General features: G+C 56.1%; 50 protein-coding genes and 1 tRNA gene (2 of these 51 cut by a window edge). 41 read left to right on the top strand and 10 right to left on the bottom strand.

What is annotated here, in order from left to right; translation table 11 throughout:
* The 5 genes from D777_RS01170 to D777_RS17910 all read left to right on the top strand — a co-directional run.
* Positions 1–112 carry the end of a hypothetical protein gene (locus D777_RS01170; RefSeq protein WP_036127941.1) on the top strand. It extends 296 nt beyond the left edge of the window, so only the last 112 of its 408 coding nucleotides appear in the window; its start codon lies beyond the left edge, outside the window; its stop codon occupies positions 110–112.
* A 96-nt stretch (positions 113–208) separates the two neighbouring features.
* Entirely contained in the window at positions 209–616 is a 408-nt protein-coding gene (locus tag D777_RS01175; protein WP_036127944.1) for a VOC family protein, read from the top strand.
* A 128-nt stretch (positions 617–744) separates the two neighbouring features.
* Positions 745–1,188 (top strand): SRPBCC domain-containing protein, encoded by a 444-nt coding sequence (locus D777_RS17775; protein ID WP_081849434.1) that lies wholly within the window; start codon positions 745–747, stop codon positions 1,186–1,188.
* 206 nt (positions 1,189–1,394) lie between these two features.
* Positions 1,395–1,787 (top strand): VOC family protein, encoded by a 393-nt coding sequence (locus D777_RS01185; RefSeq protein ID WP_036127948.1) that lies wholly within the window; start codon positions 1,395–1,397, stop codon positions 1,785–1,787.
* Positions 1,788–1,999: 212 nt separating this feature from the next.
* Positions 2,000–2,266: a hypothetical protein gene (locus D777_RS17910; protein ID WP_150112586.1), complete on the top strand. Its 267-nt coding sequence runs from the start codon at positions 2,000–2,002 to the stop codon at positions 2,264–2,266.
* Positions 2,267–2,638: 372 nt separating this feature from the next.
* Here the strand turns inward: D777_RS17910 and D777_RS01195 are convergent, their stop codons facing one another.
* From D777_RS01195 to D777_RS01205, 3 genes are read right to left on the bottom strand one after another with little or no spacing between them, the layout of a single operon-like run.
* Entirely contained in the window at positions 2,639–3,832 is a 1,194-nt protein-coding gene (locus tag D777_RS01195; RefSeq protein WP_036127952.1) for a BaiN/RdsA family NAD(P)/FAD-dependent oxidoreductase, read from the bottom strand.
* A 43-nt stretch (positions 3,833–3,875) separates the two neighbouring features.
* Entirely contained in the window at positions 3,876–4,682 is an 807-nt protein-coding gene (locus D777_RS01200; RefSeq protein WP_036127954.1) for a PhzF family phenazine biosynthesis protein, read from the bottom strand.
* Entirely contained in the window at positions 4,679–4,963 is a 285-nt protein-coding gene (locus tag D777_RS01205; protein ID WP_051668908.1) for a hypothetical protein, read from the bottom strand. The genes D777_RS01200 and D777_RS01205 overlap by 4 nt, the downstream gene beginning before the upstream one ends.
* A 221-nt stretch (positions 4,964–5,184) precedes the next feature.
* Between D777_RS01205 and D777_RS01210 the strand changes: the two genes are divergently transcribed.
* Positions 5,185–6,600 (top strand): aminotransferase-like domain-containing protein, encoded by a 1,416-nt coding sequence (locus D777_RS01210; RefSeq protein WP_036127957.1) that lies wholly within the window; start codon positions 5,185–5,187, stop codon positions 6,598–6,600.
* Here D777_RS01210 and D777_RS01215 read toward each other — a convergent pair whose 3' ends face one another.
* Positions 6,601–7,260 carry a response regulator transcription factor gene (locus D777_RS01215; RefSeq protein WP_036127961.1) on the bottom strand — a complete coding sequence of 220 codons (660 nt, stop codon included), beginning with the start codon at positions 7,258–7,260 and terminating at the stop codon, positions 6,601–6,603.
* Positions 7,253–8,758, bottom strand: coding sequence for a PAS domain-containing sensor histidine kinase (locus D777_RS01220; RefSeq protein ID WP_036127964.1), 1,506 nt, complete (start codon positions 8,756–8,758; stop codon positions 7,253–7,255). The genes D777_RS01215 and D777_RS01220 overlap by 8 nt, the downstream gene beginning before the upstream one ends.
* 154 nt (positions 8,759–8,912) lie before the next feature.
* On the opposite strand from D777_RS01220, the gene D777_RS01225 reads away from it, so the two are divergent.
* From D777_RS01225 to D777_RS01250, 6 genes are all read left to right on the top strand, one after another.
* A complete protein-coding gene (locus D777_RS01225; RefSeq protein WP_036127966.1) occupies positions 8,913–10,541 on the top strand; it encodes an acyl-CoA synthetase in 1,629 nt (542 codons plus the stop codon).
* Between the two features lie 96 nt (positions 10,542–10,637).
* Positions 10,638–12,014, top strand: a complete 1,377-nt coding sequence (locus tag D777_RS01230; protein WP_036127969.1) for a solute carrier family 23 protein — start codon at positions 10,638–10,640, stop codon at positions 12,012–12,014.
* A gap of 241 nt (positions 12,015–12,255) precedes the next feature.
* A complete protein-coding gene (locus tag D777_RS01235; RefSeq protein ID WP_036127971.1) occupies positions 12,256–13,083 on the top strand; it encodes a metal-dependent hydrolase in 828 nt (275 codons plus the stop codon).
* Positions 13,084–13,162: 79 nt separating this feature from the next.
* Positions 13,163–14,146 (top strand): DegV family protein, encoded by a 984-nt coding sequence (locus D777_RS01240; protein WP_227501623.1) that lies wholly within the window; start codon positions 13,163–13,165, stop codon positions 14,144–14,146.
* 137 nt (positions 14,147–14,283) lie between these two features.
* Positions 14,284–15,318, top strand: coding sequence for a hypothetical protein (locus D777_RS01245; protein WP_036127976.1), 1,035 nt, complete (start codon positions 14,284–14,286; stop codon positions 15,316–15,318).
* Between the two features lie 28 nt (positions 15,319–15,346).
* Positions 15,347–15,988, top strand: coding sequence for a LysE family translocator (locus tag D777_RS01250; protein ID WP_036127978.1), 642 nt, complete (start codon positions 15,347–15,349; stop codon positions 15,986–15,988).
* An 82-nt stretch (positions 15,989–16,070) separates the two neighbouring features.
* On the opposite strand, the gene fdxA is transcribed toward D777_RS01250, so the two are convergent.
* Both fdxA and mutS read right to left on the bottom strand, forming a co-directional pair.
* A complete protein-coding gene (gene fdxA, locus D777_RS01255) occupies positions 16,071–16,394 on the bottom strand; it encodes a ferredoxin FdxA (RefSeq protein ID WP_036127980.1) in 324 nt (107 codons plus the stop codon).
* A gap of 174 nt (positions 16,395–16,568) precedes the next feature.
* Positions 16,569–19,190, bottom strand: a complete 2,622-nt coding sequence (gene mutS, locus D777_RS01260) for a DNA mismatch repair protein MutS (protein WP_036127982.1) — start codon at positions 19,188–19,190, stop codon at positions 16,569–16,571.
* A gap of 85 nt (positions 19,191–19,275) precedes the next feature.
* On the opposite strand from mutS, the gene D777_RS01265 reads away from it, so the two are divergent.
* The 3 genes from D777_RS01265 to D777_RS01275 all read left to right on the top strand — a co-directional run bounded on the left by D777_RS01265 (position 19,276) and on the right by D777_RS01275 (position 21,484).
* Positions 19,276–19,788, top strand: coding sequence for a nicotinamide-nucleotide amidohydrolase family protein (locus tag D777_RS01265; protein WP_036127984.1), 513 nt, complete (start codon positions 19,276–19,278; stop codon positions 19,786–19,788).
* Between the two features lie 162 nt (positions 19,789–19,950).
* Positions 19,951–20,991 carry a recombinase RecA gene (recA, locus tag D777_RS01270; protein WP_036127986.1) on the top strand — a complete coding sequence of 347 codons (1,041 nt, stop codon included), beginning with the start codon at positions 19,951–19,953 and terminating at the stop codon, positions 20,989–20,991.
* 22 nt (positions 20,992–21,013) lie between these two features.
* Positions 21,014–21,484 carry a flavodoxin family protein gene (locus D777_RS01275; RefSeq protein ID WP_036127988.1) on the top strand — a complete coding sequence of 157 codons (471 nt, stop codon included), beginning with the start codon at positions 21,014–21,016 and terminating at the stop codon, positions 21,482–21,484.
* Between the two features lies 1 nt (position 21,485).
* On the opposite strand, the gene D777_RS01280 is transcribed toward D777_RS01275, so the two are convergent.
* Positions 21,486–21,863, bottom strand: coding sequence for a PilZ domain-containing protein (locus D777_RS01280; RefSeq protein ID WP_036127990.1), 378 nt, complete (start codon positions 21,861–21,863; stop codon positions 21,486–21,488).
* Positions 21,864–22,129: 266 nt separating this feature from the next.
* On the opposite strand from D777_RS01280, the gene D777_RS01285 reads away from it, so the two are divergent.
* The 3 genes from D777_RS01285 to D777_RS01295 are packed head-to-tail and all read left to right on the top strand — an operon-like array spanning position 22,130 to position 26,839.
* Positions 22,130–24,538 carry a Lon protease family protein gene (locus D777_RS01285; protein ID WP_036127993.1) on the top strand — a complete coding sequence of 803 codons (2,409 nt, stop codon included), beginning with the start codon at positions 22,130–22,132 and terminating at the stop codon, positions 24,536–24,538.
* Positions 24,539–24,577: 39 nt separating this feature from the next.
* Positions 24,578–25,204: a response regulator FixJ gene (gene fixJ / locus D777_RS01290; RefSeq protein ID WP_036127996.1), complete on the top strand. Its 627-nt coding sequence runs from the start codon at positions 24,578–24,580 to the stop codon at positions 25,202–25,204.
* A 45-nt stretch (positions 25,205–25,249) separates the two neighbouring features.
* Positions 25,250–26,839, top strand: coding sequence for an ATP-binding response regulator (locus D777_RS01295; RefSeq protein WP_036128239.1), 1,590 nt, complete (start codon positions 25,250–25,252; stop codon positions 26,837–26,839).
* 16 nt (positions 26,840–26,855) lie between these two features.
* On the opposite strand, the gene D777_RS01300 is transcribed toward D777_RS01295, so the two are convergent.
* Positions 26,856–27,734 carry a MaoC/PaaZ C-terminal domain-containing protein gene (locus D777_RS01300; protein WP_036127998.1) on the bottom strand — a complete coding sequence of 293 codons (879 nt, stop codon included), beginning with the start codon at positions 27,732–27,734 and terminating at the stop codon, positions 26,856–26,858.
* Positions 27,735–27,980: 246 nt separating this feature from the next.
* On the opposite strand from D777_RS01300, the gene D777_RS01305 reads away from it, so the two are divergent.
* Entirely contained in the window at positions 27,981–29,012 is a 1,032-nt protein-coding gene (locus D777_RS01305) for an AraC family transcriptional regulator (RefSeq protein WP_036128000.1), read from the top strand.
* A 136-nt stretch (positions 29,013–29,148) separates the two neighbouring features.
* Positions 29,149–29,225, top strand: a tRNA-Asp gene (locus tag D777_RS01310).
* Positions 29,226–29,403: 178 nt separating this feature from the next.
* Here the strand turns inward: D777_RS01310 and D777_RS01315 are convergent.
* Positions 29,404–30,459 (bottom strand): AraC family transcriptional regulator, encoded by a 1,056-nt coding sequence (locus D777_RS01315; protein ID WP_036128003.1) that lies wholly within the window; start codon positions 30,457–30,459, stop codon positions 29,404–29,406.
* A gap of 131 nt (positions 30,460–30,590) precedes the next feature.
* Here D777_RS01315 and D777_RS01320 point away from each other — a divergent pair, with 131 nt between their 5' ends.
* From D777_RS01320 to D777_RS01420, 21 genes are all read left to right on the top strand, one after another.
* Entirely contained in the window at positions 30,591–32,660 is a 2,070-nt protein-coding gene (locus D777_RS01320; protein ID WP_036128004.1) for an NADPH-dependent 2,4-dienoyl-CoA reductase, read from the top strand.
* Positions 32,661–32,782: 122 nt separating this feature from the next.
* The gene (locus D777_RS01325; protein WP_036128007.1) at positions 32,783–34,027 is read left to right on the top strand and encodes a DNA repair protein; all 1,245 of its coding nucleotides are present in this window, start codon (positions 32,783–32,785) and stop codon (positions 34,025–34,027) included.
* 109 nt (positions 34,028–34,136) lie between these two features.
* Positions 34,137–35,021 carry an NAD(+) kinase gene (locus D777_RS01330; RefSeq protein WP_036128009.1) on the top strand — a complete coding sequence of 295 codons (885 nt, stop codon included), beginning with the start codon at positions 34,137–34,139 and terminating at the stop codon, positions 35,019–35,021.
* Positions 35,022–35,023: 2 nt separating this feature from the next.
* On the top strand, positions 35,024–36,037 hold the full coding sequence (locus tag D777_RS01335; RefSeq protein WP_036128011.1) for a metallophosphoesterase: 1,014 nt from the start codon (positions 35,024–35,026) through the stop codon (positions 36,035–36,037).
* Between the two features lie 39 nt (positions 36,038–36,076).
* Complete coding sequence (locus D777_RS01340; protein ID WP_036128014.1) at positions 36,077–36,940, top strand: rhomboid family intramembrane serine protease; 864 nt, start codon at positions 36,077–36,079, stop codon at positions 36,938–36,940.
* A 182-nt stretch (positions 36,941–37,122) separates the two neighbouring features.
* Complete coding sequence (locus tag D777_RS01345) at positions 37,123–37,434, top strand: YeaC family protein (RefSeq protein ID WP_036128017.1); 312 nt, start codon at positions 37,123–37,125, stop codon at positions 37,432–37,434.
* Entirely contained in the window at positions 37,431–38,270 is an 840-nt protein-coding gene (locus D777_RS01350) for a DUF2797 domain-containing protein (protein WP_036128020.1), read from the top strand. Before D777_RS01345 ends, D777_RS01350 begins: the two co-directional genes overlap by 4 nt.
* Before the next feature lie 74 nt (positions 38,271–38,344).
* Positions 38,345–40,987, top strand: a complete 2,643-nt coding sequence (pepN, locus tag D777_RS01355; RefSeq protein ID WP_036128022.1) for an aminopeptidase N — start codon at positions 38,345–38,347, stop codon at positions 40,985–40,987.
* A 179-nt stretch (positions 40,988–41,166) separates the two neighbouring features.
* Positions 41,167–42,555 carry a DUF1329 domain-containing protein gene (locus D777_RS01360; RefSeq protein WP_036128025.1) on the top strand — a complete coding sequence of 463 codons (1,389 nt, stop codon included), beginning with the start codon at positions 41,167–41,169 and terminating at the stop codon, positions 42,553–42,555.
* Between the two features lie 141 nt (positions 42,556–42,696).
* Complete coding sequence (locus tag D777_RS01365) at positions 42,697–43,842, top strand: WD40/YVTN/BNR-like repeat-containing protein (protein WP_227501625.1); 1,146 nt, start codon at positions 42,697–42,699, stop codon at positions 43,840–43,842.
* Positions 43,843–43,890: 48 nt separating this feature from the next.
* The gene (locus D777_RS01370; protein WP_036128031.1) at positions 43,891–46,278 is read left to right on the top strand and encodes an efflux RND transporter permease subunit; all 2,388 of its coding nucleotides are present in this window, start codon (positions 43,891–43,893) and stop codon (positions 46,276–46,278) included.
* Between the two features lie 190 nt (positions 46,279–46,468).
* A complete protein-coding gene (locus D777_RS01375) occupies positions 46,469–47,452 on the top strand; it encodes a TAXI family TRAP transporter solute-binding subunit (protein ID WP_036128033.1) in 984 nt (327 codons plus the stop codon).
* Between the two features lie 85 nt (positions 47,453–47,537).
* The gene (locus tag D777_RS01380) at positions 47,538–50,135 is read left to right on the top strand and encodes a TRAP transporter permease (RefSeq protein ID WP_036128036.1); all 2,598 of its coding nucleotides are present in this window, start codon (positions 47,538–47,540) and stop codon (positions 50,133–50,135) included.
* A 164-nt stretch (positions 50,136–50,299) separates the two neighbouring features.
* Positions 50,300–52,225, top strand: a complete 1,926-nt coding sequence (gene thrS / locus D777_RS01385) for a threonine--tRNA ligase (protein WP_036128039.1) — start codon at positions 50,300–50,302, stop codon at positions 52,223–52,225.
* Complete coding sequence (infC, locus tag D777_RS01390; protein WP_081849435.1) at positions 52,222–52,764, top strand: translation initiation factor IF-3; 543 nt, start codon at positions 52,222–52,224, stop codon at positions 52,762–52,764. Before thrS ends, infC begins: the two co-directional genes overlap by 4 nt.
* Before the next feature lie 92 nt (positions 52,765–52,856).
* Positions 52,857–53,048 carry a 50S ribosomal protein L35 gene (gene rpmI / locus D777_RS01395; RefSeq protein ID WP_029652233.1) on the top strand — a complete coding sequence of 64 codons (192 nt, stop codon included), beginning with the start codon at positions 52,857–52,859 and terminating at the stop codon, positions 53,046–53,048.
* Positions 53,049–53,099: 51 nt separating this feature from the next.
* The gene (gene rplT / locus D777_RS01400; RefSeq protein WP_036128046.1) at positions 53,100–53,453 is read left to right on the top strand and encodes a 50S ribosomal protein L20; all 354 of its coding nucleotides are present in this window, start codon (positions 53,100–53,102) and stop codon (positions 53,451–53,453) included.
* 137 nt (positions 53,454–53,590) lie between these two features.
* Complete coding sequence (gene pheS / locus D777_RS01405) at positions 53,591–54,589, top strand: phenylalanine--tRNA ligase subunit alpha (RefSeq protein WP_036128049.1); 999 nt, start codon at positions 53,591–53,593, stop codon at positions 54,587–54,589.
* Between the two features lie 58 nt (positions 54,590–54,647).
* Positions 54,648–57,020, top strand: coding sequence for a phenylalanine--tRNA ligase subunit beta (gene pheT, locus D777_RS01410; protein ID WP_036128052.1), 2,373 nt, complete (start codon positions 54,648–54,650; stop codon positions 57,018–57,020).
* 3 nt (positions 57,021–57,023) lie between these two features.
* Complete coding sequence (ihfA, locus tag D777_RS01415) at positions 57,024–57,326, top strand: integration host factor subunit alpha (RefSeq protein WP_007151838.1); 303 nt, start codon at positions 57,024–57,026, stop codon at positions 57,324–57,326.
* Positions 57,307–57,671, top strand: partial view of a MerR family transcriptional regulator gene (locus tag D777_RS01420; protein WP_036128058.1) — the 5' portion only. 1 nt of this gene lie beyond the right edge of the window; the window shows 365 of its 366 coding nt (coding positions 1–365); it begins with the start codon at positions 57,307–57,309; the stop codon is cut by the window's right edge — 2 of its three bases fall inside, at positions 57,670–57,671. The genes ihfA and D777_RS01420 overlap by 20 nt, the downstream gene beginning before the upstream one ends.

Below are 57,671 nucleotides of genomic sequence, written 5' to 3' on the forward strand. Positions count from 1 at the left end.
GGCTGGCGAGGGAGGTGGTAGTTGGCAACTAGGCATTGCCTCGTTGCCCCTTGCCGCATCAGTTCACCTAATTTACTTGGGGCGGAACTATGTCTTTGGCAAAAACTACTAACAAAACGCATCAGTACGCGGCCTGCGGCCGCCGGACGCCCCTGACGGGCCGCCGCTGTGCTCCGCGTTATGTGTGCGAACTAGAACGGAGGGACAAATGAAATCCATTAAGACCTCGCTCATGTTTGTCGGGGAAAAGGCCGGGAAAGCCGAGGAGGCAATCAAATTTTATACCTCTCTATTCCCTGATTCAGAGATCATTGACCTTCAGCGCTACGAAGCTGGCGAGCATGAACCAGAAGGTTCTGCGAAGATGGCTAGGTTTACGATAAGCGGCACCGAGTTTATGGCGCTGGACAGTCATCTTGACCACCCATTTACCTTTACACCTTCCATGTCACTGTATGTTGAGTGTGAATCAATGAGCGAGATAGAGAAGGCATTTCGGGCCCTCGCCGAGGGTGGTTCAGAGCTAATGCCTTTGGATAACTATGGCTTTAGCCAGAAATTTGGGTGGTTGAAGGATAAGTATGGCGTGTCGTGGCAGCTTAACCTGTCGAACTAACATGGCAGCCGAATCAACACATAACCAAGTGCATCACTATGCAGCCTCCGGCTGCCGGATGCTCGCAAGCTCGCGCCGGTGTGCGCGGCGTTATACGGCACGATCCCCGCAAACTCGGAGTTCCAAGCATGACTGACGATAGAACGCTACGTACCTCTAGAACTCTACCTTTCTCCCCACAAGAAATTTACGGGGCATTTGCTTCGCCTGAATTGTTGGCGGCCTGGTGGGGGCCTGAGGGCTTTTCAAATACTTTCGACATTCATGATTTTAGGGAAGGGGGGCGCTGGAAGTTCATAATGCACGCCCCAGACGGAACCGAGCATCATAACGAGAGCAAGTTCGAAGTGCTTGAGCCGAATTCGAAAATAGTCATTCACCATGACTGCCCGCCAAATTTCCGACTCACAGTTGAGCTCACCCCCGAAGCTGATGGTACGCACGTAACCTGGAATCAAGTGTTTGAAGATGCTCAAACTGCCCAGGTAGTCAAAGAGAGGGCTGGCCCAGCAAATGAGCAAAATCTTGATCGGCTGACGCGAGTGCTTGAGCAGGCGAGAAATGCCGAATAGCCAGGCAGTCAACCGGACGCCAAAAGCGGGGCGCTTTTGGTCCCCTCCGCTGCGCTACTTGTTGCTCCGGTGCACCAGGGCGCAGAAACGCGGACCCAAATATAAATAGAGCCTGCCATGGGCGTCATACGGTAAAGAAGACCAATCCTGATCACGGCGGTAGCCGTTAGGGTCGAACACCAGTAAAAAGCAAGGAAGCAGACATTTTGAGCATCATTGATTCGATTGACCATCTGGTCCTGACGGTTGCTGACATAGAAGAGAGTTGTACCTTTTACTCCAAGGTATTGGGCATGAAAGTTGTCACCTTTGGTGGTGGCCGAAAAGCACTGGAGTTCGGTTCCCAAAAGATAAACCTGCATCAATGTGGTCAGGAGTTTGAGCCGCACGCGAAGGTTCCCATGCCTGGTTCAAGTGATTTGTGTTTTGTGGCATCAGTTCCTGTTCGGGATGTGCTCCGGCACCTCAAGCACCTAGATGTAGAAGTGTTGGAGGGGCCTGTTTCACGAACCGGCGCCAAGGGCCCGATTACCTCCATCTACTTTCGGGACCCCGATGGGAACCTGTTGGAGATTTCTAACTATGATGAACCTGTATAGCCATTAGCGTAAGCGCCCGGTCACCAACAGCCTAAGAGATAGTGGAATGCCTCGGGTTCCGGCCGGCGGCCTTGAGCGGCGTGCTGTTGATCGCAATCGGCGGAATGCCGTTTTAAAACCGTCCGTGGAAACGGGGTGGAACCCTTAAAAGACTATTTTCGACGTGGTTTCTAAGTAGTGAGACTGCAGACCTGCGGTATGGAGGGAGGGTGATGGTTGATGCTCTTGAGGTACCTATTAGAGGCTTAAGATTGATTTCTGACTCAGTCAGTGCTGGGGAAGTTGTTTACGATATGTCATTAGGCAACTATCGTGAGACCGGTATAGGCGTTATCACAATACATGCCGGGAGCAGTTCAGAGTATTTCACTCAAAAAGCATTTGGTAGTGATATGCTTCAAAGAAGCGTTAATACCGCTGTTCAATATGGATTCTCTGAATCCGAAATTTTGATTGATGATTGTTACGCATGCAAATAAACACTGTATTAAAGAACCGATTTTTCATTTTAACCGTCCTGATGGCCAGCGTTGTTGTTTCTAGGTTGCTGCAGGGAGAAAGAGATGTTGAACGTTTGTTTCTTTTCTTGCTGATTTCTACTCCCTTTGCATATTGGTGGGTGGTTCCTTTCGTTACTGGAGAGGATATGAGGATGCCAACTTGGGGCTTTGCTCTGCAACGCGGAGAGCACGATTTTCTAAGGTTATTGTTTTTTGTTTTTGGGGGGGGGATATATTTGATGTGCACTTGACCTGCACAATCTAGAAATTGTCTAAAAATGATAACGAATTTAAGTTCGTTGTCTCAAAACAATTACAATTGTCTGATTTAGAATTATGGGAGGTCACCCCCTAAACATCCTGCCCGGCAGCCACCCCAGACGCCCACGCCCATTGAAAATTATGCCCACCCAGGTGGCCGGTCACGTCCACCACTTCCCCAATGAAATACAGGTTCGGTCGATCCTGAACGGCCATGGTTTTTGACGACAACTGGCGGGTATCCACGCCCCCCAGCGTTACCTCGGCCGTCCGGTAGCCTTCGGTGCCGGAGGGTTTGATGCGCCAGCTGCCAAGCAGGGTAGCAATCTGTTCGATATCCGAATTCTTGTAGGCCTGCAGCGGGCCGTTCCAGCCCTGGAGTTCGTTGAAGGCCTGGGCGAAGCGCTTGGGCATGTGCTGTGACAGGTATTGGGCGATGGTGGACTGCGGTTTGTTCTTGCGCAGGGCCAGCAGATCTTCCTGAATCTGGCAGGCGGGCAGCAGGTTGATAGAGATCTCGTCGCCCGGGTTCCAGTAGCTGGAGATCTGCAGCATGGACGGTCCACTCAGGCCACGGTGGGTGACCAGCATGGGTTCCCGGAAGTGCTGCTGATGGCAGCTTGCAACCACCTCGGTGCTGATGCCCGAAAGGGGAGAGAGCTGCTCTTTCAGGTCTGGCTGCAGGGTAAAGGGCACCAGCCCGGCACGGGTGGGCAGTATCGAAAGGCTGAATTGGCGGGCGATCTCGTAGCCAAATCCGGTGGCGCCCATGGTGGGGATGGAGAGTCCGCCGGTGGCGATCACCAGTGATTCGCAACTCAGCGTGCCGGCGCTGGTGTTGAGCGTATAGCCGCCATCGTTCTCGTTGACGGCGGACACGGAGGTTTTCATCCGTATCTCCGCACCGGACCATTCGCACTCGGTGAGTAACAGGTTGAGGATGTCTTTGGCACTGTCACGGCAGAACAGTTGCCCGGGCGCTTTTTCCTCGTACTCGATGCCGTGGCGATCCACCAGTTCCAGAAAGTCCTGCGGCGTATAGCGTTTGAGCGCGGAAATGCAGTAGTGCGGGTTGTCTGAGAGAAAGTTGGCCGGTGTGCTGTTGAGGTTGGTGAAGTTGCAGCGGCCACCGCCGGACATCAGGATCTTCTTGCCCGGCTTGTTGGCGTGGTCCAGCACCAGCACTTTGCGGCCCCGGTAGCCGGCTGTGGCGGCGCACATCAACCCGGCGGCTCCGGCGCCGATGATGATTACGTCGTACTGGTTACTGGAGTGTGCCGTCATGCCTGCCCGCCGGTTGATAAATTCGGCGGGCAGTATACCAGTCTCAGCGCAGGTGTACGGCGCCTTCCATGTAAAACGCCGCCTGCCCGGCGATGGCCACACGGTCGCCTTTCAGTTCGCAGCGGAGAACCCCGCCGCGAGCGGACACCTGGCGTGCGTCCAGCTTGCTTTTACCCAGCTTCTCGGCCCAGTAGGGCACCAGCACGCTGTGAATCGAGCCAGTCACCGGGTCTTCATCAATGCCGGCTCCCGGCGCGAAGTAGCGGCTGACGAAGTCGGCCTGGTCACCCGGGGCGGTGATGATCAGGCCCTGATTGCCCAGCTGTTTGAGCTTTCGCAGGTCCGGCTGTGCCGAGCGGACTGCTGCTTCGTTCTCCAGAACCACCATGTAGTTGGTATCGTTGGGAACAAAAAAGGCGGTATCCGGCGCGCCTTCCAGTGCTTCATGGATGATCGCGGGTGTTGCCTCTTGTTCAAACCGGAGGTTGGGGAAATCCAGCAGCAGCCAGTCGTCTTCGGTCCTGGTGACTCCGAGCGGCCCGCTCTTGGACTGCAGGCGAATCTCGTTTTTGTCCCAGCCCAGTTTGTTGAAGATGATCCAGGCGCTGGCCAGGGTGGCATGGCCACACAGCGGCACTTCCGTTCCCGGTGTGAACCAGCGGATATGAAAGTCGCTGTCTCTGTCTTCCGGGGTGGGGACAAAAAAGGCGGTTTCGGAAAGATTGTTTTCCGCCGCCAGGGATTGCAGCGTCTCGTCGGGTAGCCAGCTGTCCAGCGGCATCACAGCGGCAGGATTACCGCCAAAGATCTGGTCAGTAAAGGCATCGACCTGATAGATCGGATAGCTCATGCGCAGTTCTCCTGAAGTGAACGTTTAGCGTAGTGGCGCGCCCGGTGCCTGGCAAACTGCTCCAGTTCCAGTGCGCTGTAGAAATGCAGCTCTGGCAGGGCGGCTGTGTGGGTCAGAATCCAGTGTCCCTCGGATCTTTCCATGATCGCGAACCCCAGATCCTTGAGCCAGCGCAGGCTGACATCCACATTCCTGGACGCTCCAAGCGCAGAGCTTCCGAGTGCAAGCAGATCTTTCCGGGTTGCGGCCGGGGGCTGTAGACGTGTGTCGGCGATGCCCATGATGAAACTCCCTCTTCCGTTTCTGATGGGACTATTGTCGGATTCATTGAGGTTGCGTTACAGATTCAGGTAGGCGTATTTTGGACCGGTACAGATGCACTCGTGGATAATCTGTGCTGCTTTCTTTTGGGGGCAACTGTACCGTTCACTGCCGAGATAGATCTGGTGGAATGGCCGTACAGGATTGAATTAAGTGTTGAATGAACCGGTGAGGATTGGACATGGGTGTGCTCTACAACCAGGTGGCGGACAAGCTTCAGGCCCTGATCCAGGAAGGGGTCTATCGTGATGGCGACCGGTTGCCGGGCGTGAGGGTGCTGAGCCGGCAATTCGGGGTCAGCATTTCAACGGTATTGCAGGCCCACCAAACCCTGGAAGGGCGGGGCTATTTGCAGGCGCGGGAGCGCAGCGGGTATTTCGTCAAACTGCCCGCGCTGGATGCCCCGGAACCTGTGATGCGGCGCCATCGCAGCCGGCCGGTGCCGGTCAGCGCCCGGGAAATGACCCTTGAATTGTGTGCCGACGAACAGAAGCGGATGGTGCCGCTGGCGACGGCGATTCCGCACCCTGACTACCTGCCGCTTCGACAGATTCAGCAGTGCACGCTCTGGGCGGCGCGCCGTGGGCTGGAGACCCTGGACTACGCCTTTCCGGGAAAGGAATGTTTTCGCCGCCAGATTGCTCAGCGCATGGCCACGCTCGGGGTTCCGATCACGCCAGACGACGTGCTGGCGACCAACGGTGCCCAGGAGGCCATCATCCTGGCGCTGAGGGCAGTTACCCAGCCCGGAGACATTGTGGCGGTGGAGTCTCCATCGTTCCCGGGTATCCTCCAGGCGCTGGAAGTTGTCGGCCTTAAAGTGATCGAGATTCCAACGCACCCGGCCGAGGGGCTGAGCCTGGAAGGCTTGGAGCTTGCGCTGGAACAGTGGCCGCTCAAGGCCTGCGTGGTGGTCACCAATCACAGCAATCCCATGGGCGCGAGAATGTCCGATGAGCGCAAGAAGCAGCTGGTGTCGATGCTGGCCGCCGCGAATGTCCCGCTGATCGAGGATGATATCTATGGTGATCTTCACCATATCGGGGATCGCCCGCGCCCGGCCAAGGCATTCGATCGCACAGACAACGTGATCTACTGCAGTTCCTTTTCCAAAACCATTTCGCCGGGGCTGCGGCTCGGCTGGATGGTGCCCGGCCGCCACATGGCGAGCGCCCGGCAGCACAAGTATTTCGTGAATCTGGCAACTTCCTCTATCCCGCAAATGGCCGTGGCACATTTTCTGGAGCAGGGGGGATACGATCGCTACCTGCGAACAGCGCGTCAGCACTATCGTGAGGGTGCCGAGCGGATGCGGGCGGCTGTTTCCCGCGCCTTTCCGGAAGGAACGGCGGTGAGCCGGCCACAGGGTGGATTTGTGCTCTGGGTGCAGTTACCGGAAGCGGTCTCGGGAACCGAGATCTACCAACAGGCCCGGGCCGAGGACATCAATGTGGCGCCGGGGCTGATGTTTTCGACCACCAACAAGTTCGAGAATTGCCTGCGGATCAACACCGCCAATCCGTGGAGTGAACGCATCGAGCATGCGGTCATGCGCCTGGGGAGTCTTGTCAAAGCTTCGATGACCCAGGTCGAGTGATCAGTGCTCGTCCCGGCGCAGGTCCAGAGGATCGATCAGGCCTGCGGCGATGGCGAGCCCTGTCACATCCGGCAGGCGATCGGCGCCCAGCCGTTTCATGACCCGGGCCCGGTACAGATCAATGGTTTTAACGCTCACGTCCAGTTTTTCGGCGATTTCCCGGCTGGTGTAGCCCTGGGCCAGGGGCAAAAAGACGTCCCGTTCCCGGCGGGTGAGGGTGGCCATCAGTGCTTCGGTCTGTTCGTCGGACTGGAAGTTGCCACGGTTCGGTTGTTGATGTTCCTGAAGCGCCTGCTGCACGCTGTCCAGCAGCAGCTGTTCGTTGAAGGGCTTCTCGATAAAGTCGAAGGCCCCGGATTTGAAGGCCCGTACCACGATGGGCACATCCGCATGGCCGGAAACAAAGATGATGGGCAGGTCGAGCCCTCGCTTTTGCAGCTCTTCCTGAACGTTGAGGCCGCCCAGGCCCGGCATTCGGACGTCGAGCACCACGCAGCCAGCCCTTTCCGAGCTGATGGCTTCGAGAAATTTCCGGCCATCGCTGTAGGCCTGGACATCAAGGCCAACGGATTCCAGCAACCATTGAGTGGATTCCAGCATGCCGGCGTCATCGTCCACGACGTACACGGTGGTTGCTTCATTGGCCGGGCGTTCAGTCATCGGTTCTTGTCTCCGTTCGGTTCGAGGTCTTGTTCTTGTTTCCCGGCGCGGCGGGGAAACGGCAGATCAGTGCCAGCCCGCCCGTGTCCGCCGGTCGTGCATCGAGAAATCCGCCAAACCCTTCAATGATGGACCGGCTCATCGACAGCCCCAGCCCCAGCCCCTGGGGTTTACTGGTGTAGAAAGGCTGAAACATCTGGCGAATGCCCTGCTCATCCAGACCGGGCCCCTGATCGGTGACTTCAATCAGGGTCTCGTTTTCACAGTTGATGCAGGTGCGTATCCGGATTTTCGTGGGTTCCGGCGATGACACATCCTGCTGCCTTTCCATGTTGGCTTCAATGGCGTTGCGTATCAGGTTGATGAGAACCTGCTCCAGCAGAACGGCGTCTGCGGTGATGACCGGGGCGGAGTCTGCCAGCTCCGGGATAATCTGAACACGGTTTTTCTCGGCTTCCCAATGGCAAAGGCGAGCGACGTTGGTGATGGCGTCGTTGAGGCTGAGCGGTGCCGTGCGTTTCTGTCCCTTGCGCAGAAAGGCCCGCAGCCGTTTGATCACCTCTGATGCCCGATTGGCATGGTGCACGATTTTCTGAAGCCCGTCATCGACACGGTCCAGGCATTCCGGGTTTTGCCGGGCATTCTTCAGGTAGCGCTGGCTGGCGCTGGCAAAGTTGACGATGGTGGCCAGCGGCTGATTCATCTCATGGGCAATACTGGAGGCCAGTTCACCCAGTGTTGCCAGGCGGGCGGCGTGGGCCAGCTCATCGGCCAGTCGCCGGTTGCTCTCCTCCGATTCCACCCGGGCGGTAATGTCACGGGATACGCTGACCACTTCCACCACCGCACCGGTGTAGGTTTCCCGGATGGCTCGGCTGGCAATTTCAAACCAGCGTTTGCTGCCATCCCGATGCACGATGTCCACGGTCATGGTGGCGTAGCCGTCATCCCTGAGATGTTTGCGCGCTTCGAGTAGCTGCTCGGTCACGGTCAGCCCGCGAAACACCTCTTCCAGTGACCGCCCCCGCAACTCTTCCGGCCAGTAACCCAACAGGCGCCAGGAGGCAGGCGTTGCATCAATAAAGCGGCCATCGGGCGCATGGCGAGAGATCAGATCCGTTGTGTTCTCGGTGATCAGGCGATAAAGGCGGTTGGACCGGGTGGCTTCCTCATGCATACGGACGTCGTCGGTGGCGTCTCTGCCCCGGACCAGCACCTGCCCGTATTCGACTGCTGGTATGAATGTCCACAGGAATATTCGGGCTTCAATGCGGGATTCGACGTTCTCGATGGCGCGCCCCTGGCGCAACGCGGAATGGACGAGCGCTTCGGTATTTCCGGGAAGCAGCTCCGAAAGCGCGCTGTAATGGGTTTCGGCCAGGAGATCCTCTGCCGACAGGTTGCTGGATAACACCTGGGCGTCTTGGTTCAGGGTCAGCCCGGGTTGCGGATCGGCGTCAGGCAGACTAAAAGCGTTAGGAGCTGGGGTATGAGTCATGGTTCGTTTTATAGTAAATGCACCATAATACGTTGGTATAGTTTCTAGTTTTTATCCTATAAAATACTATTTCTTCCCAGCTAAAAGTATAGCTGCTCTAGCTATACTCCTGAATACGCCATAAGAACAACAGTGCTCACAGAGGACCAAACAGATGACCTCGATTTTTGATCAGGGCCTTGAGCCCCTCGATGCCAACTATGCGGTACAGTCCCCAATCGACTTTATTGAGAGAACCGCCAGCGTGTACCCGGACTTTCCGGCGGTGGTGCATGGCGCTATCCGTTACACCTGGCAGCAGACCTATGAGCGTTGTCTGCGTCTGGCGTCAGCCCTGAAAGGTCGGGGCATTGGTCGCGGCGATACCGTGGCTGTCATGTTGCCAAACATCCCGGCCATGGTGGAGTGCCATTTTGGCGTGCCGATGATTGGCGCAGTTCTGAACACACTGAATGTCCGTCTGGATGCCGACGCCATTGCCTTCATGCTTGAGCATGGCGAAGCCAAGGTGGTGATTGCCGACCGGGAATTCGGTCAGGTGATCAAGGATGCCGTTCGTCACCTGGAGCACAAGCCCCTGGTGATCGATGTCGACGATCCGGAATACGGCGAAGGCGTGCAGGTCAGCGATCTGGACTACGAGGCGTTGCTGCAGGAAGGCGATCCGGAATTCCAGTGGAGCTTCCCGGAAAACGAGTGGGATGCCATTTCCCTGAACTACACCTCCGGCACTACCGGCAATCCCAAGGGGGTTGTCTACCATCACCGGGGCGCTTACATCAATTCCCTGGGTAACCAGGCGGTCTGGTCCATGGGCATGCATCCGGTCTATCTCTGGACGTTGCCGATGTTCCACTGCAACGGCTGGTGTTTCCCCTGGACCGTGACGGCTATGGCGGGTACCCATGTCTGCCTGCGTCGCGTTGATCCCGAGAAGATCCTGCACCTGATCCGTGAGCACCAGGTTACTCACATGTGCGGTGCCCCGATCGTCCTGAACGCGCTTCTGAACGTGCCGGCATCGGCAAAAGCGGGGATTGATCACGACGTGAAATCCATGACGGCAGGCGCTGCGCCCCCGGCTCAGGTCATCGAGGCCATTGAGGATATGGGCATCAAGGTGACTCATGTATACGGCCTGACCGAAGTCTACGGCCCGGTGACCGTCTGTGCCTGGAAATCCGAGTGGGATGAGCTGCCACTGGATGAGCGTGCCAGGAAGAAAGCACGGCAGGGCGTGCGCTACCACACCCTGGCCGGCACCATGGTGGGTGACCCCAATACCATGGAACCCGTGCCGAAGGATGGCAAGACCATCGGTGAGATCTTCCTGCGCGGTAATACCGTGATGAAAGGTTATCTGAAGAACCCGACGGCCACCGAAGAAGCCTTCCGCGGCGGTTGGTTCCACACCGGTGACCTGGCGGTCTGGCACGAAGACGGTTACATGGAAATCAAGGATCGTCTGAAGGACATCATCATCTCCGGCGGCGAGAACATTTCCACCATCGAGGTGGAGGATACCCTCTACCGTCACCCGGCCGTTCTGGAAGCCGCGGTGGTGGCGCGGCCGGACGAAAAGTGGGGTGAAACACCCTGCGCCTTCGTGACCCTGAAGCCGGAAGCCGGAGAAGTCTCCGAGGAAGACATCATCAACTTCTGTCGTGAGCATCTGGCCCGTTTCAAGGTACCGAAAACAGTCGTCTTCACGGATCTGCCCAAAACCTCCACGGGCAAGATCCAGAAGTTTGTACTGAGGGATCAGGCGAAAGACCTGAGCTGATCCTTAACGGCTGCGCCTGACCGGGCGCAGCCGCCCCGAACCACAAAAACAACACTGACTGGCACACGCATTCCGCGTGAGCCCGGAGACCCTTTTATGCAAATGTTCCACCGAAACAACGGCGAAGAGCAGCCGTATTGGCCAGCCGGCCCGTTCAAGATCCGTCTTCCCTTTGTGCACTATCGCTGGGAATTCGCGGAGATGGTTCAGGCATTGATCATGTTTGTGGTCAGTCTGGCGATGATTCCATTGCTGGAAAAGTACCTTGGCGTGCCCTACGACGTGGCACTGGCCTACGTGGTGATCTGCGGTATTGGTTTTATGCTGCCGGCCCTGCTGGGCGTTCCCCTGGTGCCGGGCTGGATTACGCCGGGTATTCCGGTGGTTCTGCTGTTCCTCGGCGATTACGAACCAGGCCCGGAGGCCATTCAGGCATTGTTTGCACTGCAGTTCCTGGTGTTCCTGATTTTCCTGATCCTTGGCGTGACCCGTCTGGGCAGTAAGCTGGTGGAGCTAATCCCCCGGTCCATGAAAGGCGGGATTATCATTGGTGCCGGTATTGCCGCGCTCATGGGTGAGATCGAGGCGGGCGGTCGTCTGGCCAATACGCCGATTTCACTGATCATCGGTGGTCTGGTCTGTCTGTACCTGATGTTCTCTGTATCGTTTAAAGGCTTTGTTGAGAGCAACTCCATTGCCCGCAAGATCGCGAACTACGGCATGGTGCCGGGTATGGTCGTGGCGATTCTGGTGGGTTTTGCCACTGGCGAATACGATGTGCCCAACGTGGAGTGGGGGATCACCCAGCCCGCCTTCGGTGAGCTCTGGAACTACCTGCCGTTCTCCGTCGGCTTCCCGGACGCCAGCGTGTTCATGTACGCGATTCCTACCGCTGTGATTGCTTATGTCATTGCCTTCGGAGACATCGTGGTGGGTCAGTCACTGATGAACCGTGTTGACCACCTGCGCAAAGACGAAGACATCGATAACAGCATCGACCGGGTTCACCTGGTGACGTCCATTCGTAATGGTATGCACGCGTTTTTCGCGCCGTACCCGGGCCTGGCTGGCCCGATCTGGACAGCGGTTACCGCGACCATGGCGGAGCGCTACAAGTACGGCCGTAACGCGATGGATTCCATCTACAGTGGTGGCGGCACCTTCTGGATCACCGGTTTCATAGCGCTGTTTGTGCTGCCGCTGGTCAGTTTTTTCCAGCCCGTGCTGCCGATTGCTCTCTCCCTGACTTTGCTTCTGACCGGTTACATCTGCCTGATGGTGGGCCTGGAGCAGTTGGAAAACAACACGGAACGGGGCATTGCCGGCACCATGGGTGTGGTGCTGGCGGTCTATGGCGCGGGCTGGGGGCTCGCCACCGGCGCTGTCCTCTACTTCCTGATTGAGAGAACCCGTTTGCTCGGCTTCACGGCGGATCCTGAAGCCCCGGGTGCCGAGGTTGCGAACGAGCACTAAAGCGATGGCCTCCGGTAGTAATCGGAGGTGATCAACCCCCTGTGTGTCCTTGGGAGGCTTCGGCCTCCCTTTTTTTGTGCGTGACACGATGTCATTTTGTGACAAGTTGTCGCGAATCGTGTCTCCGGCCCTTCCTTGCATTTTTCAAACAGGTATACACTGGCTCTAGTGGTGAATATTTGTCCGTTGTTCGCATTCGATAAACAGAACAAAAAACTGCAAATAACAGGAGGCGGCCGCCATGGCTATCAGCTCAACACCCGAGGGCGTATCCGTTCAGCCCCGGCATATTCGTTTTGATGTCAGTGAGGAACTGAAGACCTTCTGGCATGGCAACGATGCTTTCCGAACCGCGTTTTTCAATGCTCTGTCCCTACAGTTTCCGGACGGAGAGCAGCAATTTATCAATGCGGTCAGGCTTTACCGGGACAAGATTGATGATCCCAAGCTGAAGTCCGAGATTCGCGGTTTTATCGGCCAGGAAGCACTCCACAGTCGCGAGCACAAGGAGTATAACGAGGGCCTGAAGGCCCGTGGCTATGATATCGATGCCATTGACCGCCGGTTCGCCAAACACATGGCGTGGGTCGGGCGCTTGCCGGCCAGTCGGCAGTTGGCGGGAACCTGCGGTGCTGAGCACTACACGGCCGTGCTGGCGAATGCCATTCTCAGTCACCCGGAGTGGATGGAAGACGCCACCCCGGCAATGGCCAGGCTCTGGCGCTGGCACGCCATTGAGGAAACCGAGCACAAGTCCGTTGCGTTTGACGTATACAGGGAATGCGTTGGCAATGAGCGTCTGCGCCGCATCGTCTTCTTGTTTGTCACCTGGAATTTCTTCAAGTATACCTTCCTGAACACCTGCAGCCTGCTGAAGACTGACGGCAAGCTCTGGAGTGTCCGTACCTGGCTGGGCGGCCTAAACTTTCTCTGGGGCAAGCCCGGGGTGATTCGAAAATGCATGCCTGAGTTCCTGGCGTATTTCCGAAAGGGTTTCCACCCCTGGCAACAGGATAACCGCCGGCTGCTCGAGAAAAGCCTGAGTGAGCTGGAGTCGTCGACTCGATGAGAGCATTTGCTGAAATTGTGACCGGGTTGTGTAACACTGGGCGTCACGTAGAAAAACAATGACAATAACGGGCCAGCCTATGAGCCACGGCCCGATGCTGGAGGCGCGCACGATGCGAGTTGGTCTGATCGTAGATTCGGCCTGTGACTTACCCTATGAGTTCAGCCGCAAGCATGATCTCTTTGTGCTGCCGGTAACGGCAGTGATTGACGGCCAGACGTATATCGATAACCACGATCCCGTTAGAACTCAGGAGTTCTATCAGAGTGGCCTGCTCCAGAAGGGGCATCATGCGGAAACCCAGGCGTTCACGTCCGAACAGATCCACGACCTGTTCATGGAAGAAATCGTCACCCAGTTTGACGTTGCCTTCTGTGAAACGGTCACCCGCAGCCGAAGCCTGATCTTCCAGAATGCAACAGAAGCGATGAACAGTGTCATGGCCAACTATGAGAAGGCCAGGGCAGCGGCAGGGAGAGATGGTAAGTTCTCCATGCGCGTTATCGACAGCAAACAGATCTTTGCAGGGCAGGGATTGCTGGCCGCGCACACGCTCAATCTGATCAAGAAAAAACTCTCCAAGAACGCGCTTCGGCATGAAGTGGAGACTTTCTCCGACAAAATCTACACCTGTGTTATTCCTCGGGATCTTCACTACATCCGCGAGCGCGCGCGTCGTCGGGGTGACAAGAGCATTTCGGCGGTTGTCGCTTTTCTTGGCAAGGCACTTAACATTACTCCGGTTATTTTCGGGCAGGGCGCTGAGGGGCAGCCCGCGGCAAAGACCCGGAACTTCGATATGGCGGTCGAGAAGGTTATGAACTACGCCGCAGCCCGGGTTGAAGCAGGTTTGTTAACGCCCTACGTGAGCCTGTCCTGCGGTCTTACCTGGACCGAAATAGAGGACCTTCCCGGGCTCAACAATCTCCGGGAAGCCTGTGAGAAAAATGGCGTCGAGTTGTTGCTCTCGCAGATGGGCATCACCAGCAGTATCTACATCGGCCCGGGCAGTCTATGCCTGGCATTGGCGGCCGAACCTCACAGTTTCAGTGATTTTCAGTAGTCCCTGACCTTCTGTGCGGCGGGGTTATTTGCCCCGCCGCAGCGCTTTCCGGGTATTTTTGGCAAACGGCACCGGCGTTCGACCGTGGTAGCCTCGTACCTTGTGAGAAAGCCAACAAATAAAGGAAGCCCGAAGCCATGACCCAGAGCGGTACGGATGTTGCCAACGCCCTGTTTGAACAGCACGTTAAATACGAGATGTCAGCTCTAAAAGGGGCCAAGCTTAGGAAATTCCTGGAAAAGGAAGTCACCGAACTGTTGTCCCATGCTGAATCTGTAACCCTGAGCCGGCTGACTTCCGCGGAGCAGGTTATGGGCGTGATCCAGCGCATAGTGGTAGACATGGAGCTGGATTCGGGAATCCCGGAACTTGCGGCGGAAATGGCCACGGAGGTGCTGAACGCGTCGGTTCAGGCAGACACAACGCTGGGGGAAATTATTTCCCGTGAACAGGCCACCGGCTTTCTGGAAGAGACTCTGAGCCTGCGTCAGCAGCGTGAGCGCGTCATCGCGGAGATCATGGCGCACCCGGTGTATCAGGAGCTGGTTTCCAATGTGGTCTATGCCGGGCTGGTCAATTACCTGTATGAAGACAACCTGATCACCAAGTCCGTTCCGGGTGTTGGCTCGGTGATGAAGTTTGGCAAGAAGATGGCGAACAAGGCAGTACCGGGGCTGGATGAAACCTTCGAGCGTCGTATCAAGGCCTGGCTGTCCGACAGCCTGCCGGGGCTGATCGCAAAGAGCGAACAGTTCCTGCACCGGGCGCTCACCGAAGATGAACTCCGGGACACGGTGATGGCTGCCTGGGTCTCCCTTGAGGACCGCACCATCGCCGAATTGCACGAAGGGCTGGGCGACATCGAATTGCAGGAATACGTGGTGCTGGGTTACGAATTCTGGCTGCAGTTCCGAAAAACGGCGTACTTTGAAGGCTGTGCACGATCCGTGGTGGAGCACTTGTTCGTCAAATACGGTGATCGCCCCATTGTTGACCTGCTAAACGACGTTGGCGTGACCCGGGATGTGATCATGGCCGAGATTGATGCCTACGTGCTTCCGGTTATAGACGTGTTGCGGGAAGAGGGCTATGTTGAGGCTCTCGTCCGTCGCAGGCTGTCCGGGTTCTACAAGTCTGCCGCGGCCCGTAAGATTCTTGAACCGGAGGGGTAGCACTCGATGCCTCCGGTAATGCCGGAGGCTGATCGTGTTTACTGACTTGTTCTGGGCCTATCTGGCCGCCATTACCCTGCTGACCGTGACGCCGGGCGTCGACACGCTACTGGTGATGCGCAACACCGGGCGGGGCGGACTCGGGGATGGCTGCATTACCAGTGCCGGCATCTGCACAGGGCTGTTTATCCACGCCACGCTGTCTGCTCTTGGTATTTCTATTCTGTTGGTTGAAACGGCCTGGGCGTTCTCGGCGCTGAAATGGGCCGGTGCCATATACCTTGTCTGGCTGGGCATTTCCTCGCTTCGGCGGGCGATGGCTCAGGGCAGTGGTGGCCCTGGGGTGGAAACAACGGCGCCTGACCGGCGCCGGGTGCCGGCGATGACGGCGTTTCGGGAAGGCTTGTTATCCAACGTACTGAACCCGAAAACGGCACTGTTCTACATGGCGTTGCTGCCACAGTTCATTGATCCGGCGGGGAACGCGTTCCAGCAGTCCCTGATTCTGGCGGGTGTGCATTTCCTGTTGGCGATGCTCTGGCAGTGCGGGCTGGCCTGGGTCGTCTACCGGTTTCGCGGTATTGGTGCGCATCCGCGATTGCGTAAGGCGCTGAATGCCCTGACCGGTGGTTTCTTCGTGGCGATTGGCGCCAAGCTGGCTACGGCGTGATTGCCGGCAAATAAAATCGTTGGTTGGCACAATAAAAAAAGGGAAGCGATCTGCTTCCCTTTTTTTGTCGGCTGAAGGAGCCTTATTTTTCGAGATACTGGAGCTTGTCCGGCTTGCCGTCCCACTCTTCTGCATCTGGCAGAGGATCTTTCTTTTCGGTGATGTTCGGCCACTTGCCGGCCAGATCCGCGTTGATCTCGACAAACTGTTCCTGGCCTGCGGGCAGCTCGTCTTCCGAGAAAATTGCTTCTGCCGGGCACTCAGGCTCGCACAGGGCACAGTCGATACACTCGTCCGGATCAATTACCAGAAAGTTCGGGCCTTCGTAGAAGCAGTCTACCGGGCAGACTTCCACGCAGTCGGTGTATTTGCACTTGATGCAGTTATCAGTAACGATAAACGCCATAGTCAGATCCCTGGTCCAATGGTCAATCTCATCGGGAGCTCTAAACAGGCTCCATGGTTATGTTTTAATGCGCGATATTGTAGGGAGCGTCCCGCTACCCCGCAAGCATTGGGCCGCTATATCGATATTACCTAGGTCAAATTGGCCGGAAAATCCTTCTTCCGGCCCATTTCATCACTTGCCCATTAACTCCCTGAGCTCGTAAAGCTGGTTCAAGGCGTCACGGGGCGTCAGGTCGTCCAGATCCAGTGACTTGAGTGCGGTCTCCACGGCACTCGGCTCCAGGCTGGCAAACATGTCTCCCTGCATGACCGGCTCAGACACCTGTTGGGCTGGCGTGTTTTGCTGGGCCGGTTGACTGCCTTGAGCAACCGGCGCTGCCGGGGAAGCGCTGCCTTCCAGGTGTGAAAGCTGGCTCTTGGCGTTGCGGATGACGTCCTGCGGAACCCCTGCGAGCTTGGCGACCTGAAGGCCGTAGCTCTGGCTGGCGGGGCCGTCATGGACGTTGTGCAGGAAGACAATGCTGTCGTCGTGTTCGGTCGCGGTGAGGTGCACGTTCACCGCGTGGTCGAGATCATCAGCAAGCTGGGTGAGCTCAAAATAGTGGGTGGCGAACAGGGTGTAGCAGCGGATGTTCTTGGCCAGATGCTCGGCGGTTGCCCAGGCGAGAGACAGGCCATCAAAGGTGCTGGTACCCCGACCAATCTCATCCATCAGGACCAGGCTGTGTTCGGTGGCATTATGAAGGATGTTGGCGGTTTCGGTCATTTCCACCATGAAGGTGGAGCGCCCGCCTGCGATATCGTCGGAGGAGCCCATGCGGGTAAAGATCCGATCCACCGGGCCGAGAACAGCGCGGTTGGCAGGGACGAAGCTTCCTGTGTAAGCCAATAGGGCAATCAGCGCCGCCTGGCGCATGTAGGTGGATTTACCACCCATATTGGGACCGGTGATCACCAGCATTCGGCGCTTGGTATCCATCAACAGGTCATTGGGCACGAACGGCTCGTCCAGTAGCTGTTCGACCACAGGATGGCGGCCTTCTTCAATGTCAAAGCCCGGGGATTCGGTGAATTCTGGTGCAGAGAAGCGCAGGCTGGTGGCCCGCTCGGCGAAGTTGCTGAGCACGTCCAGTTCCGCCAGGGCCTGAGCGGCATCCTGCAAGGGCGCAAGCTGGGCTGCAACGGTTTCCAGAACCTCGTCGTACAGGCCTTTCTCGCGGGCCAGAGCCCGGCTCTTGGCGCTCAGCGCCTTGTCTTCGAACTCCTTCAATTCCGGCGTGATGAAGCGTTCGGCATTCTTCAGGGTCTGGCGACGGATGTAATCCACCGGTGCCTGATCTGACTGCGCCCGGCTGATTTCGATGTAGTAGCCGTGTACCCGGTTGTAGCCGACTTTCAGAGTACTAATGCCGGTACGCTCCCGCTCGTGGGTTTCGACGTCCAGCAGATACTGGCCCGCGTTCTCGCTGATGTTGCGCAGCTCATCCAGTTCTTCATCAAAGCCTTCGCGGATGACGCCCCCGTCCCGGATGACGACCGGTGGATTGTCGATGATGGAACGCTCCAGAAGATCCGCGAGTTCAGGGTATTCACCAATGACGGTGGCCAGCTTGACCACATGGTGGGAGTTCACGGGCTTCAGTGTTTCCTGCAATTCCGGCAACGCCTGGAAAGCGTCCCGAAGACGGGCGAGGTCCCGTGGTCTGGCGGAGCGAAGGGCAACACGGGCAAGCACCCGTTCAATGTCGCCTACAGCTTTGAGCAGGTCATGCACCGGCTCGTAATGGAAGCCGTCGAGCAGGGCAGATACGGCCTGCTGGCGTTGCTGAACGGTCTCGGTATCCCGCAGGGGACGATTCAGCCAGCGCCGGAGTTCCCGGCCGCCCATGGCGGTTGCCGTTCTGTCCATCACCCAGGCCAGGGTGTACTGATGGCCGCCCATCAGGTTAGTGTCGATTTCCAGGTTGCGGCGGCTGGCGGCATCCAGAACCACCGCCTCATCCCGGCGTTCCCGGGTGAGCTTGCGGATGTGAGGCAGGGCGGTGCGCTGGGTTTCCCGGGCGTACTGGAGCAGGCAGCCCGCGGCGCAGATGGCCAGAGTCAGGTCGTCACAGCCAAAACCGGTAAGATCCCGGACCTGAAGCTGGTCGGTGATCATCCGGTGCGCGGTGTCGGCCTCGAACAGCCAGGGGCCCTGCCTGCGTACACCGGTAAATCCTTCCAGGACTTCTTCATAGGGAAAATCTTCACTGATCAGGATCTCGGCCGGGCGCAGACGTTGCAGTTCACCCTGCAGGGCTTCCAGATTTTCCAGTTCGGACACCGCAAACCGGCCACTGGAAATGTCCAGGGATGCAAAGCCAAATTGCTCGCGCTGGTTATAGATCGCCACCAGCAGGTTGTCTCGGCGGTCTTCCAGATAGGCATCGTCGCTCAGCGTACCGGGGGTAACAATCCGCACCACTTGCCGCTCAACCGGTCCTTTGCTGGTTGCCGGATCGCCAATCTGTTCGCAGATGGCAATGGATTGACCCGCACGCACCAGCCGGGCAATGTAGCCTTCAGATGAGTGGAACGGGATCCCGGCCATGGGAATTGGGTTGCCGCCTGACTGTCCCCGGGCGGTGAGGGTAATGTCCATCAGCTCGGCCGCTTTCTTGGCATCCTCGTAGAAAAGCTCGTAGAAATCACCCATTCGGTAGAACACCAATTCGTTCGGATGCTGCCCCTTGATTTTCAGGTACTGCTGCATCATTGGTGTGTGCTTGGAAAGATCGGTCTGGGCTGCTGGCATGGACGGTCCGGTTTGTGTTGCGTTCGTGGGATGAAGCGGTGAATTGTAAGAAAATAATCCCTTGGATGAAATGAAGGAGAGCATGATGGTGGTGTCGGATGTTGAACTGGATGAGGCGGCTTCAGCACTGGGCGAGCTACTTGAGGCGCAGGGGCGCATGATCGTGACCGCTGAAAGCTGCACCGGCGGCTGGGTTGCGAAGGCATTGACCGATAAGGCCGGCTCCTCTGCCTACGTAACTGGGGGACTGGTAACGTACAGCAACGAGGCCAAAAAACGTCTGCTGGGGGTGAGTGACCAGTCTCTGGTTGAGCACGGTGCGGTCAGTGAGCCGGTCGTAAGGGAAATGGTCGCCGGGGCCGTCGCGGCCACCGGGGCGGATATCGCTGTAGCCATCAGTGGTGTGGCCGGCCCCGGGGGCGGAAGCCCGGACAAGCCGGTTGGCACGGTCTGGTTCGCCTGGGGCGACGGAATCCATGGCATCGAGGCCGAGGTAAAACGCTTTGACGGAGATCGGAATGCCGTGCGCCGTCAGTCTGTTCTGTATGTATTACAGTCGGTTACCGGATTCGTCAGGGCGTTGTCAGCAGATTCTTGATCCGGATCTCGCGGGAGGGGTTGGTCTGCACATCGGCTTATGTTTTAATACTGTTCAAATATACAGGAAAAGCCTGTAAGCACTGTACAGCATTCCTGCTTCATCATTTCGCGACCGTAGCCTGTCAGAGCTTCGGCGCCAGGCGACAGAGGGTAAAACGCAATGGAAGATAACCGCAAGAAAGCGTTGAGCGCAGCACTGAGTCAGATCGAGCGTCAGTTTGGTAAGGGCGCGGTCATGAAAATGGGAGATCAGCCTCGTGAAGCCATTCCTGCGGTATCTACCGGTTCTCTGGGACTGGATGTCGCTCTGGGTATTGGCGGTTTGCCTTACGGTCGGATTGTGGAAATCTACGGCCCGGAAAGTTCCGGTAAAACCACATTGACTCTCCAGGTGATTGCGGAAGCCCAGAAGCAGGGTAAGACCTGTGCCTTCGTGGATGCCGAGCATGCTCTGGACCCGGTCTATGCCGAGAAGCTGGGCGTGAATGTGGACGACCTGCTGGTTTCCCAGCCGGATACCGGTGAGCAGGCCTTGGAAATCGCTGACATGCTGGTTCGCTCCAACGCGGTCGATGTCATCATCGTCGACTCCGTGGCAGCTCTGACGCCGAAGGCGGAAATCGAGGGCGAAATGGGCGACAGCCATGTGGGTCTGCAGGCCCGCCTGATGTCCCAGGCTCTGCGTAAGCTGACCGGCAGCGTGAAGCAGGCCAACTGCCTGATGGTGTTCATCAACCAGATCCGTATGAAGATCGGCGTGATGTTCGGCTCGCCGGAAACCACCACTGGTGGTAACGCGCTGAAGTTCTATTCCTCGGTTCGTCTCGATATCCGCCGCATCGGCTCTGTGAAAGACGGGGACGAGGTCGTGGGTAACGAAACCCGCGTGAAGGTGGTCAAGAACAAGGTGTCACCGCCGTTCCGTCAGGCTGAGTTCCAGATCATGTACGGCAAGGGCATCTACCACATGGCGGAAGTTCTGGACATGGGCGTTAAGGAAGGGTTTGTTGACAAATCCGGTGCCTGGTATGCCTACAATGGTGACAAGATCGGCCAGGGCAAGGCGAATGCCTGCAAGTTCCTGGAGGAAAACATGGACATGGCCACCGAGATTGAAGCCAAGGTCCGTGAGAAGCTGATGCCGCAGCCGACCAAGAAAGAGGCAGAAGCGCCGGCAGAAGCCAACGGAGAACTGTTGTAAGAATCTGAAACGGGGAGGAGGTATGGCTGACAGGAAGAAATTACTTATTGTTGCTCATGCTCCTTCCCCAAACACCCTGCGACTGCGGGAAGCCGTAGAGCAGGGTGCCCTTCACGAAGACATCGAAAACGTCGACGTTGTTACCCTGGCGCCTCTTGATGCGGGCCCCGATGACGTTCTCGCCTGCGATGCCATTATCCTGGGCACCACTGAAAATCTCGGTTACATGAGTGGAGCGCTCAAGGATTTCTTCGATCGTAGCTATTACCCCTGCCTGGAAAAGACTCAGGGCCTTCCCTTCGCTTTCTACATTCGCGCCGGCCACGATGGAACCGGCACTCGACGCGCTATAGAAAGTATCACTACCGGCTTGCGCTGGAAGTTGTCGCAGGACCCGTTGCTTTGCCGGGGCGAATACAGCGATACTTTTGAGGAGCAGTGCCAGGAGCTGGGCATGTATATGGCGGCCAGTCTGGATGCCGGGTTGATCTGAGTTAGCCTGCGAGGCGATTGTATATGCCCTCGATGCGGGACAGAGCATTGTCCACCGCGCGGGAGTAGCGTTTTTTGTCCAGGCAATAACTGAACTGCACGCTGACCCGGTAACCTGCCTGGTAGGGGTGGCATTCCACAACCTGGGCACATACCCGGGATTCGTGAATGTATTTCCCCTCAAAATCCATGAACAGGCGAGTGCCCGTCTCCACAGGGCGAGGGCACAGTACCGCCATCCCGTACCGGTTCATATCGAGGCAAGTGACCGTGATTGGCGGTTTGCCCCGACTAAAAAAACCGCGCTCCCGCAGTTGTACTTGAAGACACGAAGCAGGGTATCGATCCTTGATCCTGCGATCTGCCAGATTATTCGTCATACGTTGGCATCCATGGCACTGCTTATCGTTGTTCTGATTGTCGTTGTTCTGATACGGCCGCGAGTTTTCTGAAAAAAGAACGGGCCGGACACGAGAGTTTAGTTGTGGTACAGCTGTCTGAAAAATGACCGCTTGTCGTTTTGTGAGCCAGGTAACAGTTTCTAGGGTATTGGACCGGATCGGTAAATCTTCCTCGCACAGGCGACACAAGCGCTTGCAGAATCTACAATGACCGGCCAATGATACAAACGTTACAGGACCACACCTTGAAGTCACTGTCGCTCCACCAGCTCTACAAAGCCTGCGTACTGAAAGACCTGCCGTTCAAAACCACGAAGCAGCTTGAGCCACTGTCCGAGATTGTCGGGCAGAATCGTGCCCAGGAAGCTGTGCGATTTGCCCTGGCCATGCCCCATGGGGGCTACAACGTCTATGCCGTCGGCCGTAACGGCCTCGGTAAGCGCACCATGATGCTTCGCTACCTGGAGCATCATGTTGATACTGAGCAGCAGAGCCATGACTGGTGTTATGTAGCGAACTTTGAGGAGCCCAGAACGCCGAAGCTTCTGAAGCTGCCGGCCGGGCAGGGTACCCAGCTGAAGCAGGATCTGGAAAAGCTGATGGCGCGTCTGGTGAAGGTTATTCCCCAGACGTTTGATAGTGACAATTTCCTGGAGCGGGCTGAGCAGCTCAAGAACGACTACGGAAAGCGCCAGGAAGATGAGCTTGAGAAAGTGGCTTCCCAGGCCAAGCGAAAAAAGGTCAGCCTCACCGTCACGACGCCCGGTGGGTATCGACTGGTCGCGATGAATGGCGACGAACCTCACACCGCCGAGACTTTTCAGGCTCTGACCCAGGCGGAGCGGGACAAGTTCGAGGACGCCATTAACAAGCTGGAGAAAAAGCTCCGTCAGGCGGTTCGCAAGGTGGCGGATCTGGAACAGGAGTATGCGGACAAACAGCAAGCGCTCAATCAGGAAACTCTGGAGGGTATTTCCGGTCATCAGTTGGATGAATTGGTAGAGAAATACCGTGATCTGCCTGATGTGACGGGTTTTCTGGAGGCCATTCGCAACGACCTGGAGGAAAATCTCGACATCTTCCTCGAGGACAACGACGAACAGGCGGCCATTGCTTACGCCTCGCTGGACAAGAAAATGCCACGGCGTTATCTGGTAAATCTGTTGGTTCACCAGAAAACCAACGAGGTCCCGGTAGTGGTGGAAGACAATCCTACCTACCACAACCTGTTTGGCTACGTGGAGAATGTTACCTTTAAAGGCACCGTATTCACGGACTTCTCGCTGATACGACCGGGTAGTTTGCATCGTGCCAATGGCGGTTACCTGCTGATGGACGCCATCAAGGTGTTGGAGCAGCCATTCGTCTGGGATGGGCTCAAGCGTGCGCTGCGATCGAAATCGATTCAGATAAACTCGCTTGAGCGGGAACTTACACTATCCGGCACTATTTCAATCGAGCCGGAAGCCGTGCCTCTCGATGTAAAGATCGTTTTGTTCGGTGATCGTGAAACCTGGATGCTGTTGCAGGAATACGATTCCGAGTTCGCCGAGCTTTTCCGTGTTACAGCGGATTTCGAGAATGAAATGTACCGCACTGACGAGAGTCAGTTGCTGTATTCGAAGTTCATCGCCAGTCTGGTCGATGAAAAGAAACTGCTGCATTGCTCAAGCAAGGCTGTGGCCCGGGTCATTGAACACAGTGCACGGATGGCGGAGCATCAGGACCGGCTGTCTCTGCACGCCGCAGACATTGCGAACCTGCTTCGGGAGTCAGATTTCTGGGCCCGTCAGGCCGGGGCGAAACTTATTCAAAACACCCATGTGGAACAGGCGCTGGAAAGCGCGCGGTACCGCAGCAGCCGGATCCGGGATCAGTTGTACGATTCCATTCGGGATGGAAGCACGCTGGTATCTGTGACCGGCTCCTGTGTTGGCCAGGTGAACGCGTTGTCGGTGTTATCAACGGGCGGGTTCGAGTTCGGGTTGTCAAACCGTGTCACCGCAAGCTGCTACTATGGTGATGGTGCGGTGATGGATATTGAGCGGGATGTAAAACTCGGAGGGAATATCCACTCCAAGGGTGTCATGATCCTGAGTTCTTGGCTGGCGTCGCATTTTGCGGTCACTGACCCAATGCACCTTTCCGCCAGTCTCACCTTTGAACAGAACTATGGCGAGGTTGATGGTGACAGCGCCTCCCTTGCGGAGCTCTGTGCGCTGATTTCATCCCTGGCGGAGTTGCCGGTGCGCCAGGACCTGGCCATGACCGGATCGGTGAACCAGTTTGGAGAAGTGCAGCCAATTGGCGGCGTGAATGAAAAAATCGAGGGATTTTTTGCAACCTGCAAACTTAAGGGTGGTCTGACGGGCAGCCAGGGCGTAATTATTCCAACGACCAATGTGCAAAACCTGATGTTGGACAGCGAAGTGGTTCAGGCCGTTCGGGCCGGGAAGTTCTCCGTCTACGCGGTTGATCATCTGGAGCAGGCTGTGACGTTGCTCCTTGGCCGGCCAGCGGGCAAGCAGAATGACAAAGGCAGGTACCCGAAGCAGAGCGTTTTTGGCATTATCCAGCAACGGCTCGATAAAATGCGTGAACATGAGCGCCAGGAAAGCGCACGGGACGAGCAAAAAGATCCGTCAATTCACTGACCGGATATCATAAGAAAACGGACAGGAGAGAATGTATCCATGAGTGACATCCAGCAGACGGTGTTTGTAGTAGAGGACGACGAGGCGGTTCGTGACTCCCTAGAACTATTGCTGAAATCCGATGGCAAACCGGTGAAAACCTATGAGAATGCCGCGGCGTTCCTGGAGGACTACTCCGACAAAATGGCCGGCTGCATTGTTCTGGATATCCGTATGCCTGGCATGGATGGCATGGAGCTCCAGAAGAAGCTGAATGAAAAGCACTCCATTCTCCCGATCATTTTCGTGACCGGACACGGTGATGTCCCCATGGCGGTCGACGCCATGAAAGAGGGGGCTGTGGACTTTATCCAGAAGCCCTATCGTGAAGAAGCATTGCTGGAAAAAATCGAAGCGGCCCTGGAACAGGACCGGGAGCAGCGTAAATCCCTGGATGAAAAACAGGAAATTATCCGTCGCGTGAAAAGCCTCACGCCACGAGAGCACGAGATCATGGATCGCATGATTGCCGGGCAGGCGAACAAGGTTATCGCCATTGAGCTTGAAATCAGCCAGCGTACGGTGGAGATCCATCGTTCCCGGGTCATGCATAAGATGGGCACGCATTCCCTTGCACATCTGGTCCGTATGGTACTGTCCGTAAAGGACCTTATCGACGCACGGTAATGTCACCGGCATTATACGGTGATGTTTTCAACCGGCCCCGTTTATATGACTGAAGCTGTCAGTGATAACTCCGAGGTGACGGTTCTGCTCGTCGATGACAATCCGCAGAACCTGAAAGTCCTCTACGAGACCCTGAAAGACAAAGGCTACCGCCTGCTGATTGCCAATGAAGGCGAAAAGGCGCTGGATCTCGCCAGCCGTCATCAGCCTGAGGTAATACTGCTGGATATCATGATGCCGGAAATGGACGGCTATGAGGTCTGTTCGCGCCTGAAATCTGATCCTCAGACGGCTGACTGTGCAGTGGTGTTCCTGTCTGCTCTGGACGATCTTCAGGCCAAGGTGAAGGGGTTTTCACTGGGTGGGGCCGACTACATCTCGAAGCCATTCCAGTCCCAGGAAGTGATTGCCAGGGTTAAAACCCACGCTCAGGTGATTCGCCTGGAGCGCGAATTGCAGGCGCGTAACCGTGAACTGCAAGGCGACCAGACTCGCATTCTCAATTCGATCAGTGAGGGCATATACGGCCTGGATGAGCATGGTGTCATCGAGTTTGCCAATCCAGCCGCTGCCCAGATCATGGGCTGTCCAGTCGAGGAGCTGATCGGCCGGAATTTTTTTGAAACCCATTTCGCCACTGCCTGCGAGAACACTGATGGTTTGCCTGCGCATGCGACCTGTCGTAAAGGCGTAGCCGAGAACCAGCGCAACATCCGCATGACCCGGGTCGATGGTAGCTGCTTCCCGGCGGAGTACCGTTCGACGCCGAAACTCGATGGGGGAGAGCTTCACGGTGCGGTTGTGGTCTTTCGCGATGTGACCGTCGAGCTGGAGAATGAAGCCGAGCTCGAAGCGACCAGGGCGCTGGTTCAGGAGCAGCGGGATCAGCTGGCCCATGCTTCCCGTCTGACAACCATGGGTGAAATGGCGGCCGGCTTCGCGCACGAGATCAATCAGCCTCTTACGGCCATCACCAACTATGCGCGGGTGTCCAAGCGGATGATGGGGAAGGAGTCGCCGGACTTGGCGCTGTTGGGGGAAACCCTGGATAAAATCGAGGCGCAGTCCCACCGGGCAAGTGAGATTATCCGGCGAATCCGAAGCTTTATGAAGAAGCCCGCCACAGGCAAGGAAGTTATTTCAGTGGCCGCGATGCTGGAGGATACCCGACAGTTCGCAGAGGTGGACATGCGGAACAACGAAGGCGGTATCGAGGTGTCTGTTGCGGATGGCGTGCCGGATGTATTGGCGGACCCCATCCAGGTGCAACAGGTTGCATTGAATCTTATCCGCAATGCCCTCGAGGCGACCCGCAGTGCGGGCACCGCGGCGCCTGTTGAGGTTAGTGCTCAGCCTGTCGGGCCCCAGTGTGTCCGGATTCAGGTCAGGGATCATGGTATCGGTTTACCCGATGATGCCGAAGAAAAGTTATTCCTGCCGTTCTACACGACCAAGTCCGAGGGCATGGGTATCGGGCTTGCTACGTGCCAGTCTCTCATCCAGGCCCAGGGCGGCGAGATCGGGTTCGAGAGGCCCGAAGGTGGTGGTGCGCTTTTCTTCTTTACTCTGCCGGTAACAGGCGTTGATGGCGGCTCCTGCGCCGACGTCACTGAGTCCCGAGAGGCGCAATCCTGAGGGCAGAAAGCTGCCCTCAAAGCCAGTCAATCCGCCCGCTCAGATGTGGGGCATCACCCTTGGCATTCAGAAGCTGATAGTCCCAGCCGGAATCGCCAGTCTTCCAGTTCAATTGCGCGGTTCCCGGCAGGAACAGTGGTTTTTTGAACTGGCAGCTCACTGTGAAAGCTTCTGATTTCCAGCCCTCCTGCTGCTCCAGTAACGCCAGCGCGTGAGCTTTGCTCCACATCCCATGGGCAATGGCTCTTGGAAATCCAAAAGCCTTGGCGCTCAACGCGTGCATGTGAATGGGGTTGCGGTCGCCTGACACACTGGCGTATTGACGACCGATCGACTCGGGAGCGTTGATGCTCAGGGTGTTGGGGTAACGCTCAAGCTTTGGCGGCGATGGTTTCTTGCCGGAACCGTTGCCTGATTCGCTCGCCTGCCGAAACAGGTTTGTGCTTGATTCTTCCCAGACCAGTCGTCCAGCGGAGTAGGCTTCGGTAATAAGGTCGAACTCGATGCCTCGGCTGGTTTTCTCCTGCTGACCCAGTCTGACTTCGATGTCGAGGTTCTCGCCGTGCCCAATTCCGCGATGCTGGGTGATGGTGTTTCGTAGGTGGACCAGACCCAGTAGCGGGATTGGAAATTCGCTGTCGGTCAGCAGTTTCAGGTGAAGCGGAAAAGCCATGATGTGGGGCCAGGTCGCCGGTACCCGGCTGCCTTTTTCGAAACCGCAGATTGATTGGTAGCGGGCCAGTGTGTCGCTTGATGTACTGGCGCCCACCAGGCTTGAAGCGATTTCCGGAATACTGATTGGGGAGTTGCCTTTTCCGGACTTTGGCATCAGTGCCCTGGCGTATAGCGGAAGCAGGGCCGGCGGACGGTTGTGATAGATGATGTTGTCAGTCATTGACTGGGCTCCTCAACCCGATATTCCGATAATCTTTTGTATGATAACAACGACGTAAGTACCGGGAATTTTTACATTCTGGTACAACTGTGCCTATGTGGCCTGATATGCTCTAATATAAGACCATGGTCGAAGACGTTTTGATCAGTCTGGCAAAGGAGGTCCGGGCAGACATTGACCCGGTATGCCCAGTCAAATGTCCGGTAGGTCAAAGCAGTATCCAATAAATAAGAAAAGTGGGATCTTATGCAGGAACTTCGTGATGCGGGAGTTATGTTGCGCCTGATTTATGAGGCGATGAAAAAGAAAGGCATAGATACCGACGCGATTTTCAGTCGCCTTGGGGTGGATGAAAATTACGTATACAGTGATCAGCTCAGAACGCCCCACAATGCCCAACTCTACTTCTGGCAGGCCGTTGAGGACGTTTCCGGAGACCCGGATGTCGGGCTGCATCTCGGGCAGCTGTTGCCAGCCTACAAGGGCCAGGTGCTCGAATATCTTTTTCTGAGTAGCCCAACCTTTGGCGAGGGCCTGAGGCGGGCTCAGAACTATCAAAGGCTCTTGAGTGATGCCGCCAATACCGGGTTCTTCCTGGAGGGCGATGAAGCCTGTATGGTTCTGGACACAGCCTCTGAGGAGGTGAGTCGCCTCCGGCATTTCAATGAATGCTTCGTTCAGGGCCTGATCACTTTTTTCAAGACCATCACTGACGACTCATTTTACCCTTCCAGAATTGAGTTTGAGCACGAGCGCGAACAGGGCCAGGACCATGTTGCCGAGGTGCTCGGCTGTGACGTTGTCTTTGGTGCTGAAGAGAACCGGCTCTATTTTCCGGCCAAGCTTCTTGCTCACGCATCGCCCCACGCCGAACCGGAGCTGCTCGACCTGCACGAACGTTTCGCCAGTGAGCAGGTGGCGCGCCTGGAGAAGAAGGACATCGTCGGGCAGGTTGAAAGAATTGTTGCGGAACTGCTGGATAGCGGCGAAGTCACTCTGGATGCCGTTGCTGAACGGCTGGGCATCAAACCCCGGACACTCCGGACCCGACTCACCGAGGCTGAGACAAGCTTCAACCAGGTTCTGGCAGATTTCCGTTATCGCCTCGCAAGGCAGTTGCTGGCAACCACCGACGAATCGATTGACGAGATTGTCTATCTGACTGGATTTTCGGAGCCAAGCACTTTCTACCGTGCGTTCAAGCGCTGGTCGAATATGACGCCAATCGAATATCGCAAAACTGCCCAGGGCAAGGATGCGATGGTTGATGCCATGTAAATCTGTTTTTTCTGAAGTTTTTTCGGAAAAAGCGTTGACATAGTCGGGCGCCTCTATATAATGCGCCCTCGTTGTCACCGAGCAGTCACACCCCTGACTGCAACGCCGTTCACCGGCAAGACGTGACAGCCATCGCGGAGCGGTAGTTCAGCTGGTTAGAATACCGGCCTGTCACGCCGGGGGTCGCGGGTTCGAGTCCCGTCCGCTCCGCCATTTTCTTTCCTCTCGCTAGTCCAAAACCTTCTCGTCATACTTCTGTCATCTTTTCTCAATACACTGTTCCTGAACTCAACGGACAGGAAAATCCCATGCTGGAATATGAAGAAGAGCTGATAGAGATTCAGTTTGAAGAATTTGATGACGACGATGGTCTCGACGACGCCACAGAGCTCTAGTGTCTCTCTTTGTCCGAATTGAAGACCTTTCTGTGCTCGCCAGGGCTGATGTCGAACCAACGTCTGTAGGCCTTGTGAAATGCCGCCGGGTTTGCGAAGCCCAGTAACCAGGCGATTTCAGTCAGTGAGCTGCCTGTCTCCCGTATGTAATCCCTCGCCAACAGTTTTCTGGTGTCGTCCATCAATTCCCGAAATGTCGTTCCCTCGCGGGACAGGCTGCGTTGCAGTGTCCAGGGCGAAAGTCCGAGCTTGTCGGCGATGGTTTTGAGGCTGGGCGTTTCTCCCTGGAAAAGAGGGGTAAGAAGGTTTTTGACCTGATCCCCGGTGCTCCATCCCCGTTTAATCTGCTGCAATTCCGCCTCGCACATGTCTCGCAACTTCGAGTGCATTGCCGCTTGCGCCTGTCCGGAAGGCAGAGACCAGGCCTCGGGGCAGATCACGACCTGGTTTTGCTTTGCTCCGAATCTAACCGGGCACCGAAACCAACCTTCGAAAAGATCGTCCAGTCCTGTCGAGGGGTACTCGATGGAGACCTCCTCCAGAACCTCATTTCGTCCGGTCAGGTGCCGGGCAAACTGGGCCCAGGCCGCCAGGACAGAGTCCACCACAAAGTAATTGAAGTCGTTGTAGGGGCGAATTGAGTAAAAGTTTACCGAGCGATTCCGGTGATCAATCGATGCGTTCCCGCGAATGCTCTGGCTCCCGAGCAGGGCGTAGCGAACCAGCGTGTCGAAACCCTGGGCCACGGTTGGTGCTGAAGCGCCTGCCAGACCGGCGATGCCGACATCGACGGGGCGGGTCATTGCGCCCATCCGGAGGCCCAGCGCCCGATTGCCGGTGAGCTGAATGGCGGCATGGCCAAGGCGCATCAATCGGGGAAGGCTGATTCTGGCAGCTGGGGAGCTAAGGGTTTGCTCACTCAGGTTAAAGCGGTCCATCAGGTCAGCAATGTTCGCGCCCTCGGCCTCGGCGGCCCGCAGTAGTACGGCGACGTAGAGTACGCTGATATCGCCCAGGGTATTCGCAGAGCCTGTTTTCCGGGATGAGGGCATAGCTTGTCTGACATGTTACCTGAAGATAATAGAATGTTATCCAGGGATATTGTCTGCGGCAAGTTTGCCCGGTAGCTTTGGGTCTACAAAAAACGGCAAGACCTGCCTTTGCCTTCGATGAGGAGATCACGATGACCGCAGTCGCTACCCCGGGTGTTAGCAAGTATCCCAATTTGCTTGAACCACTGGATCTTGGTTTTACCAGGCTTCGCAATCGGACCCTGATGGGATCCATGCATACCGGTCTGGAGGAGGCCAAGCATGGTTTTGAGCGGCTTGCCGCCTTTTATGCCGAGCGGGCTCGTGGGGGGGCGGGGCTCATTGTGACGGGTGGTATTGCACCGAATACAGAGGGTGGCGTTTTCCAGCACGCGGCCAAACTGACGACGGACGACGAGGTTGAGAAGCATCAGATCATCACCCGTGCAGTCCACGAGGCGGACGGAAAGATTTGCATGCAGATCCTTCATGCCGGGCGCTACGCGTACTCCCCCGAGTCAGTTGCGCCATCAGCCATTCAGGCGCCAATCAATCCGTTCAGGCCGAATGAGTTGGACGAAGCGGGGATTGAAAAACAGATTCAGGATTACGCCAACTGCGCGGCTCTGGCTCAAAGCGCCGGGTACGATGGCGTCGAAATCATGGGTTCCGAAGGTTACTTCATCAACCAGTTCATCGTGTCGCACACCAACCAGCGGACCGATGGCTGGGGCGGAAGTTACGAGAACCGGATCCGGTTGCCCATTGAGATTGTGCGTCGTGTCCGTGAGCGCGTGGGTGAGAAGTTTATCCTGGTTTACCGTCTGTCGATGCTGGACCTGATTGAGGATGGCAGTACCTGGGAAGAAGTGGTTCATCTGGCGAAGGAAATCGAAAAGGCCGGAGCGACCATTATCAACACCGGCATTGGCTGGCACGAAGCCCGTGTGCCGACGATTGCCACCTCGGTTCCCCGCGCTGCCTTCACCAAGGTCACTGCAAGGCTGAAGAGCGAGGTGAGCATTCCGCTGGTCACCACTAACCGCATCAACATGCCGGATGTTGCCGAGAAGATTCTGGCTGAAGGTGATGCCGACATGGTCTCCATGGCACGTCCATTCCTCGCCGATGCCGACCTGGTTAACAAGGCAGCGGAGGATAGGGCGGATGAAATCAATACCTGCATTGGATGTAATCAGGCTTGTCTGGATCACACATTCAGCGGCAAGTTGACCTCGTGCCTGGTGAATCCCAGGGCCTGCCACGAAACCGAGCTGACCTATGTCAGAGCCGCAGCGCCAAAATCAATTGCGGTGGTCGGGGCTGGTCCGGCTGGTCTGGCCTTTGCCACGGTAGCCGCGGAAAGAGGGCACAAAGTCACTCTGTTTGATGCTGGTAGCGAGGTTGGTGGGCAGTTCAACGTCGCCAAGCGGATCCCCGGGAAGGAAGAGTTCTATGAAACGCTGCGCTATTTCCGGGTGATGCTGGATAAGTATGGGGTTGATGTGCGTTTGAACACCCGCGTCGACGTCGAGGCCCTGAAATCGGGCTCTTTCGATGAGGTTGTTCTGGCGACCGGTATTGAGCCGCGTACTCCGGATATTGATGGCATCGACCACCCCAAGGTGATCAGTTACCTGGATGCCCTGCTTGAGCGCAAGCCGGTCGGGGAGAAAGTAGCGGTTATCGGCGCAGGCGGCATTGGCTTTGATGTGTCCGAGTTTATCGTCCACAAAGGTAGGTCGGCCTCTCTCGATACGGATCACTTCATGCGTGAGTGGGGCGTGGATCTGAGCGTGGCGCACCGCGGCGGCATCAAGGGTATGACGCCGGAGTTGCCGGAACCTGCCCGTGAGGTCTTCCTTTTGCAGCGCAAGGCATCGAAGGTTGGCAAAAACCTGGGCAAGACCACAGGCTGGATCCATCGCACGTCGCTCAAGCATCGCCAGGTTCAGATGATACCGGGTGTCAGCTACCGCAAGATTGATGACGACGGTCTGCACATCACCATCACGCCCAAAGGCGCTGAGCAGGGCGAAGATCGGTTGTTGCCGGTTGATACCATCATCGTGTGCGCCGGCCAGGAGCCGTTGAGGGAGTTGCAGGCGGGTCTGGAGTCTGCTGGGCTGCCCGTTCACCTGATTGGTGGGGCTGACGTGGCTGCGGAACTGGATGCCAAGCGTGCAATCGACCAGGGAAGCCGATTGGCTGCAGAGATCTGATTGCGGTCTCATAGGCTGGTTTGATCACAAATCTTTGCAGTTTTTCCCTGTGCACCAGAGATTGTCTGGCTAGACTGTTATGCTGAAGTCTGGCCAGACAATTTTTATTTGGGGAATAGCAAATGGTATCTGCCGACCAGGCAACTGATGGTTATGCGGCGGTGTTTTTTATGGAAGGTGGGCGGGTTGCCCGGCAGATGCGCGCCACTGAGTTTGGTGCCTTCCTGGATGGTTACGTGGGGTTGTCTGACCTTGCCGAAACAGATGTTCGGGCGGTGTTGGTTGACCTGAGCCCGAGCCTGCATGTTCGTTCGCTGGTCTTTTTCCGGATTTGGTTTGATGAGGAGGGGCGAGCTGATTCCAGCTGGAATGTGCCGATAGAGAGCCTTGCGCTGAAGGGGGCCAAAGGGCCGGATATGGGCGCCGGGCCGATTCGTCTGGTCTGCAAGAGCCAGTGCCCGGAGCCCAGGTTTGCAGACGACCTGTGGGACCCCGACATGACACCGGGCAGTAACCACTTCCAGGCAATTCGAAAAGCCGTTGAGTCAAACTCCCTAAAGTTTCAGAAGATTGAGCCGGAGCCGGAAGAAGATATTCCCGTACTCAACGCGTCTGAGTCTGAACAGAAACAGGAAGAATCCGCTGTATCGATAGACCGTGCCCGCCTGGCGCAGCTCATCCGTGAGCATCGTCTGCGTATTAAAACCCTTCAGAGTGTCCATCGGGATTCGTTGTCCGAGATCCAGCGCGAGCACCGGCTTGAGCTGCAGTCGCTGCGCAGTGAATTCGCAGACCTCGAGCAGAAGCATGAGCGCCTTCGACTGACCAATGAACAGCTGAAGAAGCGTCTGTCGGAACGCAATGAGCAGTATCTGGCAATGCAGGAGGAAATGGGGTCTGGAGAGGAAGCGAAGCAGCGGGATGACAGCAATACCGAGGCCGAGCTGGTTTTGCTCAGGGAACAGCTTGAGCGGCGCCAGAGGGAGCTTGAGCTTCGCGACGAAAAGATCGTTGCTCTTGAACAGGAGCTTCATGAGCTGAAGGAGCGCGAACCGCCCGAAGATTCCATTCTGGGCGAACTCCAGAAGCAAACGGTCTTTCTGGTTGCCTATCACCCCGGTGTTGGCCACATCACCCTGCCGTATAGCGATATCGAAACCTACTTCAACAACCCCGTAGCCTATGCAGCCGAGCGCTGCGATATGAATGAGCCCGCCTACAGGGAGTGGCTGGAGCATTATGAAAACCCGGTATGCGGGCACAAAGGCGAGGATGGCAAGGTGTGTGGTGAACCCATCATGCGGATTAGCCAGCCGGCTGAGTTTCGTGCCGGCGTCGACGACAGATGTGAGAAGCATCAGTCCTGACCCGGGATCTTTTTTCAGTATCAGGCCCACTTTCGTTAAACTGTACCGAATTTGTGAAGGGGGAGGGTGAGTCCTCTCCCGACGGCACCCCGAGATCACAGGACACCTCATGGATCAGTTCAGGAATATTGGCGTTATTGGGCGAATGGGCAGCGTCAAAGTGGTTGAGTCGCTGCGACAGCTCAAGCAGTACCTGGTCGCGAACAACTATCACGTCATTCTGGAAGAAGATACGGCGGGCATGTTGCCTGGCCACGGCTTGCAGGTCGCCAGCAAAAAACTGCTGGGCGAGATCTGTGATCTGGTCATCGTCGTTGGCGGTGATGGCAGTCTATTGGGCGCTGCCCGGGAGCTGGCCAAGTCCAAGATCCCGTTGCTGGGGGTTAACCGTGGGCGCCTCGGATTCCTGACCGATATTTCCCCCTCCGATCTCGAAGAGCGCCTGGGCCAGGTGCTCGAAGGTGATTACATGGAAGAAACCCGTTTTCTGCTTGATGGCAATGTCGAGCGCAACGGGCAGCCCCTTGGTTTCGGTACCGCATTGAACGATGTGGTTCTCCATCCGGGCAAGTCTACGCGGATGATCGGGTTTGACCTGTTTATTGATGGGCACTTTGTCTACAGCCAGCGTTCTGATGGTCTGATTGTATCCACGCCTACAGGGTCAACGGCATACTCGTTGTCCGCTGGCGGTCCGATCATGCATCCCAAGCTGGACGCCATCGTTCTGGTTCCCATGTTCCCTCACACCCTGAGCAGTCGCCCGATCGTGGTTGATGGCAAGAGCGAGATCAAACTCGTTATTGGTGAGACCAACGAAACCTATCCGCAGATCAGTTTCGACGGGCAGATGAACATTGCCTGCGCGCCGGGCGATATCATTCGTATCACCAAAAAGCCATTCAAGATCCGCCTCATCCACCCCACGGATCATAATTTCTATGCCACCTGCCGTGACAAGCTTGGTTGGGCCAGCGAAATAGCAGCGAGTTGATCATGGCTGTTAAAAAAAGCGCCGCTGCTCGCGGCTACGATATCATCGGTGATATCCACGGGTGTGCCCATACGCTTGAGCTTCTTCTGGAGCAAATGGGGTATCGGAAGGTAAACGGTGTCTACAAGCACGATCGTCGCCAGGTCATTTTTATCGGCGATATCATTGACCGCGGCCCACGGATTCGGGAAGCCCTGCATCTGGTGCGGGACATGGTTGAGCATGGCTCCGCCCGCATCGTGATGGGCAATCATGAGTACAACGCCCTTGGTTATTGCACCAGAGCCAGGCCGGGCAGTGGCAAGACCTGGCTGAGGGAGCATAATCCCCGCCATGATCGGCTGATCCGCGAGACCCTTGAGCAATTCGAGCATTATCCCCATGAATGGAATGAGTTTCTTGAATGGTTCTATACCATTCCTCTGTTCATTGAGGAGGAAAACTTTCGGGCGGTGCATGCCTGCTGGGACGGTGACCTGATCGAGAAGTTCAAGCGTACCCAGGGAGGAGCGTGCATTGATGATGACTTCCTCCATGCGTCGGCTGCGCTTGAGTCATTTGCCGGGCAGGTGATGGATACCTTGCTGCGGGGCACGGACCTTCGTCTGCCGGATGGCATGTCGATAACCGGTCGTGACGGCTACGTTCGGGAGTTTTTCCGCACCAAGTTCTGGGCGGACAACCCGCAAACCTATGCCGATGTCGTTTTTCAGCCGGACCCTTTGCCGCCGGAAGTGGCAAAACGGGTGCTGACGGATGGAGAACGCAAGCAGTTGATCAGCTACCCGCTGGAGGCGCCACCGGTCTTCGTTGGCCATTACTGGATGGAGGGCAAGCCGGCGCCGCTCAAGGCCAATGTAGCCTGCCTCGATTACAGTGCTGTGAAATACGGCAAGCTGGTTGCGTACCGGTTGGACGATGAGCGCGTACTTTCGCCGGACAAGTTTGTCTGGGTGGATGTCGAGCGCCCGGAAATGCCGGATTCACCCGGTATGGAAGACAGTGTGGCCCGATAACCAGTCGGTAGCCCTGAACCCCTGGCGGCGAGGTTATTTGTGTACCGCGTAAAGCAATTGGATACTTCGGTGAACCTTGCCGATTTCAGCCAGTGGCTGAGACAGCAGGGTGTGGCTCATCGCATCAGTGAGGAAGGTGGGTTTCAGGTTCTGTGGCTGGAGAACCCCGATCATGCGGAGCCGGTGCTGGCGGCGCTGGATCGTTTCCTGGCGGAACCTGAACTCCGGCAGGCGGTTGAGGAAAGAAATCGGTCGCCGGTCCACGTCGCTGGGCGTTGGCAGCCATCGCCTCGCCACGCGCCGACGGTTCTCGGGGTGATTGGTATCGGCGTTCTGATGGCGTTCCTGACATCGCTTGGCCGAAACGAGATCTCTGCTCTGCTCATGTTCGTGGATCCGCGTTACTATGACTGGGGCTCCCTCGCGGTGCGGACGGACGCAGTGCTCGACACCTTGTCTGGCGGGCAGGTCTGGCGCCTGATTACTCCGGATTTTCTGCATTTCAGCTGGTCTCACATTCTCTTTAATTCCGTCATGCTGTGGTTTTTGGGAAGCCAGATCGAATGGTTTGATGGACGCGGCCGGTTGCTTGTTCTGTTCCTGATAACCAGTGTGTTCTCGAACAGCCTTCAATATCTGGTTTCCGGCCCCTTGTTCGGGGGGCTGTCCGGTGTTGTATACGGTATTCTGGGTTATTGCTGGCTCAGTCAGCGTCAACATCCACGGTTCCAGTTTCCGCCTGCCCTGATTACGTTTGCCGTGGTGTGGATGGTGATTGGCTTTACTCCGCTGCCCGAGGTGATCGGATTAGGGCGAATGGCTAATGAGGCTCACCTGGGTGGGTTTGTGGCCGGTTTGGTTTGTGCCCTTGTCTTGCCGGCGAGGCGCCGTCGGGCGAGTTGAGCGAGAGCAGGAATGTAAAAAAATGCCCCACCGAAGGGTGGGGCTAAAAGAGCTTTTAGCTCCTGATGAGAGAGACCAAATGAAACGACCGTTGTCATTTGGTGAGTTAATGATAATTATTATCGTTTGCGGTTGTCAAACGATTACCGGGAATTTTTTTAAGTTTTTTTGGGGAGGCTCAAATGACCTACGATGAATTGATTGAACGGCTTGATCCCAATGTCTACCGTAGCCTGCGCCAGTCACTGGAGCTGGGCAAATGGCCGGATGGCAGGAAATTGACCCGGGAGCAACGGGAAATAACCCTGCAGGCCGTGATTTATTACGAGAATCTGCATAACGTCCCGGAGGCAGAAAGAACCGGCTACATTGACCGTGGCGAGAAAGCAGGCACGGCGTGTGATCCTTCCGTCCAGTTTATGTCAGCAAGCAGCAAGGCGACTGACAAGAATGAGGACATCGATCCAGATCAGTTTGTTGAGGTCAAATCTTGAGCAACGCCGTAGATGTAACCGGCCGGTTCCGAAAAATGCCGGCTGAGGCTGGCAACCCGGTCACTTATACACTGGCGGTTGGCGACGACCGCGTCGACCTGAATGATCTGCTTGGGCAGCTAGTCCAGATTGATTTCGATGGCGTTATCCGCTGCATCCACTGTGACCGGGTCACGAAGAAGAGTTTTAATCAGGGCTTTTGTTACCCGTGTTTCCGCAAGCTGGCGGCCTGTGATAGCTGCATCATGAGTCCGGAGAAGTGCCACTTTCACCTCGGAACCTGCCGAGAACCGGAGTGGGGTGAAACCCACTGCATGGTTGAGCATGTGGTCTATCTTGCCAATTCCTCCGGCCTCAAAGTTGGCATCACTCGGGCAACCCAGGTCCCGACCCGTTGGATCGATCAGGGCGCCGTTGCCGCTATCCCGATGCTTCGTGTTGCCAGCCGTTACCTGGCCGGGTTGGTGGAGGTGGCGTGCAAGAGCCACGTGGCTGATCGAACCAACTGGCGAGCCATGTTGAAAGGGGATGTACCTGAACTGGACCTGGCGCAGGAACGGCAACGCATGCTGGGGCTGATTGAGGATGACCTGGCTGCCTTGCGCGAAGTGCACGGCGAAGATTCGATTCGAGCCGTCGACGAGAGCGGTCTGGATCTCAGTTACCCCGTCGAGGTTTGGCCGGAGAAGGTCAAGACACATAATCTGGACAAAACGTCACATGTGGAGGGTGTCCTTGAGGGCATCAAGGGGCAGTACCTTATCCTCGATACTGGCGTGATCAATATCCGGAAATTCACCGGATACGAAGTCCGTTTTCGGGTGCAGGCGGAATAAGGCTCACCCTTTGAATCTGATGTGCCCCGGCTGATCAGTTGAGAGTCCGGGGCAAAGCAATCTGGAGACGACTGATGCGTACCAATCAGCCAAAAACCATCTACTTGAGTGAATACCGGGTCCCTGCGTATCTGGTGGATTCTGTTGACCTGACGTTTGAACTGTTTGAAGAGGGCGCTCGGGTTCACAGTGTTCTTTCGGTGCGCCGTAACCCGGATTCGGACGCTGGCCCAGCGCCACTGGAACTGGACGGGGACAGCCTTAAGCTAGAATCGTTGGCCCTGGATGGCAAGACACTGGACGAGGGGGCGTTCGAAGATCTGGGGGATCGCCTGGTTATCCCAGGCGTTCCTGAGACCTTCGAATTGACTGTCGTGACCTGGATTGAGCCCCAGAACAACACCCGCCTTGAGGGGCTTTACAAGTCCTCCGGCATGTTCTGTACCCAGTGCGAAGCGGAAGGTTTCCGTTGCATCACGTACTTTCCGGACAGGCCTGATGTCATGTCCCGGTTCCGCACCCGCATTGAAGCCGAAAAGTCGGCGTACCCGGTGCTGCTGTCAAACGGCAACGATGTCGACCGCGGTGATCTGGCCGATGGCCGGCATTTCGTTACCTGGGAAGATCCATTCCCAAAGCCTTGCTACCTGTTTGCATTGGTTGCAGGCGATCTCGTTGAGAAGCGCGACAGTTTCACGACCTGTTCAGGGCGTGAGATCGATCTTCGTATGTACGTAGAGCCGCGGAACGCCGAGAAATGTGATCACGCCATGGATTCTCTCAAGCGTTCCATGCGTTGGGATGAGGATGTCTACGGTCGTGAGTATGACCTTGATATCTTCATGATTGTGGCCGTGGATGACTTCAACATGGGCGCGATGGAGAACAAGGGCCTTAACATCTTCAACTCGTCGTGTGTGCTGGCAAGCCAGGAAACGGCGACGGATATGGCGTTTCAGCGGATTGAAGCCATTGTTGCCCATGAATACTTTCACAACTGGTCGGGCAATCGCGTGACCTGCCGCGACTGGTTCCAGTTGAGCCTGAAGGAAGGTTTTACCGTCTTCCGGGATGCGTCCTTTTCGGCGGACACTGGCTCCCCAACGGTAAAGCGTATTGAGGACGTGACCCTGCTGCGCACCGCGCAGTTTGCCGAAGATGCGGGACCGATGTCGCATCCGGTGCGGCCGTCTTCCTACATGGAGATTTCCAACTTCTACACCCTGACGATCTATGAGAAGGGTGCCGAAGTCGTCCGCATGATTCACTCACTCCTGGGCCCGGACATGTTCCGCAAAGGCAGCGATCTCTACTTTGAGCGCCACGATGGCCAGGCGGTGACAACCGATGACTTCGTGCGCGCGATGGAAGACGCCTCAGGGCGCGATCTCAGCCAGTTCCGCCTCTGGTATGAACAAGCGGGCACGCCGGTGCTGGACGTTTCAGACGAATTTGACGCCAGTGCGGGCATTTATCGACTGACGATTCGCCAGAGCATTCCGGATACTCCGGGGCAGAGCAACAAGCAGCCGCAGCACATTCCCTTTGCTATGGGGCTGCTAGGGGCGCAAGGGCAGGCACTGCCTTTGAGGTTGCGGTCTGGAGACACCGATGCCCCGCTCGAGCGCGTTCTGGAACTGACGGATGCGGAGCATACTTTCGAGTTTCACGGTCTGGACGAACGTCCCGTACCGTCGTTGTTGCGGCATTTCTCCGCACCGGTTCGCGTCAGCTATCCCTGGACACGTGAACAGCTCCAGTTCCTGATGAGTCACGACCCGGATGGTTTCAATCGCTGGGACGCCGGGCAGCGACTGGCGGTGGATGTCATTCAGGGGCTGGTAGGAAACCCGGATGAAGATGCGATCGATAGCCGGTTGGTGGACGCTTATCGTCAACTGATCTCCGACAGTTCCCTGGACCAGGCGTTGGTGGCGAAAATGCTGCAGTTACCGTCTGAGGCCTATCTGATCGAACTGTCAGAGGCGGCAGACGCTCCTGCGATTCATGCGGCGCGTGAGCGTGTGCTCAAGCGCCTGGCGACGGCCCTCCGTGACGAGCTCGTGGCTTGTTACAACCGTAATCACCAGAGTGGGCCCTATCGGGTGACGCCGGAGCAGATTGCCGGTCGTAGTCTGCGTAATACAGCGCTTTCCTGGCTGTTGTTGATCAATGACGACGAAGGGCGTGAGCTGGCATCCCAGCAGTTCCGGGCCGCCGACAACATGACGGATCGCATGGGGGCGCTCAGGGCGCTGGTGAATTCTGACTACGAAGCGGATCGCGAGCGGGTGCTGTCAGAATTCTATGAGCGCTTCCGCCATGATCCTCAAGTGGTGGAGCAGTGGTTCTCGGTCCAGGCCGCCAGTGGTCAGGCTGGCCGCCTTCCGCAGATTCGGGCGCTGCTTGAGCATGAGGCCTTTGATTGGAAAAATCCCAACAAAGTGCGCTCTGTGATCGGCGCGTTTGCCGGCCAGAACCTGGCGGAATTCCATAAACCCGATGGGTCGGGGTATGAATTCCTGGCCGAGCAGGTGTGTCGCCTGGACGACAGCAATCCCCAGATTGCGGCCAGACTGGTAACTCCGCTTACCCGCTGGCGCAAGTTTGCACCCTCCTACGGTGAGCAGATGAAAGCCGGTCTGGAGAAGGTTCGTGACAAGGCCGGGCTGTCCCGGGATGTCTACGAGGTCGTGCATAAGAGTCTCGCCGACTGACTGGGAATGCCTGAAACCGGCTGTGACAAGGCGACCTGAGTCACAGCCGGAAACAAAATCGCACTTTCGGTCGATAGACTTTGTTGCCTGATCCGCTAATCTGAGTGAAAGTCTGTGACTCCAACAGGCAAATAATAAAAGCCCACCCAGAGGCTTCCAGACGGATTTAAGGTTAAATAATGAGATACAACAAAAACACGATCCTCAGCGGCCTTGTGGCCCTATCGCTGGCTGCGGCTCCGGCCTATGCTGCTGTGTCAGCCAGTGAAGCAGCACGCCTTGGTAAAGATCTGACACCGTTTGGCTCTCCCAAGGCCGGTAACGCATCCGGTACTATTCCTGACTGGACCGGGGGGCTGACGCAACCTCCGGCCGGTTATGAGGGGAGCGGTCAACACCATCCAGACCCGTTCCCGGAAGATGAAGTCCTTTTTACCATCAACGCCTCCAATGCGGATCAGTACAAAGAGCATCTGACTGACGGTGTTCTGGCCATGCTCGAAACCTACCCGACCACGTTCAGGCTGCCGATCTACAAGAGCCGGCGGAGCCACGCGGTTCCGGCTTGGGTGGCAGAAAACACCAAAGAAAACGCAACCAGTGCCGAGATCGTTGGTGAAAGTGCTGGTATCAAGGGCGCCTTTGGTGGCTATCCGTTCCCGATTCTCAGCGGCAACAACGAACAGAAAGCCTGGCAGGTAATCTGGAACCATCTGACTCGTTGGCGCGGTGTGTCATTGACCCGCCGAGCCAGTGAGGTTGCTGTTCAGCAGGATGGTGAGTACTCGCTTGTTACCTCCCAGCAGGAAGCGTTCTTCAACTTCTACAACCCCGAGGGTAGTGAAGATACGCTGGACAACATCATTTTCTATTATCTGTCCTTTACCCAGTCGCCGCCCCGTCTGGCCGGTGGCGCAATCCTGGTCCATGAAACCATGAACCAGATTATCAATCCCCGGAACGGATGGGGCTACAACGCGGGGCAGCGTCGTGTCCGTCGTGCGCCCAACCTGGGCTATGACTCCCCGATAGCTGCGGCTGATAACCTGCGTACCGCCGACGATACTGACATCTTTAACGGTGCGATGGATCGCTACACCTGGACCTATGAGGGCAAGCGCGAGATCTATTTACCCTACAATAACTACAAGATCGCCCAGCAGGGACTGCCATATTCCGAGATTCTGGGAATGTCCCACCTGAATCCGGACCTTATGCGCTGGGAATTGCATCGCGTTCACGTAGTTACTGCTACTCTCAAGGAAGGCGAGCGTCACATCTACGCAAAACGCCGTTTCTATGTCGATGAAGACAGCTGGAATACCGCGTTGCTCGATCAGTACGATGGTCGCGGTGAGCTCTGGAGAGTGAGCATGGGCGTTCTGAAGAACTATTATGAGTTGCCCGGCGTGTGGACAACGCTTGAGGCCTTCCATGATCTGCAGGCTCGCCGATACCACGTTCAGGGACTGGATACCGAAGAGCCCAACACCCGGGTCTTCACAAACGATGTTCCAAACAAGCGTTACTTCTCGCCAGCGTCACTGCGTCGCCGGAGTGTCCGCTAAGACACACGGCCGCGCAGCTCCTGTGTGAGCGAGAGGAACAGGAAGTGATTCAACCGGCATCTGGAAAGGTGCCGGTATTTCTACAGTTAGAGCCGGCATTACCGGCCAGAGACACAGTAAAACAACCAATAGGCAAACCGAATGGCTACAAGCTTGATGTGTAAAACCCTTGGTGCTGCATGCCTTGGGCTTTCCATGGCCTGTGCGTCCCCGATTGCATTCGCGCTTGAGGACGTCATTGATAAACCTGCCCGACCGACGGAGCTTGCACCAGAAAGCCTCCTCAATGATGTTGTCCGGGCTGGCGACCGAATTGTCGCGGTTGGTGAGCGTGGGCACATTATCTATTCTGATGACGAGGGCCAGAGCTGGACCCAGGCGCAGGTGCCTGTATCAGTAACGCTGACCGGTATCGATTTTTCATCGGATGCCAAAGGGTGGGCCGTCGGTCATAGTGGCGTGGTGCTTCACTCTGAGGATGCCGGCGCCAACTGGGAGATTCAGTTGACCGGTATCCGTGCGGCCGAACTCGCCATTGCCAGCCAGGAAGACGCCATTGCCGACATGGAGGCGCGAGTTGAGGCGGCTCCGGAAGACGAGAAGGGCGATCTCGAATGGGCGCTGGACGATCTCTACTTCTCCCTGGAGAACATGCAGGCCGACCTTGATATCGGGCCGGTAAACCCGTTTCTGGACGTCTGGTTCGGTGATAACGATAACGGATTTGTGGTCGGCGCCTACGGCATGCTGTTCCATACCAAAGATGGCGGTGAAACCTGGCAGGACTGGGCACCAAAGCTTGAGAATCCCCAGAAGTTCCACCTTAACTCTGTAACCCGGGTTGCTGGCGGCGCCATGGTCATTGTCGGCGAAGCCGGTCAGATCCACGTGTCCGTCGATGGCGGAGATACCTGGGAGCGCCGGGAAAGCCCCTATCCGGGGTCGTTGTTCGGGGTGATCGGCACCGGTCGCGTCAATGAAATTCTGGCGTTTGGGCTCAGGGGGACCCTGATGTTTTCTTCCGATCTCGGAAAGTCCTGGTCCATGGTCAATACCGGCTCCACCGCGACGCTGAATGACGGCATGGCAGAGGACGACCGGGTTGTGCTCGTGGGTAACGGCGGAACCGTTCTGACCAGCGGAAATGGTGGTGATACCTTCCGTGATTACGTGCGGGCTGATCGTCAGGGACTGATGAGTGTTGTACCTGCCGATGGCACCGATCTGCTCATGGTTGGTGAAAGTGGCGTGACAATCACTGATGCCCAAGGCAAGAACCTTCAATAACGGCCCTGATGCGGCAATAACAGAACAGAGACATAGAGGGGCTTTTGAATGTCCAACCCGAAGCACGACAAGGGCGAACATTACCTGACAACACCCAAGGCGGAACCGTTCCTGGAACGGCTGATTTTTAACAATCGCGCCGCCATTCTGATCGGATTCCTGGTGTTGACACTTTTCCTTGGTTACAACGCCGTCAAGATCCAGCCAGATGCCAGCTTTGAGCGGATGATCCCGCTTGAGCATCCATACATTATCAACATGCTGGATCACCGTAATGACCTCCAGAACCTGGGCAACTTTGTGCGCATTGCCGTTGAGGTCAAAGAGGGCGATATTTTCACGCCGGAATACATGGAGACCCTCAAGCAGATTACCGATGAGGTTTTCTATCTAAGTGGTGTTGACCGTTCCGGGCTCAAGTCGCTCTGGACCTCCAACGTGCGTTGGGTAGAGGTTACGGAGCAGGGCTTCCAGGGTGGTACTGTCATCCCGGATGAGTACGACGGTTCGGCAACCAGCCTTGAGCAGCTGCGGCAGAATGCCTTGCGTTCCAACGAAGTGGGCCGCCTCATTGCTGACAACTTCAAGTCCACGATTGTCTATGCGCCGCTCTACGAGAAAAACCCTGAAACCGGCCAACCGCTGGACTACGGCGCGTTTTCCCGTCAGCTGGAAGAGAAAATCCGTCAGAAATACGGTGCCACGAACGACAATATCGAGATTCACATTGTTGGCTTTGCCAAGAAGGTTGGCGATCTGATTGAGGGCATTGGCTCCATTGCATGGTTTGCCGGCATCACGATTCTGCTGACAACGTTGCTGCTGTTCTGGTACTCCCGTTCCATCACCGGCACTCTTGTGCCCGTGTTTACCTCTATCATCGCGGTTTTCTGGCAGCTTGGCGCTTTGCGACTGCTGGGCTATGGGCTTGATCCCTATTCGGTTCTGGTTCCGTTCCTGGTATTTGCTATTGGCATCAGTCACGGTGTTCAGATTGTTAACGCCATGGCTGTGGAGGCTGCCAAGGGCTTTGATGCGGTTACGGCGGCCAGGCTGGCATTCCGCGCACTCTACATCCCGGGCATGCTAGCGTTGATCTCGGACGCGTTTGGCTTCCTGACCCTCTTCTTCATCGAAATCGACGTCATCCGCGACCTGGCTGTTGCGGCCGGTATCGGTGTTGCCTTCGTTATCGTTACCAACCTGGTTCTTCACGTTCTGATCATGTCCTATCTGGGCATTTCCAAAGGGGGCATTCGTCACGTCCAGAATCATGGTGAAAAACAGGATAGGAAATGGCGAGTACTATCTTATTTCTCTCACCCGGGAGTGGCTCCGATTTCACTGCTGATTGCGGTGATTGGACTTGGGCTTGGCGTTTACTACAAGCAGAATCTCAAGGTAGGGGATCTGGACCGGGGGGCGCCGGAATTGCGCGCGGACTCCCGTTATAACAAGGACAACGCGTTTATCATCGACAATTACTCCACCAGTGCCGATGTTCTGGTCGTGATGGTTAAAACGCCGGAAGAGCAGTGCACTCAGTACAGTGTACTGCGCGCGATGGATGCGCTGCAGTGGGAGCTGCAGAACACGCCGGGCGTGCAGTCCTCGGCGTCGCTATCGGATGTGTCGAAGATCGTTACCAAGGCCCTGAACGAGGGGAACTGGAAATGGTTTGAGATATCGCGAAACCAGACCATCATCAATGCTTCGATTCGAAGTGCGCCGTCCGGCTTGATCAATACCAACTGCAGCCTCACGCCGGTACTGGTATTCCTGGAGGATCACAAGGCGGAAACACTGCAGACGGTCGTTGCAGAGGTTGAAGCCTTTGCTGAAGAGAACAGCAATGAGGAGCATACATTCCTGTTGGCAGCCGGTAATGCCGGGGTTGAGGCGGCGACCAACGAGGTGATCTCCAAAGCCAAGGACATGATGCTGATCTTTGTCTATGGCGTGGTGAGTTTGCTCTGCTTCCTGACGTTCCGCTCACTCCGTGCGGTGCTGTGTATTGTAATTCCTCTGGGCCTGACGTCCGTGTTGTGTGAAGCCATTATGGCGGTTTCCGGAATCGGAATTAAGGTTGCGACTCTGCCGGTTATTGCTCTGGGTGTTGGTATCGGTGTTGATTACGGCATCTATATCTACAGCAAGCTCGAGAAGTACCTGCTTGAGGGCAAAACGTTGCAGGAGGCTTACTTCCAGACACTGCGCTCAACGGGTAAAGCGGTTGTATTTACCGGTGTCACCCTGGGCCTGGGTGTCGTGACCTGGATCTTCTCTCCGATCAAGTTCCAGGCGGATATGGGCTTCCTGCTGTTCTTCATGTTCCTCTGGAATATGGTGGGCGCCATCTGGCTGCTTCCGGCGCTGGCCCGCTTCCTGCTGCGCCCTGATCGCATGCTTGCCAAGGCCCGAGGCGCTGGCAAATAAGCCTGACTTCCATGGTAAGAAACAAAAAAGCCCGCAATGCGGGCTTTTTTGTTGGTGGTTCAACCGGTTAGGCTCCGATCTGCTACTTTATTTATGCTCAGAACTGGTCTATGTTCTAAATCGGACTCAAGGTTTGTCCGTCCGTTGGCGGACTTACCGACAATAACGAACAGAAGAAGGAAGATCTCACATGACACTGAAGCTCAAGGTATCCGCTCTTGCTGTTGCAGCTGCTGTCAGCTTTGGCACTGCCTCTACCGCTGTCTCTGCTCAGGAACAGCGTTTCGTGACCATTGGTACCGGTGGTGTGACCGGTGTTTACTACCCGGCTGGTGGTGCAATTTGTCGTCTGGTGAATATGGATCGTAAGGAGCACGGCATCCGTTGTTCTGTTGAGAGTACCGGCGGCTCTGTTTATAACCTGAATGCGATTCGTCAGGGCGAACTGGACCTTGCGGTTGCCCAGTCTGACTGGCAGTACCATGCCTACAATGGCACCAGTCAGTTCAAGGAAGATGGCCCGAACAAGGATCTTCGTGCTGTATTCTCTCTGCACCCGGAACCATTCACCGTTGTGGCGAGCAAAGGCTCTGGCATCAAGACATTTGAAGACCTCGAAGGCAAACGGGTTTCCGTTGGTAATCCAGGGTCCGGTCAGCGTGCGACAGCTGAGGTTCTGATGAACGAAATGGGCTGGGGTATGGACAAATTCTCCCTGGCAGCGGAGCTGAAAGCCGCGGAGCAGTCCCAGGCCCTTTGTGATGGCAACATTGATGCGTTCTTCTATACCGTTGGCCATCCGTCCGGTTCCATCAAAGAGGCCACAACGTCCTGTGACAGCGTTCTGGTGAACGTCGACAATGCGGCCACCAAGGCGTTGATTGACGAAAACCCATACTACCGTAAGGCGGTTATCCCGGGTGGTATGTACCGTGGCAGCGATGAAGACACCACCACCTTCGGTGTGGCGGCGACGTTTGTTTCATCCACCGATGTACCTAACGATGTGGTCTATGAAGTCGTGAAGGCTGTGTTTGAGAACTTTGACAGCTTCAAGCGTCTGCACCCGGCCTTTGCCAACCTGAAGAAAGAGGAAATGGTTTCTGACGCTCTGAGTGCCCCCCTGCACCCGGGCGCAGCCAAGTACTACAAAGAAGCTGGTCTGATCGACTGATCTGACTCAGTGGTGAAATCGACCGTGGGCCTGCGAGCCCACGGTTTTTCATGACCCTCCCGTTTTCCTCTGACAGGACTCAGCTATGACCAATAGCGACCCGAGAGCCGGGGAAGATACCGATAAGCAGAAGGTTGAAGAATTTCTTCAGACCGAGTCCGGTGGAAGGGCTACCACGGGGCCTGCCGCCGTTATCCTTTTCGTCGTCCCTCTGCTCTGGTCTCTTTTTCAGCTATGGATAGCATCCCCGCTACCGTATATTTTTGAATTTGGCGTGTTTAATTCCACGGAAGCGCGCTCGATTCACCTGGCCTTTGCGGCTTTTCTGGCCTTCGCAGCTTTCCCGATGATCAAAGGTAAGCATGCGAACCATGTGCCGGTCTACGACTGGATTCTGGCACTTGCGGCGGCTTTTGCGGCGTCGTATTTGTACGTCTTCTATGATCAGCTTGCCACCCGGCCGGGAGCTCCGAATACCCAGGATATGGTTGTGGCCCTGGGTGGCCTGGTGCTGTTGCTGGAGGCGACTCGCCGATCTCTTGGATTGCCGCTCACCATCGTGGCGGCGGTCTTTATTACCTACTCGCTGGCCGGCCCGTATATGCCGGATGTGATCTCCCACAAGGGTGCCAGTCTGAGCAAGCTGGCGTCGCACCAGTGGTTGGGAACCGAAGGTGTGTTTGGTGTTGCACTGGGCGTGTCTACCAGTTTTGTTTTCCTGTTTGTTCTGTTTGGCGCTCTGCTTGAGCGGGCGGGCGCAGGAAATTACTTTATTCAGGTGGCTTATGCCCTGTTGGGTCACATGCGTGGTGGTCCCGCCAAAGCGGCGGTTGTCTCCAGTGGACTGAGCGGTGTGATTTCCGGTTCCTCCATTGCAAACGTGGTGACCACGGGTACCTTCACCATCCCGCTTATGAAGCGTGTCGGCTTCCCGGCGACCAAAGCTGGCGCGGTTGAGGTGGCAGCCTCAACCAATGGTCAGCTTACGCCGCCGATTATGGGGGCGGCCGCCTTCCTGATGGTGGAGTATGTGGGTATTTCCTATCTGGAAGTCATCAAGCATGCCATCCTGCCTGCGATGATCTCCTACGTTGCCCTGATTTACATCGTGCATCTGGAAGCCTGCAAGTTGAACATGAAGGGAATTGAGCGCCTGAATCGCCCAACGCTGGCTCAGAGAATGCTGAACTGGGTTGTGCTCTTGCTGGGGCTTAGCATCCTGACTCTGGTGGTTTACTACGGCATCGGCTGGATGAAAGATTGGCTTGGCGCGGCAGCGATCTGGGTACTTGCGCCCCTGCTTCTGATTGTCTATATCGGTCTTGTTGCTTACTCCACGCGGTTTCCGGATCTGGAAGAGGATGATCCGGAAAAGGCAATGGATGAACTGCCGGAAGTCGGTCCTACGGTTAAAACCGGTCTGTACTTCCTGTTGCCGGTGGTTGTGCTGGTCTGGTGCCTGACCGTTGAACGCTTTTCTCCGCAGTTGTCGGCGTTCTGGGCCACGGTTTTCATGATCTTCATCGTGATTACCCAGGATCCGATCAAGGCATTTTTCAACAAGCAGGGTGGTTATGGTGCGCTTGTGAAACAAGGGGTGGTGGATCTCGGCCACTCCCTCGTAACCGGTGCCCGGAACATGGTCGGTATCGGCGTAGCGACTGCCACAGCGGGTATTGTTGTGGGTACAGTCACCCTCACTGGTATCGGGCTGGTTATGACTCAGTTTGTTGAGTTCATTTCGGGCGGCAACCTGTTGTTGATGCTCATCTTTACCGCATTGATCAGTTTGATATTGGGTATGGGGCTGCCGACCACGGCTAACTACATCGTGGTCTCTACCCTGATGGCGCCTGTGATCGTGACGCTCGGCGCCGCGAATGGGTTGCTTGTACCTCTGATTGCGGTTCACCTGTTTGTGTTCTACTTCGGGATCCTTGCTGATGATACGCCGCCCGTGGGGCTTGCGGCCTATGCAGCGGCAGCGATATCCGGGGGCGATCCCATACGAACGGGGGTTCAGGGCTTCACCTACGACATCCGCACGGCGATCCTGCCTTTCATGTTCATCTTCAACACGCAGTTGTTGCTGATCGGACTGACCGGTTGGGTGGATCTGCTGATTACCATTTTCAGCGCGGTGACAGCCATGCTGGTATTTTCCGCAGCAACCCAGGGTTTCTGGTTCACCAAGACCCGTTGGTGGGAGACGGTGCTTCTGCTGCTGATTACGTTCACCTTGTTCAGGCCGGGATTCTGGTGGGATATGGTCTATCCGCCCACGGAAGATCGACCTGGAACCGAAATTCTGGAATATGTTGATGGAGTTCCGGCAGGTGATCCGATCATCATTCAGGCTTCTGGTATGTCGATCGACGGCACCGATGTGTCCAAGTACCTGAGGTTGCCTTTGCCGGAGGCAGATAGCCCCGAGCAACGTCTCGCGGCGGCCGGCCTGGAAGTATCTCCAAGCGGGGATCAGATGGTGGTGGACTTCGTGAACTTTGGCAGTGTTGCCGAACAAGCCGGTATCAGTTTTGGCTGGACCATTGACGCCGTGCAGGTGCAGAAAGAGCGTCCACCTAAAGAGCTGATGTTTATTCCGGCGTTAATCCTGCTCGGTATTCTGGCGTTCGGACAGCTCCGAAGAAGGGCGCGGGAAGGTGTACCCAAGGCTGCCTGACGGCTGTCTTTGTTTCTTTTGCGCTGCACAAGCCCGGCATTAACCTGCCGGGCTTTTTTCTGGTAGACTTCCGCTCCAAATGGCCCGTGGTTTGTATCACGGCAGGCCATCACCATGTGATCTCTGGTATAGATCACCGCTGACTCAACCTACAGGAGCTTTTCATGCCCGTCGTTACTTTGCCCGATGGCAGTCACCGCAGTTTTTCCGAATCCGTTACCGTTCATGATGTTGCAGCCGATATCGGTGCAGGACTTGCCAAGGCCGCTCTGGCCGGACGTGTAAACGGTAAGCTGGTGGACACGAGCTATCAGATCGATGAAGACATTGAACTGGCCATCGTAACCGAGCGGGACGAGGATGGTGTCGATATTATTCGCCATTCCACCGCTCACCTTTTGGCGATGGCCGTCAAGGAGTTGTTCCCGGAAGCGCAGGTCACGATCGGCCCCGTGGTGGATAACGGCTTCTACTACGACTTCAAGTTCGATCGTCCGTTTACCAATGACGATCTGGCGCGTATCGAAAAGCGTATGGAAGAGCTGGCCAAGCAGGACATTCCGGTATCGCGGTCTGTCATGTCACGTGGTGATGCGGTAAAGCTTTTCGAGGACATGGGCGAGGAATACAAGGTCCGAATCATCGAAGACATTCCTGGCGACGAAGACCTTTCGTTCTACCGCCAGGGTGATTTCATCGATCTTTGTCGTGGGCCGCACGTGCCCAGCACCGGCAAACTCAAGGCTTTCAAACTGACCAAGGTGGCAGGCGCCTACTGGCGTGGGGACACCAGCAACGAGCAGTTGCAGCGGGTCTACGGTACTGCCTGGGGCAACAAGAAGGAGCTCAAGGCCTACCTGAACCGCCTGGAAGAAGCGGAAAAACGTGACCACCGCAAGGTCGGCAAGAAACTGAACCTGTTCCATATGCAGGAAGAAGCGCCGGGCATGGTGTTCTGGCACCCGGACGGTTGGTCTCTGTACCAGGAAGTAGAACAGTACATGCGTCGCAAACAGCAACAGCATGGCTACAAGGAAATTCGTACACCGCAGGTGGTTTCCCGCACGCTCTGGGAAAAGTCGGGGCACTGGGACAAGTTCCAGGACGACATGTTCACCACCGAGTCCGAAAAGCACGATTACGCCATCAAGCCGATGAACTGCCCGTGCCACGTTCAGGTGTTTAACCAGGGCCTCAAGAGTTATAAGGATCTGCCTCTGCGGCTGGCAGAATTTGGCTCTTGCCACCGGAATGAGGCATCCGGTGCCTTGCATGGCCTGATGCGTGTTCGTGGCTTTACGCAGGATGATGCGCATATCTTCTGTGAGGAAGACGCGATTCAGACTGAAGTGTCCGCCTTTATCGAAATGCTGCACGAAATCTATACGGACTTCGGTTTTACCGAGATTCTGTACAAGCTCTCGACCCGTCCGGAAAAACGTGTTGGTTCGGATGAGGTCTGGGATAAGGCTGAGGCCGCCCTTGAAGAAGCGCTGAACCGCGAGGGTGTCGACTGGGAGCTGCTGCCGGGTGAGGGGGCTTTCTATGGCCCGAAGATCGAATTTTCCCTGAAAGACTGTATCGGCCGTGTTTGGCAGTGCGGCACCATTCAGGTTGATTTCTCCATGCCGGGACGCCTGGGTGCCCAGTATGTGGCCGATAATTCCGAGCGCAAGACACCGGTTATGCTGCACCGGGCGGTGCTCGGTTCTTTCGAGCGCTTTATCGGTATTCTGATAGAAGAGTATGAGGGATCGTTCCCGACCTGGCTCGCGCCGACTCAGGTTGCGGTCCTCAATATCACCGATAATCAGCGTGATTTTTGTCAGGATCTGGAGAAAAAGCTAGAATCTTGCGGCTATAGGGTTAATGCTGACTTGAGAAACGAGAAGATCGGCTTTAAAATCCGCGAGCATACTCTTAACAAGGTTCCCTATCTTGTCGTCGTTGGCGACAAGGAAGTAGAGAACAATGCCGTTGCAGTACGTACTCGCAAGGGCGAAGATCTGGGAACTATGTCGATCGATGAGTTCAAGCAACTTCTTGCAGATGACGTCGATCGCAAAGGTAGAACTAAAACGGAGATCTGATTATTAAACAGCGAGCGAATCGGGGACGCGCACCAAAAGCGCCGATCAACGAGAATATTGATGCAACTGAAGTCCGTCTGATTGACGCGGAAGGCAATCAGGTAGGGGTGGTTCCCATTGAGGAAGCCCTCAAGCTGGCGGAAGAGGCGACTCTTGATCTGGTTCAGGTTACGGATTCCGATCCGATCGTCTGTAAGATAATGGACTATGGCAAGAAAATCTTCGAAGAGAAGAAAGCCAAGGCCGCTGCCAAGAAAAAGCAGAAGCAGACTCAGATCAAAGAGCTTAAGTTCCGTCCAGGAACTGAAGAAGGGGATTATCAGGTCAAACTACGCAACCTGGTACGTTTCCTTGAAAACGGGGACCGCGGCAAGATCACAATTCGCTTCCGTGGGCGTGAGATGGCACACCAGGAAATTGGTATGAAGCTCATGCAGCGGATTGAAGAAGATGTGGCCGAGCTGGGCCAGGTGGAACTGCGGCCGAAAATGGAAGGCCGTCAGATGACCATGGTCGTGGCGCCCCGCAAGAAGAAGTGAACCTGATCCAATGACGGGTCCCCCGCATCGGCGGGGGATTTGTCGTTCAGGGGCACATGTGTTTTTTTATAATAGAATGCGGAGTTTTAAAAATGCCGAAGATGAAAACCAAAAGTGGAGCTACTAAACGGTTCAAGAAGACCGCCAATGGCTTCAAGCACAAGCAGTCCTTCACCAGTCATATTCTGACCAAGAAGAGCCCAAAGCGTAAGCGTCAGCTCCGTGGTACCAAGCTGATCGCCAAGTCTGATGTGGCTTCCATCAAGCGTATGACCGCGTGCTAACGCAGGCGCTAACGATTCCTGAAAAGGTTTAGAAGGTAGAAGGATTAAAGTATGGCTCGTGTAAAACGTGGTGTGGTAGCACGCCGTCGTCACAAGAAAGTTCTTAATCAGGCTAAAGGCTACTACGGTGCCCGCAGTCGTGTATTTCGTGTAGCCAAGCAGGCGGTTATCAAGGCCGGTCAGTACGCGTACCGTGACCGTCGTAACCGCAAGCGTGCGTTCCGCGCTCTGTGGATTGCTCGTATCAACGCTGGTGCCCGCGCAAACGGCCTGTCTTACAGCCGTCTGATCGCTGGTCTGAAAAAGGCTAACGTTGAAATCGATCGTAAGGTTCTGGCAGATCTGGCCATGAACGAACAGCAGGCGTTTGCTGCTGTTGTCGAGAAAGCCAAAGCATCCCTGTGATCGCTTAAGCTCTTCATCGATTGATGATCGATTTGGGCGTCTCATGGCATCATGAAGGCGCCTTCTGATAGGGGAAGGGCACGCTCTTCCCCTATTTTTGTTTTAACCTACCCCATTTCTGGTTTGGAGCAGGGTCAATGGAAAACCTGGAGCAACTGGTTCAGGACGGGCTGAACGCTGTTGAAAGTGCCGACAGCCTACAAGCACTTGATCAAATTCGTGTGGAATACCTCGGCAAGAAAGGGGTAATCACCCAGCAGGCGAAGACGCTGGGCAAGTTATCTCCCGAGGAGCGTCCCGCTGCCGGCCAGAAAATCAACGAAGCCAAGGGGCAGGTCGAACAGGCGATCAACGCTCGCCGTACCGGGCTCGAAAAGGCGGCCATCGAAGCAAAACTGGCCAGCGAATCCATTGATGTTACGTTACCAGGCCGCGGCCAGGATCTCGGCGGTCTTCATCCGGTTACCCGTACGCTCCAACGGGTCGAGGAATTCTTTGCCCGCGCCGGATACACCGTCGAGCAGGGGCCGGAGATCGAAGACGATTACCACAACTTCGAGGCCCTCAATATTCCCGGTCACCACCCGGCGCGGGCCATGCACGACACGTTCTACTTCAATCCGGGAACGGTTCTTCGCACCCACACGTCGCCGGTTCAGATCCGTACCATGGAGGCTGGCAAGCCGCCCTTCCGTATGATCTGCCCGGGTCGGGTCTATCGTTGCGATTCTGATATGACCCATACCCCCATGTTCCATCAGGTCGAAGGGTTGCTGGTGGAGAAAAATGTCAGCTTTGCCGACTTGAAGAGTACCGTGGAAGAATTCCTCCGGGTGTTCTTCGAACGAGACCTTCAGGTGCGTTTCCGTCCATCCTACTTCCCGTTCACCGAGCCCTCTGCAGAGGTGGATATCGAGTGGGGCAGGGAAGCCGACGGCAGCATCAAGTGGCTCGAAGTGATGGGATGCGGAATGGTGCATCCGAAAGTTTTTGAACACTGCGGTATTGATTCGGAAGAATACCGTGGTTTCGCCTTTGGCCTGGGCGTAGAGCGACTGGCCATGCTGCGCTACGGCGTGAACGACCTGCGCATGTTCTTCGATAACGATCTGCGTTTCCTGCGACAGTTCCGTTAATCACGCGTCGGACAGATTCAAAAATTCAGGCGAAATCGCATCAGGACAAGGCAATAACATGAAATTCAGTGAACAGTGGCTGCGCGAGTGGGTTAATCCGGAAATTGGCACTCAGGAATTGATGGATCAGATCACCATGGCTGGTCTGGAAGTGGATGGTTTTGAGCCCGTGGCGGGTGATTTCACCGGCATTGTGGTCGGTGAGGTTCAATCCGTTGAGGCCCATCCGGATGCAGACAAGCTCCGCGTTTGCCAGGTCAGTGACGGCAGCAATGTGGTGCAGGTGGTTTGCGGCGCGCCCAATGTTCGGCAAGGCCTGAAAGTACCATTTGCGGTGGTGGGTGCGGTGTTGCCCGGAAATTTCAAGATCAAAAAGGCGAAGCTTCGTGGTCAGCCCTCCGAGGGCATGCTGTGTTCTGAGTCCGAGCTCGGGCTTTCTGACAACCACGATGGGTTGATGGAGTTGCCTGCCGACGCACCGGTTGGCCAGGCTGTGGCTGAGTACCTGAAGCTCAATGACGTCACCATCGATGTCGACCTCACACCGAACCGCAGCGATTGTCTGTCTATCAAGGGGATTGCACGGGAAGTTGGCGTTCTGAACAGTACCCAGGTTGAAAGCCCGGTCATCGAGGCTGTCGACGCGGTGCACTCCGAGGTGCCGGATATTCGTATTGAGGCTCCGGCGGGCTGCCCTCGTTATTTGGGGCGCGTTCTCCGCAACGTAAACATCCAGGCGCAAACGCCGCTCTGGATGAAAGAGAAACTGCGCCGTTCAGGCATCCGCTCCATCGACCCCGCGGTTGATGTGACGAACTACGTGTTGCTTGAACTGGGCCAGCCGATGCATGCGTTTGACCGCGATGAACTCAAGGGCGGGATTGTTGTGCGCATGGCGAGCCAGGGCGAGAAGCTGGTATTGCTGGACGGCCAGGAAGTTGAGCTTACCGAGCAGACACTGATCATCGCCGATCATGAGAAGCCCGTTGCTATTGCTGGGGTAATGGGCGGCGAGCACTCCGGCGTGAGCACAAAGACCCGGGACCTGGTGCTTGAAGCAGCGTACTTCGACCCAATCATTCTCGCGGGTAAGGCGCGTCATTATGGTTTGCACACCGATGCGTCCCACCGGTTTGAGCGTGGCGTTGATTACAAGCTCGCTCGTGACGCCATGGAGCGGGCAACGCGCCTGTTGATGGATATCGTCGGCGGTGAGCCTGGGGAGGTCGTGGAAGTTGTCAGCGAGGAGGACCTTCCTGCAGACAAGCTCGTTCAGTTGCGTGCCAAGCGCCTGACGGATGTTCTGGGGCTGGAAATTGATCGCACCACAGTTGAAGAAATCCTGACCCGTCTCGGTCTGCATGTGGAAAAACTGCTCAAGGATGGCTGGGAGATCAGCGTCCCGAGTTTCCGTCCCGATATCTCCATTGAAGAAGACCTGATCGAAGAAGTTGGCAGGATCTATGGGTATAACAACCTGCCGGTGACCGAACCGAACGGCTCTCTGGGCCTGCGTCCACGCGAGGAAGCGACTCGCCCAGTCTCTGCCATCCGGAATTTCTTCGTCGACAATGGGTATCAGGAGGCGATTACGTACAGCTTCGTGGATCCGAAAATCCAGAAGCTCGTTGATCCGGAAAATGAAGGTATCGCTCTGGCGAATCCTATCTCCTCGGATCTCTCTGTCATGCGGACCAGTCTCTGGAGCGGCCTGCTGAAGACGGTTGCGTACAACCAGAATCGTCAGCAACCGCGTATCCGCCTGTTTGAAACCGGCTTGAGGTTCCAGCAGGATGGCGAGCGTATCGATCAGCAGCCAATGCTTGCAGGTGTTGTGGTTGGCTCACAGTATCCGGAAAACTGGGTAAACGGTCGCAGAACCGCGGATTTCTTTGATGTAAAAGGGGATCTTGAGAGTCTGTTCCGGGTGCTTGGTATCGAAATCCAGTTTGTTGGTAGTCAGCATCCTGCGCTGCATCCTGGCCAGACTGCGGAGCTTCTGCGGGATGGTGAGCATGTCGGCTGGCTCGGTACCTTGCACCCGCAAGTGCAGAAAAATCTTGAACTTAATGGCACGATCCTGATGTTTGAGCTATTCTTGAATTCGATCGTTACCGGTTATGTGCCTAATTTCAAAGAAATTTCAAAATTCCCGGAAGTTCGCAGGGATTTGGCTATCATTACCGGGAGCGAGGTGGCGTTTGCCGAGGTTGAGCGTGTGGCTAGAAAGCACGCAGGCGAGCACCTTACGGCGTTGCGTGCGTTTGATGTCTATGAAGGCGAGAGTCTGGGCGAGGGTAACCGTAGCCTGGCTTTGAGCCTGTTCTGGCAGCATCCCGAGCGCACGTTGAACGAGGATGAAGTGCATTCGCTCTTCAACGGTGTGATTGACGCATTGAAAGAAGAGCTGGGGGCAACACTGAGGAGTTGAGACATGGCGGCTTTGACAAAGGCGGAGATGGCCGAGCGGTTGTATGAGGAGTTGGGCCTGAACAAGCGTGAAGCCAAGGAAATGGTGGAAGCTTTTTTCGACGAGATCAGAGGCGCACTCAGTCACAACGAGCAGGTCAAGTTATCAGGGTTTGGTAACTTCGACCTGCGCGACAAGAAGCAGCGGCCGGGACGGAACCCGAAAACTGGTGAAGAAATTCCAATCAGTGCACGGCGCGTAGTTACGTTTCGTCCAGGGCAAAAACTGAAGCAGAAAGTAGAAGCGTATGCTGGAACCCAGTCATAACAATGAACTCCCCGCGATTCCGGGGAAGCGCTATTTCACGATTGGTGAAGTGGCTGAGCTGTGTGCGGTAAAAGCGCACGTCCTGCGCTATTGGGAACAGGAGTTCCCGCAGCTGTCGCCAGTGAAACGTCGGGGCAACCGGCGTTACTATCAGCGCGCGGATGTCATCACAATCCGACAGATTCGCAGCCTGTTGTATGATCAGGGGTACACCATCGGTGGGGCCAAGCAGAAGCTCAGCAGCCACGAGGTGAAAGACGATACCTCTCAGTACAAGCAGCTGATCAGGCAAATGATTACCGAGCTTGAAGAGGTTCTGGAAGTTCTCAACTCTCCAGCCGGGTA

Origin of the sequence: Marinobacter nitratireducens (assembly GCF_000708045.1) — a bacterium.
GTDB lineage: Bacteria > Pseudomonadota > Gammaproteobacteria > Pseudomonadales > Oleiphilaceae > Marinobacter > Marinobacter nitratireducens.

Excerpts from the sequence above, each read along its gene's own strand:
- D777_RS01275 (WP_036127988.1), top strand. The coding sequence starts at position 21,014 with ATGGCTGACAGGAAGAAATTACTTATTGTTGCTCATGCTCCTTCCCCA.
- D777_RS01330 (WP_036128009.1), top strand. The coding sequence starts at position 34,137 with ATGGATCAGTTCAGGAATATTGGCGTTATTGGGCGAATGGGCAGCGTC.
- pheT (WP_036128052.1), top strand. The coding sequence starts at position 54,648 with ATGAAATTCAGTGAACAGTGGCTGCGCGAGTGGGTTAATCCGGAAATT.
- D777_RS01220 (WP_036127964.1), bottom strand. The coding sequence starts at position 8,758 with ATGACTCATACCCCAGCTCCTAACGCTTTTAGTCTGCCTGACGCCGAT.
- D777_RS01305 (WP_036128000.1), top strand. The coding sequence starts at position 27,981 with ATGCAGGAACTTCGTGATGCGGGAGTTATGTTGCGCCTGATTTATGAG.
- D777_RS01335 (WP_036128011.1), top strand. The coding sequence starts at position 35,024 with ATGGCTGTTAAAAAAAGCGCCGCTGCTCGCGGCTACGATATCATCGGT.
- D777_RS01240 (WP_227501623.1), top strand. The coding sequence starts at position 13,163 with ATGAGCCACGGCCCGATGCTGGAGGCGCGCACGATGCGAGTTGGTCTG.
- fdxA (WP_036127980.1), bottom strand. The coding sequence starts at position 16,394 with ATGGCGTTTATCGTTACTGATAACTGCATCAAGTGCAAATACACCGAC.
- D777_RS01375 (WP_036128033.1), top strand. The coding sequence starts at position 46,469 with ATGACACTGAAGCTCAAGGTATCCGCTCTTGCTGTTGCAGCTGCTGTC.
- D777_RS01205 (WP_051668908.1), bottom strand. The coding sequence starts at position 4,963 with ATGGGCATCGCCGACACACGTCTACAGCCCCCGGCCGCAACCCGGAAA.
- thrS (WP_036128039.1), top strand. The coding sequence starts at position 50,300 with ATGCCCGTCGTTACTTTGCCCGATGGCAGTCACCGCAGTTTTTCCGAA.
- D777_RS01345 (WP_036128017.1), top strand. The coding sequence starts at position 37,123 with ATGACCTACGATGAATTGATTGAACGGCTTGATCCCAATGTCTACCGT.
- D777_RS01320 (WP_036128004.1), top strand. The coding sequence starts at position 30,591 with ATGACCGCAGTCGCTACCCCGGGTGTTAGCAAGTATCCCAATTTGCTT.
- mutS (WP_036127982.1), bottom strand. The coding sequence starts at position 19,190 with ATGCCAGCAGCCCAGACCGATCTTTCCAAGCACACACCAATGATGCAG.
- D777_RS17775 (WP_081849434.1), top strand. The coding sequence starts at position 745 with ATGACTGACGATAGAACGCTACGTACCTCTAGAACTCTACCTTTCTCC.
- D777_RS17910 (WP_150112586.1), top strand. The coding sequence starts at position 2,000 with ATGGTTGATGCTCTTGAGGTACCTATTAGAGGCTTAAGATTGATTTCT.
- D777_RS01380 (WP_036128036.1), top strand. The coding sequence starts at position 47,538 with ATGACCAATAGCGACCCGAGAGCCGGGGAAGATACCGATAAGCAGAAG.
- D777_RS01195 (WP_036127952.1), bottom strand. The coding sequence starts at position 3,832 with ATGACGGCACACTCCAGTAACCAGTACGACGTAATCATCATCGGCGCC.
- D777_RS01280 (WP_036127990.1), bottom strand. The coding sequence starts at position 21,863 with ATGACGAATAATCTGGCAGATCGCAGGATCAAGGATCGATACCCTGCT.
- D777_RS01200 (WP_036127954.1), bottom strand. The coding sequence starts at position 4,682 with ATGAGCTATCCGATCTATCAGGTCGATGCCTTTACTGACCAGATCTTT.
- D777_RS01360 (WP_036128025.1), top strand. The coding sequence starts at position 41,167 with ATGAGATACAACAAAAACACGATCCTCAGCGGCCTTGTGGCCCTATCG.
- fixJ (WP_036127996.1), top strand. The coding sequence starts at position 24,578 with ATGAGTGACATCCAGCAGACGGTGTTTGTAGTAGAGGACGACGAGGCG.
- D777_RS01215 (WP_036127961.1), bottom strand. The coding sequence starts at position 7,260 with ATGACTGAACGCCCGGCCAATGAAGCAACCACCGTGTACGTCGTGGAC.
- D777_RS01235 (WP_036127971.1), top strand. The coding sequence starts at position 12,256 with ATGGCTATCAGCTCAACACCCGAGGGCGTATCCGTTCAGCCCCGGCAT.
- D777_RS01225 (WP_036127966.1), top strand. The coding sequence starts at position 8,913 with ATGACCTCGATTTTTGATCAGGGCCTTGAGCCCCTCGATGCCAACTAT.
- rpmI (WP_029652233.1), top strand. The coding sequence starts at position 52,857 with ATGCCGAAGATGAAAACCAAAAGTGGAGCTACTAAACGGTTCAAGAAG.
- D777_RS01325 (WP_036128007.1), top strand. The coding sequence starts at position 32,783 with ATGGTATCTGCCGACCAGGCAACTGATGGTTATGCGGCGGTGTTTTTT.
- rplT (WP_036128046.1), top strand. The coding sequence starts at position 53,100 with ATGGCTCGTGTAAAACGTGGTGTGGTAGCACGCCGTCGTCACAAGAAA.
- D777_RS01295 (WP_036128239.1), top strand. The coding sequence starts at position 25,250 with ATGACTGAAGCTGTCAGTGATAACTCCGAGGTGACGGTTCTGCTCGTC.
- D777_RS01210 (WP_036127957.1), top strand. The coding sequence starts at position 5,185 with ATGGGTGTGCTCTACAACCAGGTGGCGGACAAGCTTCAGGCCCTGATC.
- D777_RS01315 (WP_036128003.1), bottom strand. The coding sequence starts at position 30,459 with ATGCCCTCATCCCGGAAAACAGGCTCTGCGAATACCCTGGGCGATATC.
- recA (WP_036127986.1), top strand. The coding sequence starts at position 19,951 with ATGGAAGATAACCGCAAGAAAGCGTTGAGCGCAGCACTGAGTCAGATC.
- D777_RS01265 (WP_036127984.1), top strand. The coding sequence starts at position 19,276 with ATGGTGGTGTCGGATGTTGAACTGGATGAGGCGGCTTCAGCACTGGGC.
- pheS (WP_036128049.1), top strand. The coding sequence starts at position 53,591 with ATGGAAAACCTGGAGCAACTGGTTCAGGACGGGCTGAACGCTGTTGAA.
- D777_RS01300 (WP_036127998.1), bottom strand. The coding sequence starts at position 27,734 with ATGACTGACAACATCATCTATCACAACCGTCCGCCGGCCCTGCTTCCG.
- D777_RS01175 (WP_036127944.1), top strand. The coding sequence starts at position 209 with ATGAAATCCATTAAGACCTCGCTCATGTTTGTCGGGGAAAAGGCCGGG.
- D777_RS01230 (WP_036127969.1), top strand. The coding sequence starts at position 10,638 with ATGCAAATGTTCCACCGAAACAACGGCGAAGAGCAGCCGTATTGGCCA.
- D777_RS01365 (WP_227501625.1), top strand. The coding sequence starts at position 42,697 with ATGGCTACAAGCTTGATGTGTAAAACCCTTGGTGCTGCATGCCTTGGG.
- D777_RS01245 (WP_036127976.1), top strand. The coding sequence starts at position 14,284 with ATGACCCAGAGCGGTACGGATGTTGCCAACGCCCTGTTTGAACAGCAC.
- ihfA (WP_007151838.1), top strand. The coding sequence starts at position 57,024 with ATGGCGGCTTTGACAAAGGCGGAGATGGCCGAGCGGTTGTATGAGGAG.
- D777_RS01370 (WP_036128031.1), top strand. The coding sequence starts at position 43,891 with ATGTCCAACCCGAAGCACGACAAGGGCGAACATTACCTGACAACACCC.
- pepN (WP_036128022.1), top strand. The coding sequence starts at position 38,345 with ATGCGTACCAATCAGCCAAAAACCATCTACTTGAGTGAATACCGGGTC.